The 55,799-nt window shown below is 71.5% G+C and carries 36 protein-coding genes and 1 other RNA gene (1 of these 37 running past the window's edge); 23 read left to right on the top strand and 14 right to left on the bottom strand.

Features of this window, described 5'->3' with window-relative positions; genetic code table 11:
* Positions 1 to 288 precede the first annotated feature (288 nt).
* Positions 289 to 1,167: a hypothetical protein gene (locus tag U8525_RS14175; protein ID WP_374265781.1), complete on the top strand. Its 879-nt coding sequence runs from the start codon at positions 289 to 291 to the stop codon at positions 1,165 to 1,167.
* A gap of 25 nt (positions 1,168 to 1,192) precedes the next feature.
* Here U8525_RS14175 and U8525_RS14170 read toward each other — a convergent pair whose 3' ends face one another.
* The gene (locus tag U8525_RS14170) at positions 1,193 to 4,831 is read right to left on the bottom strand and encodes a VIT domain-containing protein (protein ID WP_374265779.1); all 3,639 of its coding nucleotides are present in this window, start codon (positions 4,829 to 4,831) and stop codon (positions 1,193 to 1,195) included.
* Between the two features lie 107 nt (positions 4,832 to 4,938).
* On the opposite strand from U8525_RS14170, the gene tam reads away from it, so the two are divergent.
* Positions 4,939 to 5,709: a trans-aconitate 2-methyltransferase gene (gene tam, locus U8525_RS14165; RefSeq protein ID WP_374265777.1), complete on the top strand. Its 771-nt coding sequence runs from the start codon at positions 4,939 to 4,941 to the stop codon at positions 5,707 to 5,709.
* Here tam and U8525_RS14160 read toward each other — a convergent pair.
* Positions 5,693 to 7,141, bottom strand: a complete 1,449-nt coding sequence (locus tag U8525_RS14160) for a PLP-dependent aminotransferase family protein (protein WP_374265775.1) — start codon at positions 7,139 to 7,141, stop codon at positions 5,693 to 5,695. The genes tam and U8525_RS14160 overlap by 17 nt on opposite strands.
* Before the next feature lie 185 nt (positions 7,142 to 7,326).
* On the opposite strand from U8525_RS14160, the gene U8525_RS14155 reads away from it, so the two are divergent.
* From U8525_RS14155 to U8525_RS14140, 4 genes are all read left to right on the top strand, one after another.
* Positions 7,327 to 7,710, top strand: coding sequence for a DUF2917 domain-containing protein (locus U8525_RS14155; protein ID WP_374265773.1), 384 nt, complete (start codon positions 7,327 to 7,329; stop codon positions 7,708 to 7,710).
* Positions 7,711 to 7,987: 277 nt separating this feature from the next.
* Positions 7,988 to 8,980: a methionine ABC transporter ATP-binding protein gene (locus U8525_RS14150; RefSeq protein WP_374265771.1), complete on the top strand. Its 993-nt coding sequence runs from the start codon at positions 7,988 to 7,990 to the stop codon at positions 8,978 to 8,980.
* On the top strand, positions 8,973 to 9,650 hold the full coding sequence (locus U8525_RS14145; RefSeq protein WP_374265769.1) for a methionine ABC transporter permease: 678 nt from the start codon (positions 8,973 to 8,975) through the stop codon (positions 9,648 to 9,650). Before U8525_RS14150 ends, U8525_RS14145 begins: the two co-directional genes overlap by 8 nt.
* 5 nt (positions 9,651 to 9,655) lie before the next feature.
* The gene (locus U8525_RS14140) at positions 9,656 to 10,483 is read left to right on the top strand and encodes a MetQ/NlpA family ABC transporter substrate-binding protein (RefSeq protein WP_374265767.1); all 828 of its coding nucleotides are present in this window, start codon (positions 9,656 to 9,658) and stop codon (positions 10,481 to 10,483) included.
* 30 nt (positions 10,484 to 10,513) lie between these two features.
* Here U8525_RS14140 and U8525_RS14135 read toward each other — a convergent pair whose 3' ends face one another.
* Positions 10,514 to 12,193, bottom strand: a complete 1,680-nt coding sequence (locus U8525_RS14135; protein WP_374265765.1) for a hypothetical protein — start codon at positions 12,191 to 12,193, stop codon at positions 10,514 to 10,516.
* Between the two features lie 208 nt (positions 12,194 to 12,401).
* Here U8525_RS14135 and U8525_RS14130 point away from each other — a divergent pair, with 208 nt between their 5' ends.
* On the top strand, positions 12,402 to 14,396 hold the full coding sequence (locus tag U8525_RS14130; RefSeq protein ID WP_374265763.1) for a S8 family serine peptidase: 1,995 nt from the start codon (positions 12,402 to 12,404) through the stop codon (positions 14,394 to 14,396).
* A 69-nt stretch (positions 14,397 to 14,465) separates the two neighbouring features.
* Here U8525_RS14130 and U8525_RS14125 read toward each other — a convergent pair whose 3' ends face one another.
* Positions 14,466 to 15,251, bottom strand: a complete 786-nt coding sequence (locus U8525_RS14125; RefSeq protein WP_374265761.1) for a helix-turn-helix domain-containing protein — start codon at positions 15,249 to 15,251, stop codon at positions 14,466 to 14,468.
* A 71-nt stretch (positions 15,252 to 15,322) separates the two neighbouring features.
* Between U8525_RS14125 and U8525_RS14120 the strand changes: the two genes are divergently transcribed.
* The 5 genes from U8525_RS14120 to U8525_RS14100 all read left to right on the top strand — a co-directional run bounded on the left by U8525_RS14120 (position 15,323) and on the right by U8525_RS14100 (position 21,967).
* On the top strand, positions 15,323 to 16,258 hold the full coding sequence (locus U8525_RS14120; RefSeq protein WP_374265759.1) for a DMT family transporter: 936 nt from the start codon (positions 15,323 to 15,325) through the stop codon (positions 16,256 to 16,258).
* Between the two features lie 251 nt (positions 16,259 to 16,509).
* On the top strand, positions 16,510 to 17,067 hold the full coding sequence (locus U8525_RS14115; protein WP_374265757.1) for a hypothetical protein: 558 nt from the start codon (positions 16,510 to 16,512) through the stop codon (positions 17,065 to 17,067).
* Between the two features lie 188 nt (positions 17,068 to 17,255).
* Positions 17,256 to 19,397: a M28 family peptidase gene (locus tag U8525_RS14110; protein ID WP_374265755.1), complete on the top strand. Its 2,142-nt coding sequence runs from the start codon at positions 17,256 to 17,258 to the stop codon at positions 19,395 to 19,397.
* 149 nt (positions 19,398 to 19,546) lie between these two features.
* Positions 19,547 to 20,446 carry a hypothetical protein gene (locus U8525_RS14105; RefSeq protein WP_374265753.1) on the top strand — a complete coding sequence of 300 codons (900 nt, stop codon included), beginning with the start codon at positions 19,547 to 19,549 and terminating at the stop codon, positions 20,444 to 20,446.
* A gap of 255 nt (positions 20,447 to 20,701) precedes the next feature.
* Complete coding sequence (locus U8525_RS14100; protein WP_374265751.1) at positions 20,702 to 21,967, top strand: amidohydrolase family protein; 1,266 nt, start codon at positions 20,702 to 20,704, stop codon at positions 21,965 to 21,967.
* Positions 21,968 to 22,092: 125 nt separating this feature from the next.
* On the opposite strand, the gene U8525_RS14095 is transcribed toward U8525_RS14100, so the two are convergent.
* The gene (locus U8525_RS14095; RefSeq protein WP_374265749.1) at positions 22,093 to 23,382 is read right to left on the bottom strand and encodes a hypothetical protein; all 1,290 of its coding nucleotides are present in this window, start codon (positions 23,380 to 23,382) and stop codon (positions 22,093 to 22,095) included.
* A 337-nt stretch (positions 23,383 to 23,719) separates the two neighbouring features.
* On the opposite strand from U8525_RS14095, the gene U8525_RS14090 reads away from it, so the two are divergent.
* Positions 23,720 to 24,520 carry a hypothetical protein gene (locus tag U8525_RS14090; RefSeq protein ID WP_374265747.1) on the top strand — a complete coding sequence of 267 codons (801 nt, stop codon included), beginning with the start codon at positions 23,720 to 23,722 and terminating at the stop codon, positions 24,518 to 24,520.
* 288 nt (positions 24,521 to 24,808) lie between these two features.
* Here the strand turns inward: U8525_RS14090 and U8525_RS14085 are convergent, their stop codons facing one another.
* The 3 genes from U8525_RS14085 to ssrA form a co-directional block, all read right to left on the bottom strand.
* On the bottom strand, positions 24,809 to 25,219 hold the full coding sequence (locus U8525_RS14085) for a hypothetical protein (protein ID WP_374265745.1): 411 nt from the start codon (positions 25,217 to 25,219) through the stop codon (positions 24,809 to 24,811).
* A gap of 216 nt (positions 25,220 to 25,435) precedes the next feature.
* Positions 25,436 to 25,627 (bottom strand): hypothetical protein, encoded by a 192-nt coding sequence (locus tag U8525_RS14080; protein WP_374265743.1) that lies wholly within the window; start codon positions 25,625 to 25,627, stop codon positions 25,436 to 25,438.
* 277 nt (positions 25,628 to 25,904) lie between these two features.
* Positions 25,905 to 26,268: a transfer-messenger RNA gene (gene ssrA / locus U8525_RS14075) on the bottom strand.
* Positions 26,269 to 26,422: 154 nt separating this feature from the next.
* Between ssrA and U8525_RS14070 the strand changes: the two genes are divergently transcribed.
* The 3 genes from U8525_RS14070 (at position 26,423) to U8525_RS14060 (ending at position 30,537) form a co-directional block, all read left to right on the top strand.
* On the top strand, positions 26,423 to 27,430 hold the full coding sequence (locus U8525_RS14070) for an NAD(P)-dependent alcohol dehydrogenase (protein ID WP_374265741.1): 1,008 nt from the start codon (positions 26,423 to 26,425) through the stop codon (positions 27,428 to 27,430).
* 141 nt (positions 27,431 to 27,571) lie between these two features.
* Positions 27,572 to 28,936, top strand: a complete 1,365-nt coding sequence (locus tag U8525_RS14065; protein ID WP_374265739.1) for a M16 family metallopeptidase — start codon at positions 27,572 to 27,574, stop codon at positions 28,934 to 28,936.
* On the top strand, positions 28,936 to 30,537 hold the full coding sequence (locus U8525_RS14060) for a M16 family metallopeptidase (protein ID WP_374265792.1): 1,602 nt from the start codon (positions 28,936 to 28,938) through the stop codon (positions 30,535 to 30,537). Before U8525_RS14065 ends, U8525_RS14060 begins: the two co-directional genes overlap by 1 nt.
* Before the next feature lie 21 nt (positions 30,538 to 30,558).
* On the opposite strand, the gene U8525_RS14055 is transcribed toward U8525_RS14060, so the two are convergent.
* A complete protein-coding gene (locus U8525_RS14055) occupies positions 30,559 to 31,572 on the bottom strand; it encodes a DUF3616 domain-containing protein (RefSeq protein WP_374265737.1) in 1,014 nt (337 codons plus the stop codon).
* 189 nt (positions 31,573 to 31,761) lie between these two features.
* Between U8525_RS14055 and U8525_RS14050 the strand changes: the two genes are divergently transcribed.
* Together U8525_RS14050 and U8525_RS14045 are read left to right on the top strand one after the other, a co-directional pair.
* Positions 31,762 to 33,636 (top strand): OmpA family protein, encoded by a 1,875-nt coding sequence (locus tag U8525_RS14050; RefSeq protein WP_374265735.1) that lies wholly within the window; start codon positions 31,762 to 31,764, stop codon positions 33,634 to 33,636.
* A gap of 218 nt (positions 33,637 to 33,854) precedes the next feature.
* A complete protein-coding gene (locus U8525_RS14045; protein ID WP_374265733.1) occupies positions 33,855 to 47,702 on the top strand; it encodes an amino acid adenylation domain-containing protein in 13,848 nt (4,615 codons plus the stop codon).
* Positions 47,703 to 47,740: 38 nt separating this feature from the next.
* Here U8525_RS14045 and U8525_RS14040 read toward each other — a convergent pair whose 3' ends face one another.
* A complete protein-coding gene (locus U8525_RS14040; RefSeq protein WP_374265731.1) occupies positions 47,741 to 48,211 on the bottom strand; it encodes an FBP domain-containing protein in 471 nt (156 codons plus the stop codon).
* 296 nt (positions 48,212 to 48,507) lie between these two features.
* Here U8525_RS14040 and U8525_RS14035 point away from each other — a divergent pair, with 296 nt between their 5' ends.
* Positions 48,508 to 49,398 (top strand): LysR substrate-binding domain-containing protein, encoded by an 891-nt coding sequence (locus U8525_RS14035; protein WP_374265789.1) that lies wholly within the window; start codon positions 48,508 to 48,510, stop codon positions 49,396 to 49,398.
* A 116-nt stretch (positions 49,399 to 49,514) separates the two neighbouring features.
* Entirely contained in the window at positions 49,515 to 49,841 is a 327-nt protein-coding gene (gene trxA, locus U8525_RS14030; RefSeq protein WP_374265729.1) for a thioredoxin, read from the top strand.
* Positions 49,842 to 49,844: 3 nt separating this feature from the next.
* On the opposite strand, the gene U8525_RS14025 is transcribed toward trxA, so the two are convergent.
* From U8525_RS14025 to U8525_RS14015, 3 genes are read right to left on the bottom strand one after another with little or no spacing between them, the layout of a single operon-like run.
* A complete protein-coding gene (locus U8525_RS14025) occupies positions 49,845 to 51,683 on the bottom strand; it encodes a GNAT family N-acetyltransferase (RefSeq protein ID WP_374265727.1) in 1,839 nt (612 codons plus the stop codon).
* Between the two features lie 9 nt (positions 51,684 to 51,692).
* On the bottom strand, positions 51,693 to 52,271 hold the full coding sequence (locus U8525_RS14020) for a TlpA family protein disulfide reductase (RefSeq protein ID WP_374265725.1): 579 nt from the start codon (positions 52,269 to 52,271) through the stop codon (positions 51,693 to 51,695).
* Positions 52,268 to 53,332 carry a CFI-box-CTERM domain-containing protein gene (locus tag U8525_RS14015; protein WP_374265723.1) on the bottom strand — a complete coding sequence of 355 codons (1,065 nt, stop codon included), beginning with the start codon at positions 53,330 to 53,332 and terminating at the stop codon, positions 52,268 to 52,270. Before U8525_RS14015 ends, U8525_RS14020 begins: the two co-directional genes overlap by 4 nt.
* 114 nt (positions 53,333 to 53,446) lie before the next feature.
* Here U8525_RS14015 and U8525_RS14010 point away from each other — a divergent pair, with 114 nt between their 5' ends.
* From U8525_RS14010 to U8525_RS14000, 3 genes are all read left to right on the top strand, one after another.
* A complete protein-coding gene (locus U8525_RS14010; RefSeq protein ID WP_374265721.1) occupies positions 53,447 to 53,734 on the top strand; it encodes a hypothetical protein in 288 nt (95 codons plus the stop codon).
* Positions 53,735 to 53,848: 114 nt separating this feature from the next.
* On the top strand, positions 53,849 to 55,084 hold the full coding sequence (locus U8525_RS14005) for a S1C family serine protease (RefSeq protein WP_374265719.1): 1,236 nt from the start codon (positions 53,849 to 53,851) through the stop codon (positions 55,082 to 55,084).
* Positions 55,085 to 55,234: 150 nt separating this feature from the next.
* Positions 55,235 to 55,507: a vegetative protein gene (locus tag U8525_RS14000; protein ID WP_223636190.1), complete on the top strand. Its 273-nt coding sequence runs from the start codon at positions 55,235 to 55,237 to the stop codon at positions 55,505 to 55,507.
* Positions 55,508 to 55,544: 37 nt separating this feature from the next.
* Here U8525_RS14000 and U8525_RS13995 read toward each other — a convergent pair whose 3' ends face one another.
* A protein-coding gene (locus U8525_RS13995; protein WP_374265717.1) for an RNA methyltransferase crosses the window boundary here: on the bottom strand, positions 55,545 to 55,799 show its 3' end. Its footprint extends 486 nt past the window's final position; the window shows 255 of its 741 coding nt (coding positions 487–741); the start codon falls outside the window, past its right edge; the stop codon is at positions 55,545 to 55,547.

The raw sequence follows: 55,799 nt of genomic DNA, 5'->3' as shown, positions 1-55,799 counted from the left end.
GGCGTGCGCCAGATAGATGAAGTCGGCCTGAAACCGGGCCTCCTCCAACGCGCTGACGAGTCCCTGGTCGCGAAAAATACACGAGCAAGCCCACGCTGACGCAGGCAGCACCAGCCACCCCACCAGCGCCGCGATCCACCAAGCGTCCCTGGACATGTCCGGAGCATAACGCGACCGCAAGGGCACCTGACACCAGACGTGAATCCCTCCCCACCAATGACGCCCAGCTGGCAATGGCACCCATGCGCCATTTGACAAATCAAGCAAAATCAGTTTTCCATTTTTACCATGAACATCCCAAAGCCAGTGTTGTGCACGGTCGTGCTGGCCTCCGTCGCCTGTGGCGGCGAGGCCTTCGAGGGTGACGCGGTCACGGAGGATGCCGTGGCCACCACGCGGCAGGCGGCCTTCTCCGGCGTGAATGGGACGGTGTGCGAGGAGAGCCCTTACAACTGCAAGCTGCGCCCTTCCGGCGGCAACCGCGTGCAGACCAACGACCCGGACGACGATGACACCTGGGGCATCACCACCGGCGTGCCCATTCGCGATGGCAACGGCACGGTGGTGGGCACGTCTACGCGGACGCGCTCCCTCTTCAACTTCGGCCAGACGCGCACGTTCGCCGGAGAGCTGCATGCGTTCGCGACGTCGACGTCCAACTCCAGCTCCGGCTGGCTGCCCATGTCCGCCATCCTGGGACGCACGTCCTTCGAGGAGAAGGTCGGCCATGTCTCCGCGCTGGGCTCCGGCCTGAGCAAGATGGCGTGCTACGCCGTGCGTAACTCGCATGACCCCGCCCTCGAGGTGAAGAAGGTCGTCTATGACACGACGTCGGCCAACGAGCGCGCGGGCGACTACCTGCCGCTCGTGCGCGCCAACGGCCTGCGCTCGGCGAACCTCACCTTCAACGTGCCGGGCTTCGGCCTGGGCGGCGTCGCGGTGGACCACTTCCCCGCGGGCACGAAGTTCCAGCGCCTGGACGTGCCGACGAACTCGGGCGCGCCCTCCATCGACATCCCGCTCTGGGTGAAGGACAGCGCGGGGCGCTACCGCCAGCAGTCCGGCACCATGAAGTTCATCTATGGCTACGTCATCGCCGCCACCGGCACCCGCCGCAACGGCTGGATGGCTTACGACGCGCTCGAGGTCAGCTCCGGCTGCCCTTGAGCGCGTCGCCCCTCGCGAGCAGGCTTCACGGCGAGGGCTGCGCGGACACGCGGTCCTTCGCCGCCACCAGCTCCTCGCGTCGCAACAACAGGAGCGCATTCGCCTTGGGCAGGATGCGCACCTGGAAGCGCCGCTGGGCCATGTCCTCGGCGGTGAAGACGTTCCGGTCGCTCACGAGCAGCAGCGCCGTGGGCACCACGTCCCGCGCCGAGCGGTTGCCGTAGTAGTGCACCAGCACGTGGTACGGCCCCGGCGCCACCTTGCGCGCGTGGTACAGCTCCGGCCCCAGGCCATCCGTGATGTCCCAGTACAGCCGCCCGCCCAGGGACGTCTCCTTGTGCTGGTAGAAGCACTTCTCGCCGTCCGGCTCGATGACCCACAGGTCGATGTCCGTGCTGTCCGAGTTCCAGTGCGTGGTGAGCTGGTAGTCGATGGGCTGCGCGTCCGCGAACACCGGCGCCCCGTCGAGCCCTCGAAGTCCCGCGCGGCGCGCCCGGAGCACCGGGGCGACCTCCGCGAGCCGCGACTGCCGCTCCAGCCCCGCCAGCATCCGGGCGTAGTGGAAGCTCGCCACCGTCCGCAGCTCCTCGGCGTGCCGCTTCCAGGGGCGCGCCAGGACGATTTCATAGTTCCGGGCCGCCTCGGAATAGCGGCCGGACGCGTCCAGCGCGAGCGCCTCCTCCAGGAAGGCCTGCGCCTCGAAGGGGCGGTTGAGGCGCACGTGCTCGAAGAGCTCCGCCGCCGCCGGGTACTGCCCCAGCGCCAGCAGGCCATAGCCCACCAGCCGCAGCGCCTCCGCGTCGCGGGGCCGCAGCTCCACGGGCGACGACAGCGCCCGCACCGCGCCCCAGGTGTCGCCGGAGAAGGCGCGCCTGCGAGCCACGGCCTCGTAGATCATCACGTCGTCGCGGTTCTCCCGCCGCGCCTTGCGGTAGGCCAGCTCCGCCTGGAGCCGCTCGTCTCCGCCCGCATACGGCGCGTCCCGCAGCGGCTGACGCCGCAGGAGCGCGGGCAGCCCCTTCTGCTCGGCGAGCCGGGCCACCACCGCGCGCCCCTCGGCGGGCACGTCGTCCAGCGCGAGGCCCAGGAGCTTGTCGCGGCGCTGGTCCTCCTCCCGGCGCCGCAGCGACTCCAGGTTCTCCAGGTCCACCTGCTCGTCGCGGACGGCGTAGCGCGTGTAATCGCCCTCGGACTCCAGCACGAGCATGGACGCGCGGGCGTTGGCCAGCCGGTAGTGCTGGCTGAGCGCCACCACCATCCGGTCCAACCGCTCGTCATCCAGGGACACCAGCCGGGACACGAAGAGCTCCGCCCACGCCCGCGGCGCGAACGCGCTGTCCACCTCCAGGGGCAGGGGGATGCGCAGCGTGCGCTCGGGCCCGGTGCCCGCCTGGGTCACCACCTCCAGCACCGCGTCGCCCTTGCCGGGCAGCCGGCCCGCCACCTGCAACTCCTGCCCGGGGAAGACGAGCCGGGGCCGGCCCGCCACCACCAGGTCCTCCACGTCCGCGCCCGCCACCGACACGCGGGACAGCACCACGGACGCCGCGCGGTGCGCCTTCGCCGCGGCGTCCACCTCCGCCGCGGACAGGACGCTCACGACCCGCCCGCCGCTGGAGCGGGCCAGCGCGTCGAAGAGCTCCGTGTTCACCGCCGCCTCGCCGAAGCGATACGTCACCCAGCGCAGGGACTCCACGCACGGGTGCCGGGAGAGGAGCGCGTCCACCCGGCTCTGTCCCCAGGTGATGTTGCCGTCGGAGAGCAGGAAGGCCGTCACGCGCTCCCCGGAGGCGGCGGGCTTGAGCCACTCGAGCGCGGCCCGGTCCAGCTCCTCCATCGCGCCGTCCACATGGGACGCGCCCTCCAGGAAGACGTGCTCCAGCTCCGCGAAGCTCTCCTGGCGGTGCGCCGCGTCGTTGGGGCGGAAGCCGGGCCCGTGCAGCCAGCGTGGCCGCACGTCGAAGAGGAGCACCGCGTACTCCTTCAGCGTCGCGTCCTTCTCCAGGAGGGCGCGCAGCGTGGCCGCCTGGATGGCCCAGGCGTTGCCGTCCTCGGCGGACAGCGAGGTGTCCACCACCAGCACCGCGCGGCCCGTGGGAGGCCCCTCCGCGCCGGAGGTGAGCCGCTCCGGCAGCCGCACCCGCGCGTGGAAGGCGCGGCCCGGAAGCCCCGCGTCGTCCGAGCCCACCAGCACGTCCGCGTCCTCGCCGCGAGGCTTCAGCGCCACGCCCAGCGCCCCATCCCCCGTGAGCTTCGGGAAGTCATACACCTCCCAGGCGTCCACCTTGCGCGCCTTCGCGCCCGTCTCCGGCTGCACCGCGACCTCCACGGCCTGACGGGGGTCGACGTGGACGCGAGCGCTGACGCGCAGCTCCTTGCCCGCGTCCGCGGGCAGCGGCCACGTGTAGCGCAGGCGCGTCCCGTCGAAGAGGAGCGTCTGCTCATACGCGATGACCACGCGCTTGAGCGACTTCGGCGGCAGGGGGAAGACGCGGGCGCTGAAGGTGGACGCGCCGGACCACTCCAGCAGCGCGGGGTCCACGTTGCGGCGCACGACGTCCTCGTACACCTCCCGCGCGCGCTTCTGCTCGACGACGCGGGCCTCCTGGATGTCGCCCCAGGAGCGCTTCGCGCCACGGGCCGCGGGAGGCGCGGCGGCCGCGAGCCGCTCCGACTCCGCCGACGCATCGCCCAGGGGCGGCAGCAGGTCCGACGACTGGAACAGCGAGGGCGTGTCCACCGCCACCGCCCCCGAGTACAGCGCGAAGCCCGCCACCGTCGCGCCGCCGGGGAGCGGGTAGTAGAACGTCCCTTCGAGGCCGCGGCCGGAGTCGTTCTCGAACAGGTGGTCGACCACGGTCCGCGCGCGGGAGCCCTGGATGTACGTGACGACGCGGACGGCGCGGGCCTTGAGAGGCTGGTAGCGGCCGTCCTCGCCCATCACCAGGACCTTCGCGGCGCGAGGCGCGGCCTCCACGCGAGGGAGCACGGGCTTCGGGGCGTCATCCGCCCTGGCGGCCTGCTTCTTCGCGGGCGCGGCGCCCAGGCCCCGCCCGGTGGAGCTGGCGCCCGCGCCGCCCCCGCCGCTGCCCTTGATGATCTGGATGATGGCCTCCCGTCGTTGCTCCAGGACACGAGGCGCGGCCGAGGGCGCCGGCACCCCGAGCTGGCCCCCGACGACACCGCCCTCCACGCCATCCGCGTCCAGCTCGGCGTGCGCGCGCTCGGCGGCCGCGGTGGCGGACCGTGCACGCTCCTCCGCGCGTTGATGCGCCTCGACGAGCGCCAGGTCCTCCCTCCCCATGGAATCCAGGACCTCCGGCTCGCCCAGGCCGGGCGCCTCGGCGGGGCTCGGGCTCGGTGGAGGTGCCATGGCCGTGGGCGCGTCCGGCGAGCGTCCACGCCTCGGAGAGAGCGCCTCCACCTCCGCCTCCGAGACCACCTTCGGGTCCGCCACGGAGTCGCGCAGCGCCGCGAGGTCCACCTCGCCCGTGTCCGGCTGTCCCGCGGCGGTGACGGGGGCCGCCAGTCCCGCCTGGATGAAGGGCGCTGGCGCGGCGCGCGGAGCGGCGGGCCCGGGCGGGGCCACGTCCGCGTCCCGCTTGCATCCCGAGGCGAGGAACCCCATCAGCAACACGACGGCGGAAGCACGAAGGAGGCGCATGATTGGAACGCTAACCCATCCGGTCCTGGCAGGCGGCATGCCGCCAGGACATGGACAATCCATGACACCGCCATGACGCGGTAGGTTCCTGAAAAAGGGAGATGCCCATGGACTGGTCAGCGGCGCAGTACACGCGCTTCGAGGACGAGCGGAACCGCCCCATCCGGGACCTGCTCGCGCGGCTTCCCACGGCTGACGTGAGGCGCGCGGCGGACCTCGGCTGCGGCCCCGGCAACTCCACGGAGCTGCTGCGCGCCCGCCTTCCCACGGCCACCGTCATCGGAACGGACAGCTCACCGGACATGCTCAACGCGGCGCGCAAGCGTCTGCCGGACGTCCGGTTCGACCTGGGCGACATCGCGACCTGGAGCGACCCGGGCCCCTACGACGTCATCCTGGCGAACGCGGTGCTCCAATGGGTGCCCGACCACGCCACCCTGCTGCCCGCGCTCCTCCAGAGGCTGGCGCGAGGCGGAAGCCTCGCCGTGCAGATGCCCGACAACCTGGAGGAGCCCTCACACCGGCTGATGCGCGAGACCGCCAGCGCGGGGCCCTGGGCGGACAAGCTGGAGGGCGCCGCGAGCGCCCGCACCGTCCGCCATGACGCCGACTGGTACTTCCGCGTGCTGCGCGAGGCCGGGGCCACGGTGGACCTCTGGCGCACCACCTACTTCCACCCGCTGGCCGGAGGCGCCGGGGCGGTGGTGGAGTGGTTCAAGGGCTCGGGGCTCCGGCCCTTCCTGGAGCCGCTCGACGCGGCCGAGAAGACAGGCTTCCTCACCCGCTATCAGGCAGGGATTGCGCGGGCCTACCCGACCCTGCCCGACGGGACGGTCCTGCTGCCCTTCCCCCGGCTGTTCCTCATCGCGACGCGCTAGCCAGGCCGGACGCGAGGTTCCCCAGCGTGGCGACGGCGGCCTCGATGCGCGGCGTCCAAGGCTGGCCACAGCTCAGGCGGATGTAATTCCGGTAGGAGCCCGGTCGCGCGGAGAAGATGGACCCGGGCGCGATGCTGATGCCCACCTCCAGGGCGCGCGCGTTGAGCGCGTGGGCATCCACCGAGGGCGGTAGCTGCACCCAGAGCAGCAGCCCTCCGGACGGCAGGGCCACGCACGTCCCCTGGGGGAAGTGCTCGGCGACGGCGTGGGCCACGTGCTCCACCTGCGAGGCGAGGTTGCGGCGCAGGGCGCGCAGGTGTCTGTCATAGCCGCCGCTCTCCAGGAAGCGCGCGACCGCCTCCTGGGTCAGCAGCGGCGACGCCACGGTGTGCGCGAACTTGAGCAGCTCCACGCGCTCCCGGAACCGGCCCGGGGCCACGTAGCCCACGCGGAAGCCCGGGGCGAGGGTCTTGGAGAATGAACCGCACAGCAGCACCTGGCCGCGCGTGTCGAAGGCCTTGCACGGGCGAGGACGCTCCGGACCGAAGTGCAGGTCGCCGTAGATGTCGTCCTCGATGAGCGGCACGTCGTGCGCGGTCACCAGCTCCACCAGCCGCCGACGGTGGTCCTCCGGCATGCAGCTGCCCACCGGGTTGCTGAAGCTGGGGACCACCAGCACCGCGGCCACGCGCCGCCGCGCGAGCGCGGCCTCCAGCGCGTCCAGCTCCATGCCATGCCGGGGGTGACAGGGAATCTCCAGCGCCTTGAGCCCCAGCGACTCGATGGCGAGCAGCGTGCCGTAATAGGCCGGAGACTCGATGGCGATGGTGTCACCCTTGCGCGCGGCCGCGACGAGGCACAGGTGCACCGCCTCCGCGGCTCCGCTGGTGGTGACGAAGTCATCCGCGCCCAGCGCGCAGCCCCACTCCAGCGAACGCTTCGCCAGCTGCTGCCGGAGCCGCTTCGAGCCGGGAGGCACGTCGTACATCACGCCCTCGGCCTGCTGCTCCCGCGCGAGCAGCCCCAGCTCCCGCGACAGGCGCTGGGTGGGGAGCAGCTCCGGCGCCGGCCACGCGGTGCCCAGCTGCACCATGCGCGGCTCGCGGGACGACCGGTACAGATGCGACACCAGGTCGCTGACGGTGACCGGCGTCGCGGAGGCCGGCGGCCGGGACACCGGGGGCTCGGCGAGCCGGAGCCGCTCGCGTTCCCGCACGTAGTGGCCGGACTGGGGCCGCGTCTCGATGAGCCCCTGCGACTCCAGCTGGAGGTAGGCCTGGAGCACGGTGGAGACGCTCACCCGCTCGCGCGCGCTCAACTGGCGCACGGAGGGCAGCCGCTCCCCCGGACGGAGCGTACCCGCGGCGATGGCGTCCTTCAGCCGCTCCGCGACACGCTCGTAGAGCTTCAGGGATTGCGCACGTGCGCCCATGGAATGGCCCTCCTGCTGACTCCAACGGATAGCGCCCGGGGCTCCGGCCGCCCAGGTACAGCTTCACGATGGCGACATCAGCACAGTTCTCCAGGCTGGAACTGTACTGGTCACAATTCCCAGCCCCTGCATCTGTTCTGGTCGCGCCTCCGGACGCATGGTGGGTCCATCACGGGAGGACCGAGATGGCGGACCGCTTCACGTTGCTGAATCCCTCCTGGCTGCGCTCGCTGGCGGAGCGCCTGCGGGGTGTCACGTCCAACGCTTGCCAGGAGCGGGTGTGCCTGCCGGGGGGCAGCCTGTGGAGCAGGCGCCTGCGCGGCCCGTCCCGCACGTTCGTCTGCGAGGAGGGGCAGGTCTGGCTCACGCTCGAGGGCGACCCGCGAGACCACGTGCTCGGCGCGGGTGAGACGCTGAAGGTGTGCGCGGGGCACGTGGTGGTGCAGGCCCTGCGTGACGCGCGCTTCAACCTGTCCGGTTGTCGGACGGGTTCTGCGCGGGGCGCGGGAGCGCCTCCTCCCGAGCCCTGGGTTGACAGTCCTCGCGGGCTCGACTACCTCCATCGCTGATGCTCGTTCGCGCCACCACGCCCAGGACCTGTTGTCACGGCATGTGTTGCCGTGTCGCGGCCGGTCCGTCCGTGCGCATGCGCTGAGCCTCCCTCCGCGCGTCCGCGCCCTGTCGGTCTGGCCTGTTCCCGTCATCCGGGGACAGGCCTTTTCGTTTTCCATCACCGCCCGTCCAGCGCCCGCGCTCCCTGGAGCGAGAGCGCCCCAGGAGCTCCCCGATGTCGCACCGTCGTGACCCAGCCCATGCGCGCCCAGGCCCCCTGTCCGGAGCGCGGGCGTGATCGAGCTGCGAGGCATCCACAAGGTCTTCAGCCAGGGCGACCGGCAGGTGACGGCCCTGCACGACGTGTCGCTGCACGTCGAGCCGGGAGAGGTGTTCGGCGTGCTGGGGCGCAGCGGCGCCGGCAAGTCCACCCTCCTCCGCTGCGCAAACCTCCTGGAGCGCCCCACGCGCGGCGAGGTGCGGGTGGCGGGGCAGGACCTGCTGTCCCTGAGCCCCCACCAGCTGCGGCAGGCGCGACAGGGCATCGGGATGATCTTCCAGCACTTCAACCTCTTCGCCTCGCGGACGGTGGAGGGCAACGTCGCCTATCCCCTGGAGGTGATGGGCCTGCCGCGCGCGGCCATCCGCGCGCGCGTGGCGGAGCTGCTGTCGCTGGTGGGCCTGTCCGACAAAGCGCGGGCGTATCCCTCGCAGCTCTCGGGAGGGCAGAAGCAGCGGGTGGGCATCGCCCGGGCCCTGGCGCCCCGGCCGCGCGTCCTGCTGTCGGACGAGGCCACGTCCGCGTTGGATCCGGAGACGACCCGCTCGGTGCTCGGGCTGATGAAGGGCCTCCAGCAACAGCTCGGGCTGACGCTGCTGCTCATCACCCACCAGTTGGAGGTGGTGAAGGCGCTGTGCGGCGCCGTGGCCGTGCTCGAAGGGGGCCGGCTGGTGGAGCAGGGGCGCGTGCAGGCGCTGCTCGCGCGTCCGGAGTCCCGGCTCCGCGCGCTGTGTTTTCCCCCCCTGTCCGGACAACAGGAACCCACGGCGGGGCAGCGCGTGGAGCTGTCGCTGACGGACGCGCATGCCCGCAGTCCGTTGCTCAGCACCCTGGCCCGCCGCTTCGACGTGGACGTCCTGCTGCTGGAGGGCGCGCTGGAGCGCGTGGGGGAGTCCCGCGTGGGCCGGCTGCTGGTGGAGCTTCACGGCGCGCCGGGAGCGGTGGCGGAGGCCCGGACCTTCCTGCGGGAGCAGGGCTTGACCACCGCGGAGGCCGCCCATGGGTGACCTGCCGAGAGCGCTGGGCGTCGCCACCCTGGAGTCACTCTACATGACGTCGGTGGCGTCGGTGCTGGTGGTGCTCGCCGGCCTGCCGCTGGGGGTGCTGCTGGTGGTGACGGACCGGGGCGGGCTCTGGCCGGCGCCCGCGTTGAGCCGGGCGCTGGGGGCGCTGGTGAACGTGGGGCGCTCCATCCCGTTCATCATCCTGATGGTGGCCCTCGTCCCGCTCACCCGCAAGGTGGTGGGGACCACCATCGGAACGACGGCGGCCATCGTGCCCCTGGTGGTGGCGGCCATTCCCTTCATGGGCCGCGTGGTGGAGCAGGCCCTGCGCGAGGTGGATGCCGGCCGCGTCGAAGCCGCCGTGGCGATGGGCTCCACGCCCCTGCGCATCATCCTCCGCGTCCTGCTTCCGGAGTCCCTGCCGTCGCTCGTGCGAGGCACGGCGCTCGTCGTCATCAGCCTGCTCGGCTACAGCGCCATGGCGGGCGCGGTCGGCGGCGGAGGGCTGGGCGACCTGGCGGTGAAGTACGGCTACATGCGCTTCCGCGTCGACGTCATGTGGGGCTGCCTCGCGGTGCTGCTGGTGCTCGTGCAGGCGCTGCAATGGCTGGGAGAGCGCCTCGCCTCCCGCTTCGACCCCACCCGCTCCTCCCCTCCCCCGGATCACCCCTGACTCCCATGCGCACCTCCTTCCGAATCCTGTCCGCGGCCCTCCTGCTCCTCGCGACGTCGTGGCTGGGGGGCTGCAAGCCCGCGCCCTCCGAAGCCTCGAATGCCTCGCGTCCCCTGAAGGTCGGCGTCAATCCCGTCCCCCACGGAGACATCCTCCGCGTCGCCGCCAGGGTCGCGGAGCGCGACGGCGTGCGCGTGGAGGTGGTGGAGTTCACCGACTACATCCAACCCAACCTCGCGCTTGCGGACGGCCAGCTGGACGCCAACTACTTCCAGCACGAGCCCTACCTGGAGCGCTTCGCCGGGGAGCGCCACCTCGCGTTGAAGAGCGTGGGCGCGGTGCACCTGGAGCCGCTGGCGCTCTACTCCCTGCGGTTCCGGCAGCTCGCGGAGCTCCCCACGGGCGCGAAGCTCACCCTGCCGGCGGACCCCAGCAACGCCGCGCGGGCCCTGCACCTGCTGGCGAAGCAGGGGCTGCTGACCTTGCGCGAAGGCGCCGGAGCGGACGCCACGCTCCAGGACGTGGTGGGCAATCCACGCAAGCTGGACCTGCGGGAGCTCGACGCCGAGCAGCAGCCCCGCACGCTGGAGGACGTGGACGGCGCGGTCATCAATGGCAACTACTTCCTGGAGGCCCAGAAGCAGCTGCACCTGGATGCCCATGTCCTGGCCCGCGAATCCGCGACGCGCAACCCGCACGCGAACGTGCTCGCGGTCCGGGCGGGCGATGAAGCCCGTCCGGAGATCCGGGCCCTGGTGAAGGCACTCCAATCCGACGAGGTGCGCCGCTACATCGACGCCACCTACGGCGGCGCCGTCATCCCCGCCTTCTGAGCCAGCCAGCCGGGGACGGCCCCAGGCGGGTCAGACGATGTCGAGCCCGTACTGCGCGGCGGTCAGGTACTGGAGCATGACGAAGTAGACGCTGGAGGAGGCCTTGTGGCCCGAGGCCCCCTGATAGGATTTGATCATCTCGTTGCGCAGGGCCCGCAGCTCCGACTTGTTCCGTGAGCGGTTGTCCGTGAAGGGGTTGCTCAGCTCCGCCACCAGGCCACACGCATCGGCGAAGGCATCGAACGAGGCCCCATCCGTGTCGTCCACGACCTCGTAGTCGTCCTTCTTCTTCCCGCTGCCCTTGACCACGTCCGCCCAGAGCCGCGCGCGCACCCGCGCCCGCTCTTCCGAGACGCTGGTGACGAGCGCGATCTTCAGATGCGCCGCGAGCGCCTCCGCGGCCCAATCCCCGCCCGGCCGCACCGACGCCCCCCAGGCCCCGGTGGGATTGAACTCGAACGTGGGCCAGAAGCCCGGGTCCGCGGGCAGGCCCATGTTGCGCTCCTTCCGGATGAGCCCGACGAGCCCCTTGCGCACCTCCTCGGGCTCATGCGCGTCCGGGAAGGCCTTCGTGCAATCCTTCAGGGGGATCTCCCCCCCCAGGTGGCACGGCGACGTGAGCGGATGCGTGAACACGCCCACGACCGAGTTCACGGCCGTCACCCCGGAGGTCTTCACCTTGCTGCTGTTGTGCACGGCGTCGTGCGGCGAGAAGTAGTGGAACACCTGCGCCTCCCCGCCGAGGTGCAGCTCGAGCTTCGCCTTCGACTTGGACCCGAGCACGACAGGCGGCGCGGAGATGGCGTAGCAGCAGACGCTCACCCGGCTCTTTATCTTCGCGTAGACCTTCGCCAGCAGCTCGCCGCCCGCCAGGTCCAGATAGGCGCACTGCGCGAGCGCGCCGCCCAGGCTGTGGCCGGTGAAGAGGATCTCCCGGGGGACGCGGCCGTGCATCGCCTCCAGGCAGGCCGCCGCCAGGGACTCCTGGCAGCTCGCGTAGGCGTACCAGAAGCCGGCGGACAGCTTCGCGCCGCTGAACCGGCCGACCTTCACCTCCTTCAGGTGGTTCATGTCGGTGACCCAGTCCGGGCTCCCCGCGCTGTTGACCAGCGCCTGCCCCAGCGCGCGTCCGCCGCTTCCGCTCCGGCTGCCGCGAAAGACCACCGTCAGCCGCTGGAGGTCCGGGTCGTAGATGGCGGCCCCCATCCAGCTGGGCCAGCCCGCCGTCGGGTGCGTCTGCGTCATCCCCGTCTTGCCCTGGAAGTAGCAGCACCGCTTCGAGCCGCTCGCGTCGGAGTGCTCGAGCCCCAGCAGCGTCCGCTCCCCGAAGAGGTCCCGCATCTTGATGGGGATGTCCTCCCCCTCCAGGTCCACGCCCTTCGAGAAGGAGATGGAGCGGTCCAGCTCCCGCGGCTGGAAGAGGATGTACGGAGAAGCCCCCGTGCCGCCCCGATACACGACCCCCTGCCGGGGGTTCGGCGGAGTCCGCAAGTCGTATTCGATGGGATCGAACTTGTGGATGTCCGCTTCGCTGCCGAGCAGCCTGTGCACCTGGGCCAGCACCCGGTCCCTCGCGCCCTGCCACAACCCGGCCCCGTGGGATTCGTAGAACGGATCCATCGGGTAGACACAGCCCTGGGCATACGCCTTGTAGGCAAAGCGACAGTACTCCAGCATCTCCAGCGCCGTCTGGGCATCGGGGTGAGGCATGGGGTGGCTCCTGGGGGCTGCGACAAACGTCGAGGATCAAACGGGCGGCGGCGACAGGGAGTCAAATGGAGCGAGGCTGACCCACACGGGCCCACGGCCCCAGCCGCGCACGCCCTGGCGCCATTGACCGCTTATTCCTGAAAATATACTTTTCAAGGCTTGTGCAAGGGTTTCCGTCCCGGAGCCCGCACGTCCCCTGAGAGGCCGCATGAAACTGAGACTGACCCAGGCGGTGAGTGCCTTCTCCCTGCTGGCCGCGGCATGCGGCCCGCTGCCGGAGGCACCGGAGTCCGACGGCGAGCAGTTCGGTCACACGGCGCAGATGATCCACCGCGAGCGGGCCATCCCCAACGAATACATCGTCGTCCTGCGCGACTCCGCGCAGGAGGTCCGGCAGCAGGGGGCGGCGAGCATCGCCCAGGAGCTGGTGTCCCTCACCAGCGGCCGGGTGCTGCGGACCTATGAGCACTCCATCCACGGCTTCCTGGCGAACATGAGCGAGGCCGAGGCCCGCCGCCTCCTGTCCGACCCGCGCGTGGCGTATGTGCAGGAGAACGGCCTCATCCACGTGTCCGCCACGCAGACCGGCGCGACGTGGGGCATCGACCGCATCGACCAGCGGGACCTGCCGCGCAACAGCTCCTACACGTACAACGTCGATGGCACCGGCGTGCACGCGTACGTCATCGACACCGGCATCCGGCAGACCCACACCGAGTTCACCGGCCGCATCGGCAACGGCTACGACTTCATCGACAACGACAGCGACCCCTCGGACTGCCACGGCCACGGCACGCACGTGTCGGGCACGGTGGGCGGCACGACCTGGGGCGTGGCGAAGAAGGTCACCCTGCACGGCGTGCGGGTGCTGGACTGCACGGGCTACGGCAACGACGCGCAGGTGATTGGTGGCATTGATTGGGTGGCGGCCAACCACATCAAGCCGGCGGTCGCCAACATGAGCCTGGGCGACGTCGCCATCCAGGCCGTCGATGACGCGACGGAGCGGTTGATCGCCGCGGGCGTCACGACGGTGGTCGCCGCCGGCAACGACAGCGACGACGCCTGCGACTATTCGCCGGCCCGCGCGCCCAACGCCATCACGGTGGGCTCCACCACCAGCTCGGATGCCCGCTCGTCGTTCTCCAACTACGGCGCGTGCCTGGACCTCTTCGCGCCGGGCTCGAGCATCACGTCCGCCTCGAACTCCGGCAACTCGTCGAGCACGTCGATGAGCGGCACGTCCATGGCCTCGCCGCACGTGGCCGGCGCCGCGGCGCTCTACCTGAGCGCCAACCCCACCGCGACGCCCCAGCAGGTGCGGGACGCGCTGGTGAACAACGCCACGCCGAACAAGGTCACCAGCCCGGGGACCGGCTCGCCCAACAAGCTGCTGTACACGCTCTTCATCACCGGCGGCGGCGGCAGCGACACCACCCCGCCCACCACCTCCATCACCTCGCCCGCGGGCGGCGCCACGCTGAGCGGCACCGCGAGCCTGAGCGCCAGCGCCTCCGACAACGTGGGCGTGTCGCGCGTGGAGTTCTACGCGGGCGCCACGCTGCTGGGCACGGCGACGGCGGCGCCGTACAGCATCTCGTGGAACACGACGGCGGTGGCCAACGGCACCTACGCGCTGACCACCCGGGCGTATGACGCGGCGAACAACGTGGGCACGTCCGCCACGGTGTCGGTGACGGTGAACAACGGCACGGGCAGCTGCTCCATCTCCGAGCAGCTCCTGGTCAACCCGGGCTTCGAGAGCGGCAACACAGGATGGACGACCTCGTCCGGCGTCATCAGCGGCACCACGTCCGGCAGCGCGCCGCGCACGGGCACGTACAAGGCCTACATGAATGGCTACGGCAGCACGCACACCGACTACGCCTGGCAGGACATCACCATCCCCGCCACGGCGTGCAGCGCGACCCTCACCTTCTGGGCGCGCATCACCTCGTCGGAGACGACGACCACCACGGCCTACGACAAGCTGGCCGTCCAGGTCCGCAACAGCGCGGGCACCGTGCTGGCCACGCTGGCCACGTACAGCAACCTGGACAAGGGCTCGGCCTACGTGCAGCGGACGTTCGACCTGGCCGCCTACAAGGGCCAGACCCTCCGCCTCTACTTCAACGGCACGGAGGACGCGTCGCTCCAGACGAGCTTCTTCCTCGATGACACGGCGGTGAACATCGTCCGGTAGTCCTCGCGGGGACGCAGGGTCCAGAGGCCCAGCAGCCCACCGGGTTGCTGGGCCTCGTCGTTCCTGCGCTCACGGCGCCACGAGCCCCTGGCCGCGGACCTTGTCCGGCGTGGTGCCCGTCATGCGCCGGAACATCGCGATGAAGGCGGACGCGCTGCTGTAGCCCAGGTCCAGCGCGATGGCCTCCACCGCGTGGCCCTGCTCCAGCATCGCCAGCGCCTTGACCACGCGCAGCCGCTGGCGCCACTCGCTGAAGGACAGGCCCAGGCGCTGCTGGCAGCGCCGCTCCAGCGTGCGCTCGGTGGTGTGCAGCGCCTGGGCCCACTCGGCCAGGGAGCGCTCATCCTCCGGGTGCTGCTCGAGCGCCGTGAGGATGGGCGCCAGGAGCGCATCATCCGACATGGGCAGGTAGCTCCCATGGGCCGGAGCCAGCGACAGCTGATCAATCAGCACCCGGAACAGCCTGCGCTCGGCGCTGGTGCGGGGCTGCGCCAGCGCACTGTCCCGCAGGTGCTCCATCAGGGACTTCATCAAGGGGCTCACCGCCATCGCGCACGTCGTCTTGGGCAGCCCCCGGCACCACTCGGGGGCGAGGTAGAGCGAGCAGTGGGTCGCCTCGAAGCGGTTCATGCCCCGGTGCTCGACGTCGGGCGGCAGCCAGATGCCGTACTGCGGGGGCGCGAGGTAGTGGTTGCCCGCCAGCTTGAGCTCCATCACGCCGCTGAAGGCGTAGACGAACTCCCCCCACGGGTGGCGATGCCGGGGATAGGCGGCCGCCGCGGGCAGGCTCGCCGCGCGGAAGTACACGGGGTGTGGAAGCTTTGAGGTGAAGGGAACTTGCAGCTGCTTCGCCATGGCGGCTTCTCGGCATGGGTTGTCGGAATCTCGCTATATCCATCCGCCCCGTCAGCCGCAGGATGAAGTCCATGAGCTCTCACCGGAAACCCGCGGATGGCTTCGCGCTCGCGACCATGGTCGTGCTGTGCGCCATCTGGGGCTTGCAGCAGGTGGCCGTGAAGCTGGCCGCGCCCCACATCCCGAACCTGATGCAGATGGCGCTGCGCTCGGGCCTGGCCGCGCTGCTCGTGGGGCTGCTGTGCTGGGTGCGGGGCGAGCGGGGGCTCTTGCGCCGTGGGCCGTGGCGCCCCGGGCTGCTCGTGGGCGTGCTCTTCGCGTCGGAGTTCCTCTTCGTGGGCGAGGGGCTGCGCCACACGCACGCCTCGCACATGGGCGTCTTCCTCTACACCGCGCCCGTCTTCTCCGCGCTGGGCCTGCACGCGTTCGTGCCCTCGGAGCGGCTGAAGCGGACGCAGTGGCTGGGGATTGGCGTGGCGTTCGCGGGCATCGCGCTGGCCTTTGGCGGCGGCGTGCTCCGGGGCGGCCTCAGCCCGAGCGTGCTCCGGGGTGACGCGATGGGGCTGCTCGCGGGCCTGTCGTGGGGCGCCACCACCGTGGTGATCCGCGTCTCCGCGTTGTCCGACGCACCGCCCACGCAGACCTTGCTGTACCAGCTGGTGGGCGGCGTCGCGCTGCTGCTCCCCGTGGCCCTGCTCACCGGACAGGCCGGCCCCATCACGCTGGCCCCCATCGCCTGGGCGAGCCTGTTCTTCCAGGGCGTCATCGTCTGCTTCGCCAGCTACCTCGCGTGGTTCTGGCTCCTGCGCCGCTATCTCGCCTCCAACCTGTCGGTCTTCTCGTTCATGACGCCCCTGTTCGGCGTCAGCGCGGGCATCTTCGTGCTGAACGAGCAGGCGGACCTCTCCTTCGTGGTGGGCGCGGTGCTGGTCCTCACCGGCATCCTCATCGTGAGCGGCGCCGGCCTGCTGCGCTCCACGTCCGCGATGAAGCCGGGCGAGACCTGAGTCCCGGGCGGAGCGAGGGCGCCACGGGTGTGCGTATGGGTCCCCTTCGCGAGAAAGAGATGGCTGTTCAGGCATCGGCCACGGGCCCGTGACGCGTCTTCGGCGCTGCCCCGTTCAGAGGGTGGGCGCGGAGCGGGCCCCCAAGCTTCCTCTTCGAGAGGGAACGGAGGAACATTCGTCCGCGCCCCACCCTGACGCCGAGCAGGGGCGCTGCCTCGCTCGAGGCGGAGACGAAGAAGGAGCCAACACCGATGTCGCCGCGCCATCTCATGCCGTGGTTGTTGCTGGTGGCCTTCGTTACCGCCTGCGCCTCGTCCTCGCCGCCAGAGCAGCGAAGGCGGCCGCCCCCGAGGGTCCTCTTCGAGTCGCCCCTCGCGTTGCTGCTGGAGCACCATGAGGAGCTACAGCTGACCACCGACCAGCTGATCAAGATCGGTCAGCAGGACGAGGCCCTGACCGCGGCCAACAAGCCCCTGCGTGAGCAGCTCCGGGAGGTCTGGCATCCCGAACCGCCCCCGGGAGGCGGCCCCCCGCCGGGAGCCGGAATGCCCGGCCGAAACGCCCCGGTGGGCCTGGGCGGGCGGCCTCCGTACAGGTCCCCCGACCGCCCCCCGCCCCCGCCCTTGAGCGAGGAGGACAAGAAGCGGCAGCAGGCCCTGCTCCAGGCGATGGAGGACAACGAGGCGGCGGCATACCGCGAGGTCGAAGCGAGCCTGGATGCGTCGCAGAAGGTGAAGGCGCGAGCGCTGATCGAGAAGCAGCGCGAGGAGCGGGCTCACGCACGTGAGTCGATGCAAAGCTCGCCCTGACAGTGGCTCCTCCCGGGCATCACGGGAAGCGGGCGGCCCCACCCCATGAAGTCAACGGAGCCATGACGGCTCGCTCCCCGGTCCATGGCGGTCGCCGTCATGATCAACGCGCCAGCCATGACCGCGCTCGGCGCTGGCAGGATGGCCACGACCGTCGGCGCCCAGGCACTGAATCTTTCCGAGCCCCCATGACCTTCCGCCCGTTGACCTTCGTCCTCCTCGCGCTGTCCGTCTCACTCAGCGCCTCCGCCCAGGCTCCCGCGTCCCCGCTGGGGCCCATCTCTCCCACGACCGGGATGGTGCTTCGCGACGACGTGGTGCGCGCGCTCATCCAGGAGAGCTCCGGGGACCGCATCCAGGACGGCGTGCAGCGGCTGTCCCTCCTCGCGCGCGACAACCTTGATGGCTACACGGAGGCGGCCACCTGGGTGAAGACCGCCGCCGAAGCCGCGGGGCTCCAGGACGTCCAGTTGGAGGCGATGAAGGACGGCCCCCGGTGGCGGGCCACGCGCGGCGAGCTGTGGGTGGCCGGGCCCCACCGGTACCGGGTGACGTCCTACGCCGACCAGCCCATGTCCCTGGCGGTCGGGAGCGGCAGCTTCGAGGGCACGGACCTGGAGCTGGTCGACGTGGACACGGGCACCGAGGACGCGGAGTACGCAGGCAAGGACCTGAAGGGCAAGGTCGTGCTCACGCGGGGCCCACCCTCGACCGCGCTGCGCAACGCCGTGCTGAAGCTCGGCGCCGTGGGCGTGGTGTCGTCCTATTCGACGCCCTCCTGGAACCTCCCCAACCGCATGGACGGCGACTTCCCGGATCAGGTGGGTTGGGTCTTCCTCCCGCGCAGCCTGATGTCCCAGGGCGTGCGGATCCCCTTCGTGTTCATGGTGTCGGACCGTCAGGCGCGCGAGCTGCGCGCCCAGTTGCGGCAAGGTCCGCTGAAGGTGGACGTGAGCATCGCTACGCAAGCGCCCACGGGTCATCTCAGCATCGTCAGTGGCGTCATCCCCGGGACGCGTCCGGGAGAGGAGGTCGTCCTCACCGCCCACCTGGACCACTACAAGCCCGGGGCTGACGACAACGCTTCCGGCTCCGCCACGCTGCTGGAGCTGGTGCGCACATACACCACGCTCATCCGCCGGGGCGTGCTGCCGCCGCCGGTGCGCACCCTGCGCGTGCTGTGGCTGCCGGAGTTCGAAGGCACCCGCGAGTGGTTCTCCCGCCACGGCGCGGAGCCGGTGCGGCGGGTGGCGCAGTTCAACTTCGACATGCTCGGCGCCAGCATGACCCGCGTCCACTCCCGCTTCCAGGTCTCGTACACGCCGGACTGGAACGGCAGCTTCGTGAACGCCGTGTCCGAGTCCACGGTGGCCTTCATGAACCGCTTCAACAGCGTGGCCTACCCGCCGAGGCGGGACTTCCGCATCGGCTCGGTCACCGGCTCGCGGGACCCGATGGACGCGCACATGGACCGCTACAGCCGGGGTTCGGATCACCAGATCTTCAACGACTACGGCATCCCCGGCGTCGCCTTCTCCACGTGGCCCGATGACGGCTACCACACCAGCGGCGACCGGCCAGAGAACGTGGACCCCACCCAGCTGCACCGCGCCGCCTTCGCGGGCCTGGCCACCGTCACCGTCGCCGCGTGGGTGGAAGGTCCGGGCGCCGCGGAGCTGTCGCGCCTGGTGGCGGTGCACGGCGCGAAGCGCGTGGCGGAGGACGAGTTCCGGGCCCGCCTCGACCTGGCCGCGACGCCCGACGCGGAGCTGCCCGCCTTCGCCCGCCTGGCGCGCGCCACGGTGCGCGCCGGCTACCAGCGTGAGCGCGACGCCCTGCGCTCGTGTCTGGCATTGGGCGCGCCCGCGGAGCCGGTGAAGGTGCTGATCAAGGCCCTGGAGGGCGCCGAGTCCCAGGCCCTGGCGCGCCTGGAGGCGGACGGCAAGGCGCGCAAGGTGTCCCTGAAGGAGCCCGCCCCTGGCGAAGCCGAGCGCCGGGCGAGGGCCTTCGTTCCGCGTCGCGTGAAGGGCCAGGAGCTCGCGTCGTTCGACGACCTGGAGCGCGGCGCGGCCCCCGAAGCCAGGGCCCGCGTCGAGGCGGTGAAGAACGCCATGAGCACCGCGGCCACGGCCCTGCGGGAGCGGGGCGAGGGCGAGCTGCGCTTCTACCAACTGGCGGACGCACTCGCGAGCTACGCCGACGGCAAGCGCTCCGTAGCGGACATCCGCGACGCGGCCTACGCCGAGTATGGCCATGTCTTCTCCGTGGACGCCCTGCTGGAGCTGTTCGGGTTGCTGGAGCAGGGCGGCGTCATGACGCGAGGACGCTAGGGATTGGAGCGCGCTCCAGGCTGGGTTCCACGCCACGAACAAGGGGCCACGCACGACGGGCGTTCTTCTCCCTCAACCACGCTCCCGTTTCCCCTATGTTCACGGAGATCCGCCCGCCCGCGCACCCACCACACCTCCAGGTCCTCCCCATGCTCCGCTCGCGACTCGCAGCCCTTGCCCTGCTCCCGCTCGTCTCCGCCTGCTCCTCACCTGAGTGCACGGAGACGGGTGACTGCGCGTCGCGGGGCCCCGACATCGTCTGCGTTGAAGAGCGCTGCGTTCAGGCCTCCTCGCCCGACGCGGGGACTCCCGACGCGGGCACGGGTGACGCGGGCGTGGACGCGGGGACTCCCGACGCGGGCTCCGACGACGCGGGCTCTCCGGATGCCGGCGGCTCCGATGCGGGCACCCTGGATGGCGGCGAGCCGCCTCCGGAGGCCTCGCTCCGCATCACCGAGATCAACCCCGACCACCCCCAGGATCTCATCGAGCTGGTGGCCGTCTCCGGTGGAACGCTGAGCGGCATCTCGCTCCTGGAGCTCACCAACTCCGACTTCGCCTTCACCTTCCCCCAGGGCTACACGGTGGAGACGGGTGCCGTGCTGGTGCTCCACCTCGGCGGGTCCTGCACCGACGCTCCTGGCGACCCGGCCTCCTGTGGACAGACGGCACCCTTCAGCGACAGCGCCTGGGATTTCAGCATGCCTGGTACGCTGAGCTACTCCGGCAAGGCGTTTGAGTTGCTCTCGTCAGCGGGAGCGCCTGTCGATGGCGTTCCCTTCGTTCGAGCCTCAGGGGAGATGCCCGCCAGCATCGTCGCCGCCGTCCAGCGCCTGCAAGCGGACCGCGTCTGGGATGCCACCCCCTGCATCCACGACATGACCACGGGTCTCGCGAAAGACCGCTACTGCCGAAACATCGCCGCGGACTGGTCCAGCCTCAACGAGAGCTCCAGCGTCATGCGCATCAATGGCACCGCACCGCTGGCGACGCCGGGAACCCGGACGCAATGGAGCGGTCCTCTCCCTTCGCGCTGGGGAACCTATTAGGCCTCCAGCCGCCTCAGCCGCGCCATCGGGCCTCGCACCAGGTCCCCTGCGTGAAGGCGACACGCCGCCACAAGGCTTCTGATTTCGCCAATCCGGCATGAGCCTTCGCGCACCTCCGCCCCGAGGCACGAGGGAGCGCGGCGATACGGCGTGCCCGGATTCATCGAAGCGCCAGGGTTGATACTGGGGCTGGCCGGCATCGGATTGACGGGGTCCGCGCTCGGGAGCACGGTGCGGGCCGAAGGGGTAGGCCACATGAAACAGCTGACACTTCTTCTCTGCCTGCTCACCGCGGGCTGCGCGTCGCAGCAGCGTCCCGCGTCCGCCGATCGCTGGCTCCTCACGGGCACGCGGCTCTATGTGGCTCCGGACGAGCCCCCGCTGGACAACGCCTGGGTGCTGGTGAGCGGCGGGAAGATTGAAGCCATGGGCTCCGAGTCCGACGCGCCGCCAGCCGGGGTCCGTCGCGAGGACGCATGCAGTGGCGGCGTCATCACCGCCGGCTTCCAGAACAGCCACGTCCACTTCACCGACCCCGCGTTCGCCGGAGCCGCCAGCCGGCCAGCCACTGAGCTCCAGCCGCCGCTGAGCGGGATGACCACGCGCTTCGGCTTCACGACGGTCGTCGATACCGGCTCCGACCCCGCGAACACCGGGGCCCTTCGCCAGCGCATCGAGCGCGGTGAGGTGCAGGGACCGGAGCTCCTCACCGTCGGCTCCCCGATGTATCCGCGGAACGGCATCCCCTTCTACCTGCGGGACCTGCCGCCCGAGCTGCTGCGGCAGCTCGCGCAGCCCGCGTCGGCGGAGGAGGCCCGCGCCATCATCCGGACGAACTTCGAGAACGGCGCGCGGGGGACCAAGCTGTTCGTCGCCACGCCCCAGGGACATGGAGAGATCCGCCGCATGCCCGCGGACATCGCGCGCGCCATCGTGGAGGAGACCCACGCGCACGGAGGTCTGGCCATGGTGCATCCCACGGATCCCGAGGGCGTGAGCACCGCGGTGCAGGCGGGCGTGGACATCGTCGTGCACACGACCATCGACCCTCCGAAGTCCACATGGAGCGCCGAGCTCATCCGTCAGATGGTCGAGCGCCACGTGTCCCTGGTGCCGACGTTGCAGCTCTGGGGCCATGAGCTCGCCAAGGAGCAGGTGCCCGCGGAGGTGACCGAGCGCATCGTGGGAGGTGCCGAGCGACAGCTCGCCGCGTTCTCGAGCGCTGGTGGCCAGGTCCTCTTCGGCACCGACGTCGGGTACATGACCGACCTGGATCCGACGCGCGAATACGTCCTCATGGCCCAGGCGGGGCTGACGCCGATGCAGATCCTCGCATCGCTGACCACGGCCCCCGCGGCGCGCTGGAGCGCCTCCGACCACAGGGGCCGCGTCAAGCCGGGCTTCGACGCGGACCTCGTGGTGCTCGACGGCGATCCCTCGGCGGATGTCCAGCGGTTCACCGAGGTGAAGTGCACGATTCGCGCGGGCAAGGCGCTCTATGTCCGCGAACCCGCGCGATAGCGACGCCGGGCCACCTCCCTCCCCTCCTCCGCATGCGGCGATGGAGGAGGAGAGGGAGTCTCCGGCTCCAGGGCGGGCCTCCTTCCCCCCCGGATAAGGGGGCCCGGCCCTGGAGCCGGAGTTCCTCAGGCCAGGGGCTGGGAGCTGGAGCCGTTCTTCAGCTCCTTGCGCACCGCCTCGCTGACGCGCTCACGGACGATGTTGGCCATGCGCTCGCGGAGGTCCTCGCCCACGCGCTCGCGGATGGCGGCCACGAGGCTCTCCGTGTCGACCTGGCCAGGGCCTTGCGCCTGCACGCCCCCCATGAACGGCTCCCCGAACCCGCCGCGCATCGTCGGGCCCATCGCGCCCATGGAGCCCATCGACTCGCGGATGGCGTCCCCCAGCCGCTCGCGCAGCACATCCTGAAGCTGCTCGCGAAGGTTGCTCGACAGCCGCTCGTGGAGCGTGTCGACGAGCCGCCCGCGGAGCGCCTCGGCGATGCGCTCGGGGTCCACGGCCGCGAAGCCCTGCGGCTGGAAGCCCCCGAAGCCCTGCATGCGCTCGCCCACCTTGGCGCGCAGCTCGTCGCCCAGCCGCTCGCGCAGCGCGTCGCGCACGCGCTCACGCAGGCCGCTCTGGACGCGCTCGCGCAGGGTGTCCGCGAGCCGCTCGCGCAGGGTGTCCGCGAGCCGCTCCGGGTCGATCTGCCCCATGCCCTGCATCCGGCGCTCGGACAGCGCGGAGCGCAGCATGTCCGTCAGGCGGTCCTTCATCGCCTCGCGGACGCGCTCGCGCACGGCGGTGTGGATCCGGTCCGACACGCTGTCGGAGATCCGGACGCGGATCGCCTCGGCGATGCGCTCGGGGTCCATGGCCACGAAGCCGTCCATGCCCATCCGCCGCTCCATCATCGCGGAGCGCACCGCCTCGCCCAGCCGCTCACGCAGCACGTCGCGGACGCACTCGCGCACGACCGTGCCGAGCCGGTCGCGCAGGGCGTCCTCCAGCTTGATGCGCACGCGCTCGGCGATGCGCTGGGGGTCGAAGTGCCCGTGCCCCTGGTGCATGCTCATCCAGTTCTCGGCCAGGGCGGTGCGCAGCGCCTCGCCCAGCCGCTCCCGGAGCACCGCGCGGGCGCGCTCGTGGACGCCGCTCACGATGCGCTCATGGATGGCGTCGGCGAGGCGGTGGTGGATGGCCTCGGCGACCGGCTCCATGTCGAACGACTGCCCGCCCATCTCCCCCGAATGCACGTTCGTCATGCGCTCGCGCAGCGCACCGCGGACCGCGTCGCCGACGCGCTCACGGATTTCCATGCCGATCCGCTCCTCCAGGCCGGACACGACGCGCTCGTGCACGGCCTCGACGATGCGAGCCTTGAGGGCTTCGCCAAACATCTGCTGCCCCTGCATGGAGAACTGTTCCTGGTTCATTCAGAGACCTCGGGTTGCTGCGGGTAGAACGGCGGGCGCGGAGGGTTCCGGCCCGCCGCGCGGGGCGAATTGATAGGGGCAGCGGTCCCCGCCGAATACAGGGCCCGGGTGCCGCGCGAGCGTTGGCGCGGACACTCCGGACCGTGCTCCTGGGAGGGGCAGGCGTGGGCATCAGCCAGTGGTGAACGGTGCGGCCTCCCGCGCAGCCCCCTGGCACTCCGAGCCCGAGGACGTGGCCTGCGCCGAGCAGTCGGGCCGCGCCGGGGACCAGTACTCCGACCTGGGAGCGGGTCCCACTTTCGGCCCGATTCCGGAGACCCATTCAAGGGGGAGCAGGATGAAGCGGATGAGACGGGCGCTGTTGTCCCTGGCGCTGGGCGCGAGCCTCGGCTGCACCAGCACCTACGATCCATACTATTACGACAACGTCTACTACGACCCGTACTATGGGGCGTACGACGCGGCATGGAGCTACGCCTGGGTCGACCCGGTGTATGGCTATTGGTATTACAGCCTCCCGGTCCTGCCCCAGCAGAACACCGTCGACCCGGACGCGGCGGCAGCCCAGCTCGCGGCGAACGTCGACACCGCCTTCACCCCCGCCGGCTGCGCCACCGCCACCGCGTCGGGCGCGACGGTGAACTACACCTTCAACGACTGCACCGCGGTGATCTCGCTCACGCAGCTCACGGGAAACGTCCAGGTCACGCTCTCGAACAACCAGGGGCAGCTCGCCGCCACGGCCAGCTCCAACAACCTCACCATCAACGGCGAGCCGTACACCCTGTCCCTCCAGATTTCAGGTGCCCCGCCTCAAGGAGACCAGCGCCAGGTCACCATTGTCTCCAAGAGCTTCTCGCCGGATCACCTCGACTCGCGCATGACCCAGGGCACGGTCACCTGGGTGGAGGGCAGCGGGTGCATCACCGTGGACAGCCAGACACAGTCCACGAGGGGCAGCCTCAGCTCGACCTCGACCGTCTCCGGCTACCAGCGCTGCGAACACCAGTGCCCCTCGGCGGGAACGGTGCGGGTGGAGACGAGCGAGGGGGCGTTCACCACGACGTTCAACGGCAGCAGCACCGTCCAGGTCACCGCGCCTAACGGCGACAACAAGTCGTTCAACCTCGACTGCTGAGCGCCGGGTGGGGCCGGGGCGTCTGCGTGACCTCAGCTCCAGCCAGCTCTTGCGACCACCCGCCGCGTTGGAGCCCCCAGCAGCACGTCGCCCAGGGCGGGCGTGCCCGCGAAGACGTAGCCCGCGACAGGCGCGACCAAGGGCACCTCGCCCGCGGACGGGGTGCCCCCGGTAGCGTAAAGCCAACTATGAATGATGGTGGGGCCACCAGGCTGACCTGCCGCTGAGCTGGAACCAGCAACCGACGGAGCCAGGCCTTGTGGGTGGCGCCATCGACGCATGCGGGCTTCAGCTCGGCTTGAGCCAGACGGTGCGGCTGACCGCGCCATTCAGGCCCAGGTACGTGCCGCCGTCCCCCTGGTAGATGGCGATGCTCTCCGCCTTGCCGGAGATGGTCGCGTTGATGATGAGCTGATGGCCCTGCACCTGGTAGGTGGCGTTGTTGTCCGCCGAGCCGTTCACCGTGACCCGCGCGGGGCCGCGCTGCGCGCCCGGACTCTCATCCGTGAGCTGGATGTCCAGGTTCAGCGGGCCCTTGTAGAAGGCCGTATCGATGGTGCCCTGAAAAGACGCGCTGAAGTTGTTGAAGTTGGAGAAGACGCCCGTGCCGATGTTCACCCAGAAGACGATCTGCGTTTCGATGATCTCCTTGGAGCCAGTCTGGGTACCAGAGGCAAAGAAGGGCTGTAGCGTGGCCATTGGGAACTCCTGCGTCACGAGGAAAGGCCCGGAGCCGTGCATTCCCAATGAATGACAGACTCGCGAGCCCGAGCCCTCCCAAAGCAAACGACAGGCCAACCTGTACTGCCGAAGCCTCTCGCGGCAACTCAATACCTTGACGTCGCCAGGGCTCATGGTCCGCGTAGGACGGTACGCAAACGCGTTCCCCGTGGACGCGGTTCCATCCGCCCCGGCTCATCCTCCCTCGACGATGAACGTGGTGGAGTCCACTCTGGTGTTGCCGGTAACCGGATCATACGCGGTCACCGTGACTTCGTATGCGCCCTGCCGCTGTACGGGGAGCGCTCCCTCGAACGGGCAGCCACACATGAGGATGACGTTGGCGTGAAGAGGGACGGTGAGCTTCTTGTCTCCCGCGAGCTTCATGAACTCATGAGCGGAGGGGCGTCAGCACGTCCACCACGAAGCTCCAGGATGAGACCATCGCCTTCGAGGTGCTTGCCGGGCAGCAGCCAGAGCTGGGGCGTGCTGGTCGCGAGCGCCTGCCGCTGCACGAGGGCCCCGGCCCACTCCACCGTCACCAGCCGCAGGGAAGACCTGGAGCGAAGGCAGGTACCACGGCGTGCTCCCGGACGGCACCCACGCGGAGCAACGCGGACAAGGAAAAGGCCTGGCAACCCGTGCTGGATTGCCAGGCCCTTTCAAGTGGAGGCGGCGGGAATCGAACCCGCGTCCGAAAGCCGTCGGCTCTTCGACCCTACGTGCGTAGTCCGCGATTTGCTACGTCACCGGGGCTCCCACGGACGGGATACCCGATGCCGGTCCTGGAAAGGTCTCGCCACCTCGGGCCCAGGCACCCTTGGCGGCCAGTCCGCATTATGACGGCCTGTCCCTACCCCACGGACCGAGAGCAGGGGGACCGCGCACTAGAGACTGCTAGTTAGGCAGCCAGCGCGAGCTCAACGTTGTCGTTGGCTTTTGTGTTGTTGTCGGCAGTTTTACGAGCACCCAACAAGCTCGGCACGCGTCTCGAACGTCATTGCCCCCGTCGAAGCCAGGTCGCCCCCGGTCGATGTACGTCATGCGGCCCCAACGGCTCCGCACTCGACCTACATTAACCGCTGAACGCCCTCCGTCAATCCTCCTGAGGTCCCGACGGTCGCGGCGGCGACATCCCCTCCCCTGCCTGCCCCTCGGGCAGCCCCCACCGGAGACCCCTCCATGCAGGCCTACGCGCTCCAGACCCCCACCGGCTCCTCCAGTTGGACCCTCGCGGAGCTGCCCCAGCCCCAACCGGGCCCCGGCCAGGCGCTCGTCCGCATCCACGCCGTCTCCCTCAACTACCGCGACCTCATCATCGCCCGCGGCACCTACCCCGGCCTCAAGCTCCCCCTCATCCCATGCTCCGACGGCGCCGGTCAGGTCGTCGCCGTGGGCGCCGGCGTCACCCGCGTGAAGCCCGGCGACCGCGTCGCCCCCACCTTCTTCCAGGTCTGGACCGACGGTGAGCGCACCCCGGAGAAGGTCGCCCACGCGCTCGGCGGCAGCATCCCCGGCGTCCTGGCGGAGTACGTCTGCGTGGACGCCGAAGGGCTCGTGCTCCTCCCGGACTGGCTGTCCTACGAGGAGGGCGCCACCCTCCCCTGCTCCGCGGTCACCGCCTGGAACGCGCTCGTCCCCCAGGGCGGCCTCAAGCGGGGGCAGACCGTGCTCGCGCAGGGCACCGGCGGCGTGTCCATCTTCGCGCTCCAGTTCGCCCGCCTCCTCGGCGCGCGCGTCATCATCACCTCCAGCCAGGACGCCAAGCTCCAGCGCGCGAAGGCGCTGGGCGCGCAGGGGCTCATCAACTACCGCCAGCGGCCGGACTGGGAGCTGGAGGTGCACACCCTCACCGGCAACCAGGGCGTGGACCACGTGCTGGAGGTGGGCGGCGCGGGCACGCTGCCCCGCTCCGTCGCGGCCACCCGGGAGGGCGGCCACATCGCGCTCATCGGCCTGCTCACCGGCGCCCCCGGCAAGCCGGACCCCGCCGCCATCGGCAACAAGGGCCTGCGCGTCGTCAGCACCTACGTGGGCAGCCGCGAGATGTTCGAGGACATGCTCGAGGCCATGTCCCAGGAGAAGACCCGGCCCGTCATCGACCGCGTGTTCCCCTTCGCCCAGGCGCGCGAGGCCCTCCAGTACCTGGAGTCCGGCGGCCACTTCGGGAAGATCGTCATCACCGTGTGAGGCCCGGCACTGGCGCACAGACGACAGGCGCCGGCAGAAAGCCACCCCCACCCGGACGACCTCCGGCGTAAGGTCCCGCGCTCCCCTCGGGACCGTCCGCTCCAGGCGATGGGCGCGTCCCGGCACCGAAAGGGTCCGCGCATGCGCCGCCTGTTGCCCCTGCTGCTGCTGCTCCTGATACCGGCGCTGCCGGCGTCGGCGCAGCAGCCTCCAGACGCCTCCCGCTTCTTCCCCTACACCCTCCACACCACGCGCCTGCCCAACGGCCTCACCGTGGTGCGCGTGCCGTTCAACTCGCCCGGCATCGTCGCGTACGTCACCGCGGTGCGCGTGGGCTCGCGCAACGAGGTGGAGCCCGGGCGCACCGGCTTCGCCCACTTCTTCGAGCACATGATGTTCAAGGGGACGAAGGCGAACCCCGAGGGCCAGCGCGAGCGCCTCCTCGGCGGCTACGGCTTCGACGACAACGCCTTCACCACCGACGACATCACCGTGTACCAGGTGTACGGCCCCACCGCCGGCCTGGAGAAGCTCATCGCCCTGGAGGCGGACCGCTTCCAGAACCTGGAGTACTCCGAGCCGTCCTTCCAGACGGAGGCGCTCGCCGTCCTCGGCGAGTACCACAAGAACGCCGCGGGGCCGGACCTCAAGCTGGAGGAGGCCCTGGCGAAGACGGCCTTCACCCGCCACACGTACCAGCACACCACGCTCGGCTTCTACGACGACATCCAGGCGATGCCCCAGGCGTATGCGTACAGCCGCTCGTTCTTCGAGCGCTGGTACACGCCCGCCAACACCACCCTCTTCATCGTCGGTGACTTCGACGACGCGCAGGTCGTCTCGCAGGTGACGAAGGCCTACGGCGCCTGGCGGCGCAAGCCCGCCACCGTCACCATCCCCACCGAGCCCGCGCAGACGAAGCCGCGAGCCGTCCACGTGGACTGGCCGCAGCCCACGCAGCCGCGCCACGTGCTCGCGTGGCACACGCCCGCCGCCCGCGCGGACACGCCCGACGCCTCCATCCAGGCCATCCTCGCCGAGTACCTCGTGGGCGACACCAGCCCCGCGTACAAGGAGCTGGTGCTGGAGAAGCAGTCCGTGGAGTCGATGAGCGTCTACACCACGCCCCACCGCGACCCGTACCTCTTCCCCATCGACGTCACCCTCCAGGACGAGAAGGACCGCGCCGACGTGGACGCCGTGCTGCGCCGCGAGGTGAAGGCCCTGGCCGACGGCAAGGTGGACGCCGCGCGCGTGAAGGCCATCCAGGACCACCTGCGCTACGGCCTGCTGATGGACCTGGAGACGCCGCGCGACGTGGCCATCGACCTGGCCCTCTACGCGGGCGTGATGGGCCGCCCCGACGCGCTCGCCAGCTACCTGAAGCTCCTGGGCACCGTCACGCCCCAGCAGCTCACCCTGTTCGCCCGGAAGTACCTCCGGGACACGAACCTCACCGTCCTCACCCTCACCCCCAAGGTCTCCGCCGCCGGAGGGACGCCGTGATGAAGACCCGCGCCACCGTGTCGCTCCTCCTCGCCGCCGCGCTGTCGCTCGCCGGCTGCGCCTCCACCCCGAAGCCCCCTCCCGAGAGCCCGCCGCGGCCCCCGCCCGCTGAGCCGCCGCAGCAGCAGCCGGAGCCGGGCGCCGTGACCGCGGTGCCGCTGAAGCAGCCGCAGCCGATGCAGCTCGTGGTGCAGGCCCGGCCGGAGACGCCGCTCGTCAGCCTGCGGCTCGTCTTCCACACGGGCTCCATCGACGACCCGAAGGGCAAGGAGGGCCTCACCGCCCTCACCGCGAAGCTGATGGCGGAGGGCGGCACGCAGCAGCTCACCGCCGCGCAGCTGCTGGAAGCGCTCTACCCCATGGCCGCCGAGCTCAAGGTCTTCACCGACAAGGAGATGACCACCCTCTCCGGCCGCGTCCACCAGGACTACCTGCCCGCGTTCCTGGAGATCTTCACGGACACGCTGCTCGCACCGCGCTTCGACCCCGCGGAGTTCGAGCGCCTGCGCGCCAACGCGCTCAATGCCGTGCGCAACGGCCTGCGCAGCGAGGACGACGAGACGCTCGGCAAGGTGGGCCTGGACGCGCTGCTCTACGCGGGGCACCCCTACGCCCACTTCACCGGCGGCACCGTGCAGGGGCTCCAGTCCCTCACGCTGGAGGACGTGCAGGCCCACGCGCGCCGCGTCTTCACGCAGGACCGGCTCGTCATCGGGCTCGCGGGCCCAGTGGACGCGACGCTCCAGCAGACCGTCACCTCGCGCCTGGGCGCGCTGCCCGCCACGGGCGCGCCCCGGGTGGAGCTGCCCACCGTGCCCCCGTCCGCGGGGCGCGCGCTCATCCTCCAGAAGCCCGCGCTCTCCACCGCCGTGAGCATGGGCTTCGTCACGCCGCTGCGCCGCGGGGACCCGGACTTCTTCCCCGTGGCGTTCGCGCTGTCCAACCTGGGCGAGCACCGCCAGTTCATCGGCGTGCTCTTCAACGAGCTGCGCGAGCAGCGCGGCCTCAACTACGGCGACTACGCCTACGCCGAGCACTTCATCGAGGACCGGGGCAACGGCACCTTCAACCGCACCAACCTGGTGCGCACGCAGCAGGACATCTCCGTCTGGCTGCGGCCCGTGGTGCCCGCCAACAGCGTGTTCGCCACGCGCGGCGCGGTGTACTTCCTGGAGAGGATGTCGAAGGAGCCCCTCTCGCAGGAGCGCTTCGACCTGGTGCGCGGCTTCCTCCAGGGCTACACGCGCCTGTGGGAGCAGACGGATCAGCGCCGGCTGGGCTACGCCATCGACTCGCTCTACTACGGCACGCCGGACTTCCTGGACGCGTACCGCGAGGCGCTGAAGACGATGACGCCGGACTCCGTGCAGGCCGCCGTGCGCCGGCAGCTCCAGCCGGAGAAGCTGGCGTTCGTGTACGTCACGGAGGACGCGCGGGGGCTGGCGCAGCAGCTGAAGTCCGGCGCGCCGTCGCCCATCACCTACGCGTCGCCCAAGTCGCCGGAGCTGCTCAAGCGGGATGAGACCCTCATCCAGCAGAAGCTGCCGGTGCGCCCGGACGCCATCCAGGTCGTCCCGGCGGCGGAGTTCATGGAGCGCTGACGTCCGCGCTCCCTCCGGCGCTCAGGGGCTCTCCGGCAACGCCGTCCACACGCCGCGAAAGCGCTTGAGCGCCGGGTCCTTCTGGCGCTTGCACTCGACGCCGTCCACCAGCACGGTGCCGTCGTCGCTGAGCAGCAGGATGTCGTCCGACGTGTCGGGCGTGAAGAACGCCTCCGGGTTCACGCTCGACAGGTCCACCGACGTCACCGGCACCGGCGCGTCGTCGCCGCCCCTCCAGCTGAAGAGCCGCGACTTCGCCTCGGAGCGGGTCGCCCCCGCCATGATGAGGTAGCGCCCCCGCCACGACGACAGCGAGCGGATGCCCAGCCCGCCCAGGTCCAACAGCCGGGGCTCGCCGAAGCGCGCGGCCGCGCCATCGCGCACCACGGCCTCGGGGTTCAAGAGCGGCACCACCAGCGCCTTGCCCCCGGTCAGCGGGCTCCGGAAGCCAATCCACATCCCGGGCGCGTCCAGCATCGCCGTCAGGCCTTCGATGTTGAGCCCCCCGGGCTCCTTGGGCGGCAGCGGCTCCGCCCGCGCGAGCCCGTAGGGCGCAAGCCGTGGTTCCGCGAGCAGGTCCTCCAACAGCCGCGGGTACGGCTGCCCGACGAGCTGCATGTGCTCCGGGTCCTCCACCCCCGTGGCGAAGAAGCGCAGGCGCGCGGGCTGCTTCTTGCCGGAGCTGTTCCGGCCGTGCGACGTGAGCCAGAAGGCCAGGTTGCCCAGCCGCGAGCCCGCCTCGATGTCCGTCTCCGGCGGCTTCTTCTTCACCGGCAGCTCGAGCGACGGCGACAGGTCCACCGTCCGCAGCGGACGGCCTCCCTTGCGCGCATCGTAGACGCGCAGGATGTTGTCCTCGTCGTCCGCGACGACAAACAGGCCCCGCCCCAGCTCCACCGCGCCGGACGCGTCACAGCTCCCCTCGAAGACCACCGTGTTCGCGGGCGCGGAGGGCAACGCGTCACGCCGCGTGTTCGCCTCGCGGGCGCCACAGCCCGCCACCAGGACACATCCCCACAGGAGCCACTGTTTCATGGCCCTGCTTCTCGCACGCCCCCGCCCGCGGCGACACCCGGAGGCGCCACTCGAAATGTGGCGTAAACAACATGGGATGAAACAAAGCCACGGGCCTTGCATTTGTAGAAATGGCATGAGGCTGTAGCTCGCAGGAGGAGGGTGGGGGTTTTCTTCCGGCGGGGGGAGGTGGGTGCTAAGAGCCTCAGGATGCAATGCCCCGACTCCGTACCTTGGTGGAGCCGGTCCGCGTGCGGCGCGGCCCTGCGACTCGCGGTCGTGGGCCTGCTGCTCACCACGGCAGCGGCCCACGCCCAGCCCGACCCATTCTCCCGAGGCTTCGACGCCGTCCCGGTGAAGCCAACGGCCGCGCAGTCCAGCGGCATCGGCCTGGAAGGCGCCACCGTGGAGCCGGTGGGCAGCTACCGGGGCGCGCTGCTCCTGGACTTCAACTGGCGCATCCTCTCGCTGAAGCTGGGTGACGAGAAGCTGGGGAACCTGCTGCCGTACCGGCTGGACGCGCACCTGCTGTTCTCCTACCAGTTGCTGGAGCGGTTGGAGCTGGGCGTGGACCTGCCCGTCACGCTGGTGCAGGGCGACCACTTCGCGCTCCTGGGGGACGCGCTGAACTCGCCGGACTTCCCCGGCGCCGCGGGCGTCAGCAGCACCACGCTGGGCGACATCCGCGTGCTGCCGCGCGTGAGCCTGCTGAACCCGGACCGCTTCCCGGTGGGGCTCGCGCTGGTGGCGGAGGTGCGGCTGCCCACCGGCAGCGCGCAGAGCTTCACGGGTGAGCGCGGCGTGGTGGTGGCCCCCCGCCTGGCGGTGGAGAAGAAGCTGGGGCCGGTGCGCGTGCTGGGCAACGCGGGCGTGCTGGTGCGCCCCGCCGCGCAGTACCTCAACCTGCGCGTGGATGACGAGCTGACGCTGGGCGCGGGCGGCATCGTGGACCTGCCGGACCTCCACCGGCTGCGCGAGGTGAAGGCCACCGCGGAGATGCACCTGCGCACGCCGCTGGCGCGCCCCTTCAACTTCGACCAGGCGGACTCGCTCAAGTCGCCGTGGGAGCTGCTGGTGGGCGCGCGCGCGAAGGTCTGGGGCGACTGGGGCGTGGAGCTGGACGTGGGCCGCGGCCTCAACGTCACCACCGGCTACGGCCGCGAGGCCCTGCGGGTCATGCTGGCCGTGCGCTACGACAAGACCTTCAAGGACGAGGGCCCGGACTCGGACGGCGACGGCGTGCCCGACGTGCGCGACCGCTGCCCCACCCTGCCCGAGGACAAGGACGGCTTCGAGGACGAGGACGGCTGCCCGGATCCGGACAACGACGGCGACGGCGTGGCGGACGGCGACGACGCGTGCCCCAACAAGCCCGGCCCGAAGGAGAGCAAGGGCTGCCCGGTGGCCCCGGACAAGGACACCGACGGCGACGGCGTCATCGACCCGCTGGACAAGTGCCCCCTGGTGCCCGGCCCGAAGGACTTCGACGGCTGCCCGGACACGGACTTCGACGAGATTCCGGACGGCGAGGACGACTGCCCCGACGTGGCCGGCCCGCCGGAGAACAACGGCTGCCCGTATGACGCCCCGCCCTACGTGGTGGTGGAGTCCGACCGCATCCGCATCAAGGGCAACATCCTCTTCGAGACGGGCTCCGCGGTCATCCAGAAGCAGTCGTACCCGCTGCTGGACGAGGTATCGACGGTGCTCAACAAGAACCCCACGCTGGGGCCGGTGCAGATTGAAGGGCACACGGACAACAAGGGCTCGCGCGCGCTCAACATGGACCTGTCCAACCGGCGCGCGAAGTCGGTGCTCGACTACCTGGTGAAGAAGGGCATCGACCGCAAGCGCCTCACCTCCGAGGGCTTCGGGTTCGACCGGCCCATCGCCAGCAACGACACCGCCCTGGGCCGCGCGAAGAACCGGCGCGTGGACTTCAAGCTGGTGAGGTCGGAGATCGAGACCGGCCCGAAGGAGACGGTGGTGCCCCACGGCCAGCCGCCTCCGCCCGGCACCGAGCCCGTCCCGGGCCCCGGCGCGCCTCCCGCGCCGGACGCGGGCAAGCCCGCCGGCAAGAAGTAGCCCGGGCCGGGGGGACGGCCTGCCCTCGGGCCGTCCCCATCCACCGGCTTTGTTTCTTCCGCGAGTCGGGGGAGGACCGGAGCAGCGCGCGCTGCCCGCTCGTCCTCGTCCTCTTCCACACGACCTGTCCGGTCGTGCGCATTGCGTCGAAATTTTCGGGAATATCGTCGTGGGTCACTTTTACCCAGTGACCCGTTCTGACCGGATATTCTCGAAGCATGAGGACATTTGAAGCGGAAGGTAACGGCGCGGGGCTGACCTCGGAGCAGAAGCGGGCGCGGCTGGCGGAGCTGCTGCGAGGCAAGGTCCGCCCCACGCACGCGCCGGTGTCCTTCAGCCAGGAGCGCATGTGGTTCCAGGACCGCCTGAGCCCGGGCAGCGCCGCCTTCAACATCCCGGTGCGCGTGCGGTTCTCGGGCGTGCTCGACGTGGCGGTGTTGCACGCCAGCCTCCAGGCGCTGGTGCGGCGTCACGCGCCGCTGCGCACCACCTTCATCGAACAGGATGGCCGGCCGCTGCAGCACATCGCGCCCGCGCTGGAGCTGACGCTGCCCCTGGTGGACCTGCGAGCGCTGCCCGCCGCGGAGCGTGAGGCCGAGGCCCTGCGGCTCATCACGGACGAGGCGCGCCAGCCCTTCGACCTGGAGAAGGGGCCGCTGCTGCGGACCGTGCTGTACCGCCTGGACACGCTGGAGCACGTGCTGCTGCTCAAGCTGCACCACATCATCACGGACGGCTGGTCCATGGGCGTGCTGGTGCGCGAGCTGAGCGCGCTGTACCCGGCGCTCGCGGACGGGAAGCCTTCGCCGCTGGCGCCGCTGCCCATGCAGTACGCGGACTATGCCGGCTGGCAGCGCGAGTTCCTGCGAGGCGAGGTGCTGGAGTCGCACCTGGCCTTCTGGCGCGGCCGGTTGGATCCGGACGCGGTGCTGGAGCTGCCCACCGACCGGCCCCGTCCGGCGGTCCTCTCCGGGCGCGGCGCGCGCCTCCACGCGGTGCTGCCCGTCGCGCTCGTGGAGTCGCTCAAGGCGCTCGCGCTGGCGGAGGGCAACACCCTGTTCGGCGTGCTGCTGGCGGGCTTCCAGGTGCTGCTGTCGCGCTACAGCGGCCAGCAGGACGTGGTGGTGGGCACCTCCGTGGCCGGCCGTGGCCGCGCGGAGCTGGAGGGGCTCATCGGCCTGTTCACCAACTACCTGGCCTTCCGCACGGACCTGTCCGGGCAGCCGTCCTTCCGCGCGCTGCTCGGCCGCGTGCGGGAGACGACGCTGGAGGCCTACGCGCACCAGGACGTGCCCTTCGAGAAGCTGGTGGACGCGCTGAAGCCGGAGCGCCAGCTGAGCGTGAACCCGCTCTTCCAGGTCGCGCTGACGCTACAGAACGCGCCCCTGCCGCCGCTGCGGCTGCCGGGGCTCGTCCTGGACGCGGAGCCGGTGGACAACCGCACCAGCAAGACGGACCTGTCGCTCATCGCCATGGAGGTGCCGCAGGGCCTGCGCCTCACGGCGGAGTACAACACGGACCTCTTCGACCCCGGCACCCTGCACCGGCTGCTCGCGCACCTGCGCACGTTGCTGGAGGGCGCGGTCGCGGAGCCGAGCAGGAGCGTCTTCGCGCTGCCGCTGATGGACGCGGCCGAAACGCTGCGGCTCCAGCGCGAGTGGGCCGGAGGCGCCGCGCCCTTCCCGGAGGACCGCTGCCTGCACACGCTCTTCGAGGCGCAGGCGCAGCGGACCCCTGACGCCGTGGCCGTCCGGTTCCAGGGCCGGACGCTCACGTACGCGCAGCTGGACGCGCGCGCCAACCAGCTCGCGCACGCGCTGCGCCGCCGGGGCGTGGGGCCGGAGGTCCGCGTGGCCCTGAGCGTGGAGCGCTCGCTGGAGGTCGCCGTGGGGCTGCTCGGCATCCTCAAGGCGGGCGGTGCGTGGGTGCCCGTGGATCCGATGCTGCCGCGGGAGCGGCTGGCCTTCATGCTGGAGGACAGCGCCGCCACGGTGCTGGTGACGCAGGCCCCGCTGCTGGAGCGCTTCCCCGAAGGCGCTCGCGCCCGGGCGCTGTGCCTGGATACGGAGCGGGAGGGGCTCGCGCGGGAGCACGTGCTGGCGCCTGTCTCCGGCGTGGGTGCCCGGAACCTGGCGTATGTGCTCTACACCTCCGGCAGCACGGGCACGCCCAAGGGGACCGCCATCGAGCACCGGGGCGTCTGCAACCTGGTCGCGCATGAGGCCACGGCCTACGGCATCGGGCCGGGCAGCCGCGTGCTCCAGTTCGCCAGCCTGTCGTTCGACCTGTCGGTGGAGGAGATCTTCACCACGCTGTGCAGCGGCGCGACGCTGGTGCTGGCGCCGCTGGAGGACCTGATGCCCGGCGAGCCGCTGCGCAAGCTGCTGCGCGACGAGGCCCTGACCGTCATCAGCCTCACGCCCGCGACGCTCGCGGCCACGGCCCCGGAGGACCTGCCCGCGCTGCGGACCGTCATCTCGGGCGGCGAGGCGCTGCCTCCGGAGGTGGTGGCGCGGTGGGCGCCGGGCCGCACGTTCCTCAATACGTATGGCCCCACGGAGGCCACCGTGATGGCCACGCTCACCGAGTGCACGGCGGATGGGCGCGTGCCCTCCATTGGCCGGCCGCTGGCGAACGTGCGCGCATACGTGCTGGACGCCCGGGGCGGGCTCGTGCCCGTGGGCGTGAAGGGCGAGCTGCACCTGGGCGGCGTGGGCGTGGCGCGAGGCTACGCGGGCCGGCCCGCGCTCACGGCCGAGCGCTTCGTGCCGGATGCCTTCTCCGGAGAGGCGGGGGCCCGGCTGTACCGCACGGGCGACGTGGTGCGCTGGCGCGAGGACGGCACGCTGGAGTTCGTGGGCCGCGCGGACGCGCAGGTGAAGGTGCGCGGCTTCCGCATCGAGCTGGGTGAAGTCGAAGCCGCGCTCGCGAAGCTGCCCCCGGTGCGGGACGCCGTGGTGGTCGCGCGCGAGGACGGCCCCGGCGGCAAGCGGCTGGTGGGCTACGTCGTGCTTCGCGACGGGGCCGCCGCCCCCCACTCCGAGCTGCGGGCGGCCCTCAAGGACGCCCTGCCCGAGTACATGGTGCCGTCCGCCGTGGTGGTGCTGCCCGCGCTCCCGCTCACGACCAACGGCAAGGTGGACCGCAAGGCACTGCCTGCTCCGGACCTGGCGGGAAGCGATCCCCGGGAGTACGTGGCGCCACGCACCCCCACCGAGCAGCGTCTGGCGGGGCTGTGGCAGGAGCTGCTCGGCGTGGCGCGCGTCGGGGCGAATGATCACTTCTTCGACCTGGGGGGCCATTCGCTGCTGGCGACCCAGGCGCTCAGCCGGATCCGCCAGGCCTTCACGGTGGAGCTGCCCCTGCGGCGCCTGTTCGAGTCCCCCACGCTGGAGGCCGTGGCCCGCCTCATCGACGATGCGCTCGCGGGCAAGGGGCAGCCGGCCCCGGCGCCGACCAGGCCACGGGAGGCCCGCGCGCGGCCCGTGCCCCTGGTTCCGCTGGAAGACGTCGCGCGCGAGTGGGAGGCCCGCGCCGCCGTGCAGCCACGCGACACGGTGGCGGTCCTCACGGACGAGCTGCGCCAGCGGGTGCTGGTGGAGTGGAACGCGACGAAGGCCGACTACCCGCGCGACTCCACCCTGCCGGACGTCTTCGCGCAGGTGGTGGCGCGCTTCCCGGAGAAGGTCGCCGTCGAGTTCGAGGACTCGCGCCTCACCTACCGCCAGCTGGACGCGCGCGCCAACCAGCTCGCGTGGCACCTGCGCTCCCTCGGCGTCTCCACCGACGCCCGCGTCGCCGTGGCCCTGGAGCGCTCCCTGGAGCTCGTCGTCTCCCTCCTCGCCATCCTCAAGGCCGGCGCCGCCTACGTCCCCCTGGACCCCGCCTACCCCCGCCCCCGTCTGGCCGCGATGCTGGAGGATTCCCGGCCCCACGTCCTCCTCACCTCGCGCGCGCTGCTCCCCCGGCTTCCTTCCGAAGCCTTGCGGCCCGTCCTGCTGGAGGAGCTGTCCCTCGACTCCCTGCCGACCCACTCCCCCACCCGAAGCGCCCTGCCCCAGAGCCTCGCCTACATCGACTTCACCTCCGGCTCCACCGGCAGGCCCAAGGGCGTCGGCACTCCTCACGCCGCCGTCCTCCGCACCCTCTTCGGCGTCGACTACGCACGCTTCGGGCCTGACGAGACGCTGCTCCTCATGGCCCCCGTCGCCTTCGACGCCTCCACCCTCGAAGTCTGGGGCGCCCTGCTTCATGGCGCGAAGCTGGCCGTCTTCCCCTCTCACCCGCCGGCCGACCCGCACGAGCTGGAGCGCGTGCTCGTGCGCCATGGCGTGACGACGCTCTGGCTCACCGCCGGCCTCTTCACCCAGTGGGTGGACTCTCACCTGCCCGCGCTGCGCTCCCTGCGCCAGGTGCTCACCGGCGGTGACGTCGTCTCCGCCACCCACGTGCGCCGCGTACTGGAGCAGCTGGGCCTCCCCGTCACCGCCGGCTATGGCCCCACGGAGACCACCGTCTTCGCCACCAGCCACCGCTTCACGCATGCCTCTCAGGTGGGCGCCTCCGTCCCGCTGGGACGGCCCCTCGGCAACACGCAGGTGTACGTGCTCAATGACTCCGGCCAGCCCGTTCCTCCGGGCGTCCAGGGTGAGCTCTACGTGGGCGGTGACGGACTCGCTCGCGGCTACGTGGGCCAGCCCGCGCTCACCGCCGAGCGCTTCGTCCCCGACGCTTTCTCCTCCACTCCTGGCGCGCGCCTCTACCGCACCGGTGACATGGCCCGCTGGCGCGAGGACGGCGTGCTGGAGTTCCTCGGCCGCGCGGATGCGCAGGTGAAGGTGCGCGGCTTCCGCATCGAGCTGCCTGAAATCGAAGCCGCGCTGCGCTCCCACCCTGACGTCCGCGAAGCCGTCGCCGTGGTCCGCGAGGACGTGCCCGGCGACAAGCGGCTCGTCGCCTACGTCGTCGCTCCCGCGTCGCTCGACGTGGCGGAGCTGCGCTCCTTCCTCCAGCAGCGACTGCCCGAGCACATGGTGCCCTCCGCCGTGGGCCGCCTCGACTCCCTGCCCCTCACCTCCAACGGCAAGCTGGACCGCAAGGCCCTCCCCGCGCCCTCCACCTTCGAGTCCCGTGCACGGACACGGCCTCCGCGCACGGACACGGAGCGGTTGCTCACCACGCTCTGGGAAGAGGTCCTCCAGACGGGCACCATCGGCGCCGAGGATCACTTCTTCGACCTGGGCGGCAACTCGCTCAGCGCCACGCAGATCCTCTCGCGCATCCGTCGCGCGTTCCAGGCCGAGCTGTCCATCGCGGACTTCTTCGCGGCCCCCACCGTGGAGGCCATCGCCCGGCGCCTGGAGTCCCAGGGACCGGTGCGCCCCGCGCCGCTGATGCCCGCGCTCAAGCCGGTGCCTCGCGACGGCGGCCTGCCGCTGTCCTTCGCCCAGCAGCGACTCTGGTTCTTCGCGAAGCTGGAGCCCGACAGCACCGCGTACAACCTCCCGTTCGCCATGCGGCTCGAAGGGGCGCTCGACGTGCCCGCGCTCACCCGCGGCCTGCGCGACCTGCTCCTGCGCCATGAATCCCTGCGCACCACCTTCCGTGAGCAGGCGTCCGGTCCCGTCCAGGTCATCGCCTCCGAACCCACGCTGCCCGCCGCCTGGATGGACCTGAGCGCCCTGCCCGACGCGGAGCGCGCGCTCGACGCCCTCCTCGACGACGAGGCGCGACAGGTCTTCGACCTGGAAGCCGGTCCGCTGTGGCGCGTCCTCGTGGTGCGCATGAGCGCGCGGCACCACCTGCTGCTGCTCACCATGCACCACGTCATCTCCGACGCCTGGTCCATGGGCGTGCTCCTCCAGGAGCTGACCACGCTGTACGCCGCCCACGCCGAGGGCCGCGACGCCCACCTGAAGCCGCTGCCCGTGCAGTACTCGGACTTCGCCGTCTGGCAGCGAGGCTGGCTGCGCGACGCGGCGCTGGAGTCCGAGCTCGACTGGTGGCGCCAGCAGCTCCACGGAGCACCGAAGGCCCTGGACCTGCCCACGGACCGGCCCCGGCCCGCGACGCAGACCTTCCGTGGCGCGGTGGTGCCCTTCCAGTTCCCGCGCGAGCTGTCGGACGCGATGCACGCGCTCTGCCGGAGCGAGGGCGTCACGCCCTCCATGGTGGTGCTGGCCGCGTTCCAACTGCTGCTGTCGCGCTACTCCGGGCAGGAAGACGTCTCCGTGGGCTCGCCCATCGCGGGCCGCACGCAGGCGGAGACGGAGGGGCTCATCGGCTTCTTCGTCAACACGCTGGTGCTGCGCACGAAGCTGGACGGGGACCCGAGCTTCCGCGCGCTGCTCGGCCGCGTGCGCGAGGTGGCCCTGGGCGCGTACGCACACCAGGACGTGCCCTTCGAGAAGCTGGTGGAGGCGCTGAAGCCGGAGCGCGACCCGCGCCGCCCGCCGCTCTTCCAGGTGATGCTCGCGTACCAGAACGCGCCCATGCCGGAGACGCTGAGCACGGGCCTGAAGCTCCAGCCGCTGGAGCCTCGGGGCGGCACGGCGAAGTTCGACCTCACCCTGGCGCTGAACGACACCGCCGACGGGCTGAAGGGCCTGCTCGAATACAACACCGACCTCTTCGACACCGCGACCGCCAGCCGCATGGTGGGCCACCTGCGCGTGCTGCTGGACGGCGCCCTCCACGCGCCGGAGCGCCGCCTCTCCGCGCTGCCCATGCTCACGCTCGAGGAGCGCGGGCTCCTGGTCCACGCCTGGAGCGAGCCTGGCGCCGCCACGGCGGAGGAGGCCTCCCTGCACCGGCTCCTCCAGGCCCAGGCGCTGCGCCACCCCGACACGGTCGCCGTCGAGCACGAGGGCCACACGCTGACGTGGGCGGAGGCGTTCCGCCGGGCCCGGGAGGTCCTCCGGGAGCTGCGCATGCGCGGCGTGGTGGCCCTGCCTCCCGCGCCGCCCCTCGTCCCCGTCTCCCGCTCGGGCCCGCTGCCGCTGTCGTTCTCGCAGCAGCGGCTGTGGCTCATCGACCAGCTCGAGCCGGGCAGCGCCGCCTACAACATCTTCCTGGCCCTGCGCGTGGAGGGCGCGCTGGACGTGGCCGCGCTGGAGCAGGCCTTCGCCGCGCTCATCGCCCGCCACGAATCCCTGCGCACCGTCTTCGTCTCGAAGGAGGGCGAGCCCACGCAGGTCATCCTCCCCGAGGTGCCCTTCGCGCTGGAGCGGGTGGACCTGGGCGCGGCCTCCCGTGAAGCCCTGGAGGAGCGCCTGCGTGAAGAAGCGCGGCGCCCGTTCGACCTGACGCGAGGGCCCCTGCTGCGCGTCTCGCTGCTGCGCCTGGGCGATGGAGCGCACGTGCTGTGGCTGAACATGCACCACATCGTCTCCGACGGGTGGTCCATGGGCGTGCTCGTGCGCGAGCTGTCCGTGCTGTACGGCGCCCATGTCTCGGGCCAGCCGTCGCGGCTGGCGCCACTGCCGGTCCAGTACGTGGACTACGCGGCGTGGCAGCGCGACTGGCTGAAGGACGAGGTCCTGGAGCACCACCTGGCCTACTGGCGCCGCCAGCTCGCCGGAGCACCTCCTCTGCTGGAGCTTCCCACCGACAAGCCGCGCCCGCGCGTCCTGTCCCACCAGGGCGCGCAGGTCCCCGTGCGCCTGCCCGGCGCGCTGTCGGAGGCCCTCCAGGCGCTGTGCCAGCGCGAGGGCGCCACGCTCTTCATGGGCCTGGTGACCGCGTGGCAGGTGCTGCTCTCGCGCTACTCCGGACAGGAGGACATCCCCCTCGGCTCGCCCATCGCCGGCCGCACGCGCGAGGACACGGAGGGGCTCATCGGCTTCTTCGTCAACACGCTGGTGCTGCGCACCCAGGTCGACTCGAAGGCCCCCTTCCGCCAGCTGCTGGCCCAGGTGCGCGCCACCACGCTCGCCGCCTACGAGCATCAGGACGCGCCCTTCGAGAAGCTGGTGGAGGCGCTACAGCCCCAGCGCAGCCTGAGCCACTCGCCCCTCTTCCAGGTCCTGCTCGCCCTGCAGAACGCGCCGACGCAGCCGCTGTCGCTGCCCGGCGGCTCCGCACCGCTGCGGCTGCTGCCCCTGGAGCAGGAGGAGCAGACGACCCAGTTCGACCTGACGCTGGCGCTGGCCCCGACACCGCAGGGACTCCAGGGCGCGCTGAGCTACCGCACGGACCTGTTCGAAGCCGCCACCATCACCCGGATGGCGGAGCACCTGCGCGTGCTGCTGGAGGGCGCGGTGGCGAAGCCGGACGAGGCCGTGGGCCTGCTGCCCCTGCTCACGGAGGCCGAGCGCCAGCAGGTGCTGGTGACGTGGAACCAGACGCGGGCGGAGTACCCGCGCGACGCGACGATTCCCCGCCTCTTCGAAGCGCAGGTCCGCCGCACGCCGGACGCCCTCGCGGTGGTGAGCGACGAGCAGCGGCTGACGTACCAGCAACTGGAGGTCCGGGCGAACCAGCTGGCCCACCGGCTGCGCAAGCTGGGCGTGGGCCCCGAGTCGCGGGTCGGCCTGTGCGTGGAGCGCACGGCGGACGTGGTGGTGGGGACGCTGGGCATCCTCAAGGCAGGCGGCGCGTATGTGCCGCTGGATCCGAGCTACCCGAAGGAGCGCCTGGGCTGGCTGCTGGAGGACGCGAAGGGCCCGGCCCTGGTGGTGCACTCACACCTGCTGGAGTTCCTGCCCGCCGTCACCGCACAGGCGGTGTGCCTGGACACGGACGCGGACCTGCAAGGGGAGCCGTCCACTCCCCCTCCGGTGCAGGTGCATCCGGAGAACGTGGCGTACCTCATCTACACGTCCGGGAGCACGGGCCGCCCGAAGGGCGTGGCGGTGGCGCACCGGAACGCGTCGGCCTTCCTGGCGTGGGCCACGGAGACGTTCACGGAGGAGGAGACGAAGGCGGTGCTCGCGGCGACGAGCCTGAACTTCGACCTGTCCGTGTTCGAGCTGTTCACGCCGCTGGTGAGGGGCGGCAGCGTGGTGGTGGTGCGCAACGCCCTGTCCCTGGCGGAGGCGAAGCCGGACGCCGAGGTCACGCTGCTCAACACGGTGCCGTCCGCGATGGCGCAGCTGCTGAAGCTGGGGGCGGTGCCGCCGTCGGTGCGGGTGGTCAACCTCGCGGGTGAAGCGCTGCCGGAGGCGCTGGCGAAGGCCGTGTACGCGCTGCCGACGGTGAAGAAGCTCTACAACCTGTATGGCCCGTCGGAAGACACGACATATTCGACGTGGTCGCGGGTGGGGCGCGACGAGGTGCCGAACATCGGCCGTCCGCTCAGCAACACGCGGGCGTACGTGCTGGACAAGTACCTCCAGCCAGTGCCGGTGGGGGTGGCGGGAGAGCTGTTCCTCGCGGGCGAAGGCCAGGCGCGCGGATACCTGCTGAGGCCGGAGCTGACGGCGGAGAAGTTCCTGCCGGAGGTGTACGGCCCTGAAGGCAGCCGCATGTACCGCACGGGAGACCGGGTGAGGTACCGCGCGGACGGCGTGCTGGAGTACCTGGGCCGGGTGGACTTCCAGGTGAAGGTGCGCGGCTTCCGCATCGAGCTGGGCGAAGTGGAGTCCGCGCTGCGCCACCAGGAGTCGGTGAAGGACGCGGTGGTGGTGGCGAGGGGCGAGGGCGCGGAGAAGCGCCTCGTGGCGTATGTCGCGCCGAAGGCAGGCGCGACGCTGGAAGCGAAGGCGCTGAGAGCCCACCTGCGCCAGCAGCTACCGGAGTACATGGTGCCGGGGACGGTGGTGGTGCTGGAGGCCCTGCCGCTCAACTCCAACGGCAAGGTGGACCGCAAGGCGCTGCCGGAGCCAGAAGCCCCGGCCTCCACGCACCCGTACGTGGCCCCGCGCACGGAGGCGGAGGCGAAGCTGGCGGCCATCTGGGCGGAGGTGTTGCGAGCGCCGCGGGTGGGCGTGAAGGACGACTTCTTCGCGCTGGGCGGCCACTCCCTGCTGGCCACGCAGGTGGTGTCGAGGGTGCGCAAGGAGACGGGCGTGGAGCTGCCGCTGCGCGCGCTGTTCGAAGCGCCTTCCGTGGAGGCGCTCGCCTCGCGCATCGAGGGCGCCCCGAAGCTCCGGCAGGCCGCGCGGCAGCCTCCGCTGGTGCCTGTTCCCCGGACCGGCCCGCTACCGCTGTCCTTCGCGCAGCAGCGCCTGTGGTTCCTCGACAGGCTCGAACCCGGCAGCGTCCACTACAACATCCCCGCCGCCTTGCAGCTCGACGGCCCATTGAACGCCGAGGCGCTGTCGCGGAGCCTCCAGGAGCTCGTCCACCGTCACGAAGCCCTGCGCACCACGTTCCACGCCCGTGAGGACGGCGAGCCCGTCCAGCACCCGCATCCGCACGCGGAGCTGACCGTGCCCCGGGTGGAGCTGCGCCACGTGCCGGAGACGGAGCAGGCCGCGGAGGTCCGTCGGCTGGCGTTGGAGGAAGCGCGGAAGCCCTTCGACCTGGCGCGTGCGCCCCTGATGCGTGCCACGCTGCTGTGCCTGTCGGAGCAGCGGCACGTGCTGCTCGTCACGTTGCACCACATCGTCTCGGACGGTTGGTCCAACCGCGTCCTCGTCGAGGAGCTGGGAGCGTTGCACGCGGCGTTCTCGCGGGGGCAGCCTTCGCCCTTGCGGCCGCTGCCGCTCCAGTACGCGGACTACGCCGCGTGGCAGCAGGACTGGCTCCAGGGCGAGGCGCTGGAGCAGCAGGTGCGGTGGTGGAGGCAGCAGCTCGACGGGGTGCCGCATGCGCTGGAGCTGCCCACGGACAAGCCCCGCCCGGCCGTGCAGACCTACCGTGGCGCGCAGGTGCCCGTGGTCCTGTCGAGGACGGTCGCGCAGGGCCTCAAGGCCCTCTGCCAGCAGGAGGTCGTCACGCCGTTCATGGCGCTGCTCGCGCTCTGGCAGGCCCTGCTGGCCGTCTACTCGGGACAGGAGGACTTCGCCGTCGGCTCCCCCATCGCGGGCCGTGGGCATGAAGAGTTGGAGGGGCTCGTCGGGTTCTTCGTCAACACGTTGGTGCTGCGCGCCCACGTGGACCGCCGCGACTCCTTCCGCCAGTTGCTGCGCCGGGTGAAGGAGGTATCGCTGGGGGCCTACGCCCACCAGGACCTGCCGTTCGAGAAGCTGGTGGAGGAGCTGAAGCCTGCTCGCGATCCGAGCCGGTCGCCGCTGTTCCAGGTGATGTTCACCCTCCAGGACACCGCCCCCCGGTCACCGCGCACGGACGCCCTGGCGCTGCGCGCGCTGGACGTGGAGGACACCACCGCCAAGTTCGACCTGGAGTTGAGCCTCACGGAGTCCTCCGACGGGTTCTCGGGGTTGCTCGGCTACAACACCGACCTGTTCGAGCCGCGCACGGCCACGCGCATGGCGGAGCACTTCCGCGCCTTGGCGGAAGGGCTCGTGGCCCGGCCCGAAGCCCCTCTGGATGCCGTGTCCCTGCTGACGGAGGCAGAGCGCCAGCGGGTGCTGGTGGAGTGGAACGCGACGAAGGCCGACTACCCGCGCGACTCCACCCTGCCGGACGTCTTCGCGCAGGTGGTGGCACGCTTCCCCGAGAAGGTCGCCGTCGAGTTCGAGGACTCGCGCCTCACCTACCGCCAGCTGGACGCGCGCGCCAATCAGCTCGCGTGGCACCTGCGCTCCCTCGGCGTCTCCACCGACGCCCGCGTCGCCGTGGCCCTGGAGCGCTCCCTGGAGCTCCTCGTCTCCCTCCTCGCCATCCTCAAGGCCGGCGCCGCCTACGTCCCCCTGGACCCCGCCTACCCCCGCCCCCGTCTGGCCGCGATGCTGGAGGATTCCCGGCCCCACGTCCTCCTCACCTCGCGCGCGCTGCTCCCCCGGCTTCCTTCCGAAGCCTTGCGGCCCGTCCTGCTGGAGGAGCTGTCCCTCGACTCCCTGCCGACCCACTCCCCCACCCGAAGCGCCCTGCCCCAGAGCCTCGCCTACATCGACTTCACCTCCGGCTCCACCGGCAGGCCCAAGGGCGTCGGCACTCCTCACGCCGCCGTCCTCCGCACCCTCTTCGGCGTCGACTACGCACGCTTCGGGCCTGACGAGACGCTGCTCCTCATGGCCCCCATCGCCTTCGACGCCTCCACCCTCGAAGTCTGGGGCGCCCTGCTTCATGGCGCGAAGCTGGCCGTCTTCCCCTCTCACCCGCCGGCCGACCCGCACGAGCTGGAGCGCGTGCTCGTGCGCCATGGCGTGACGACGCTCTGGCTCACCGCCGGCCTCTTCACCCAGTGGGTGGACTCTCACCTGCCCGCGCTGCGCTCCCTGCGCCAGGTGCTCACCGGCGGTGACGTCGTCTCCGCCACCCACGTGCGCCGCGTACTGGAGCAGCTGGGCCTCCCCGTCACCGCCGGCTATGGCCCCACGGAGACCACCGTCTTCGCCACCAGCCACCGCTTCACGCATGCCTCTCAGGTGGGCGCCTCCGTCCCGCTGGGACGGCCCCTCGGCAACACGCAGGTGTACGTGCTCAATGACTCCGGCCAGCCCGTTCCTCCGGGCGTCCAGGGTGAGCTCTACGTGGGCGGTGACGGACTCGCTCGCGGCTACGTGGGCCAGCCCGCGCTCACCGCCGAGCGCTTCGTCCCCGACGCTTTCTCCTCCACTCCCGGCGCGCGCCTCTACCGCACCGGAAACCTGGGGCGTTGGCGTGAGGACGGCGTGCTGGAGTTCCTCGGCCGCGCGGACGCGCAGGTGAAGGTGCGCGGCTTCCGCATCGAGCTGCCTGAAATCGAAGCCGCGCTGCGCTCCCATCCTGACGTCCGCGAAGCCGTCGCCGTGGTCCGCGAGGACATGCCCGGCGACAAGCGGCTCATCGCCTACGTCGTCGCTCCCGCGTCGCTCGACGTGGCGGAGCTGCGCTCCTTCCTCCAGCAGCGACTGCCCGAGTACATGGTGCCCTCCGCCGTGGGCCGCCTCGACTCCCTGCCCCTCACCTCCAACGGCAAGCTGGACCGCAAGGCCCTCCCCGCGCTTGGGCTCTCCCCATCCGGAAGCCACATCGCGCCCCGCACGCCACTGGAAGAGCAGCTGGCCAGGGCCTTCGCGGAGGTGCTGTGCGTGCCTCGCGTCAGCGGCACCGACAACTTCTTCGACTTGGGCGGTCACTCCCTGCTGGCCCTGCGATTGATCGCCTCCATCCGCGCGCACACCGGGCACTCGCTCCCCATGGCGGCCCTCTTCCAGTACGGCACCGTCGAGCAACTGGCGCGGCGGTTCCAGCAAGAGACCTCTCCGCTTCCCACCGACCTCGTGCGACTGGCGGCGGGCACGGAGGGCGTCCGTCCCCTCTTCCTCGTCCATGGCGGTGGCGGCGGCGTGCTGGGCTATTCCGAGCTCGTCCGCCAGTTGGGCAATGACCGGCCCATCTACGGGCTGTCCGCGCCGGGCCTGGAGGGCGGCGCGCTTCCTCCCGCTTCTGTCGAGGCGCTGGCGCGCGACCACCTCGCCCAGGTTCGTGCCGTGCAGCCGCAGGGACCGTACCTGCTGGGAGGCTGGTCCCTCGGGGGGCTCATCGCCCTGGAGCTGGCGCGCCAGCTCCAGGCCCTGGGTGAGCAGGTGGAGCTGCTGGCCCTGATGGACTCCACCGTGCCCACGCCCCAGCCGCGGCCCGAGGCCGATCCGCTCGGCCTGCTGGCGCTCTTCGGACGGACGCTCGGCCTGCGCTGGCAAGAACAGTCCCTGGACCTGGAGCGGCTGCGGCACATGGAGGCACGCGAGCGCCTCGCGTACGTGCTGGAGCAGCTCCAGCACACGCCTGAAGGCAACCTCGGGCTGGACCTGGAGGGCGCCGAGCGGCTCCTGGCCCTGCACACGCGGCTCTACGAAGCCCAGCGCTGCTACGTGCCCACCGGTGGCTACTCGGGGCCCACGCTGCTCTTCCGGGCCACCGAGGGACAGCGCGATCCCCAGGCCCCCGCCTGGAGCACGTGGCTCACGGGCCCCGTCACCACCTACGACGTGCCCGGAGACCACTACACGATGCTCAGCGCGCCCCACGCCTCCACGGTGGCGGAGCCACTGCGCCGCCACCTGCGAGGGCGATGACACGCGGGAGCGCGGGCCCGGCACCAGGGCCCGCCTCCTCACTCCTCCGCGTCGGGTTCCAGCTCCAGCGCCTCGCTCGCGAAGCGCGCCATGCGTTCGATGAGCCGCGCCTTCTCGTCCAGCGAGCTGCGACCGGAGCGGTCCGCGAGGGCCTCCAACCGCTCACCGCAGCGCAGGTCCAGGCAGACGTTCACGCCCACGCGGCGCTTCGAGTCGACGTCCGTGGTGAGCAGGCCCACCTCCGCGCCCGTGGGCGCCTGACACCAATCACAGAACTTGGGCGCCAGGGTCGGGTCGCCCTGCTGATCCCGGCGGAAGGCGATGCCCGTGGGCTGCTTGCTCCCGGGTGCGACGAACACGAGGAAGACGCGCACCCCATACAGATCCACCCACGAGAGGTAGTCCCGGACGAAGAGCGGCAGCTGGAGGCCCTTGGGCAACTCGACGTACTTGCGATCCCTGGAGCGGAACGCGCGCTGCAACGCTTTCTCGGACTCGATTCGAAACATGGCGTGCTCTTCCCTCCCCTGCCTTCAAGACCATCCTGGACGTGCGTCAGCCTGATTCTGTCCAACCCCTCCGGACATCACCACCGGATGCCAGCCTGGCGGGCACTCGCCTCCCAGGGGCCTCCCAGGCGACGGCTCCTGCCGCGCGTCGGGCCGGGGGGGCATCCCCCGCGGCGCGGCCACGCTCCTCGCGGGCGCGGCCGACGACCGACGGGAGGGCCACGGAGGGCTCGCGCCCCTCGCGGCCGGGACATAGGCTCGCCCTCGTGGCCGCGAGACCGCCCCTGCTGGACGACATGCTCCTCTTCACGGAGGTGGTGGCGACGGCCAGCATCACCGCCGCGGCGGAGCGCCTGGGCCTGCGCAAGTCCACGGTGAGCCGCCGGCTGGCCGCGCTGGAGGAGCGCCTGGGCCTCCGCCTGCTCGAGCGAAACACGCGCAGGCTCCGCCTCACCGAAGCGGGCCGCGAGTACCACGCGCACTGCGCGCGGCTCGTCGCCGAGGCCCGCGCGGTGAACGCGGCCCTGAGCGAGTCGCGCGGCACGCCCCAGGGCACGCTGCGCATCGCCACCCTGTCACTGCTGGGCGAGCTGCTCACGCCCGTCATCGCGGAGCTGCTCCTGCATGAGCCCCGGCTGCGCGTGGAGGTGTCGCTCGCGCAGACGCACGTGGACCTCATCGCGGAGGAGTACGACCTGGCGCTGCGCACCGGGCCGCTCGCGGACTCGTCGCTGATGGCGCGCAGGCTCGGGCGCCTGCGCACGGGCTACTACGCCAGCCCCCACTACCTCAGCCGCCACGGCACGCCCCGGACGCCGGAAGCCCTGACGACGCACGAGTGCATCCTCCTGGCCGAGCCCGGCACCGACGAGGTGTGGTTCTTCGGCGAGGGGCGGACCGCGAGCACCGTGCCGGTGACGGGCCGGCTGCGCGTGCCGAGCGAGCGCGCGGGGCAGGCCGCGGCGCGCGCGGGGCTGGGCGTCGTGCGGCTCGCGGCCTCGCTCGTGGCGGACGACGTGCGCGCGGGGCTGCTCGTCCCGGTGCTCGCGGCGGACACGCCCCCGGGCCTGCCCATCTACGCGGTCTACCCGAGCCGCCGGCAGCTGCCCCCCAAGGTGCGCGCCTTCCTGAAGCTGCTGTCCACGCGCGGCCCCGCGCTCCCATGGGAAGCGGAGGAGGGCTCCTGACGGAACAATGCGTCCCGCCAGGGGCGCTCGTCCGCGACGCCGCGCGCGGCTACATCCCGGGGACACGAGGCGCGGCCGTGGAAGCGACCCGCGCCCTTCACGCGAGGATGGGGCACATGGCTGGCGACGTCATCGAGCTGGGAGACGCGGAGTTCCAACGCGAGGTGCTGGAGGCGAAGGAGCCGGTGCTGGTGGACTTCACCGCCACCTGGTGCCCGCCGTGCCGGGTCCTCGCGCCGGTCATCGACGCACTGGCCGCCGAGTACAAGGGCCGGATGAAGATGGCCAAGCTCAACGTGGATGACCACCCGCGCACGCCCGAGCAGTACGGCGTCCGGGCGATGCCCACCCTGCTCTTCTTCAAGGACGGGAAGGTGGTGAAGCAGGTGGTGGGCGCCGTGCCGAAGGCGAAGCTGGAGGAGGCCGTGCGCCAGGTCCTCTGACGCTCAGCCCACGCCGCCGGACGGCGCCGGCCCCGCGAGCCGCGCCTCCACGAAGCGCCGGGTCGCGCTGAGCGCCGCGTCGATGCCGTCCGCGCGCGAGCCGCCTCCCCAGGCCACCTCCGGGGAGCCGCCGCCCTTGCCCTCCACGCAGGGCGCCGCCTGGGCCATGAGCTGGCCCGCGTCCACGCCCTGGCCGCGGAGCGCGTCGCTCGCGGCCGTCACCAGCACCACCTTGTCGCCGCGCGTGGCGGTGAGCACCACGCCCACGCTGCCCGCGGCCTGCCGCAGCGCCTCCACCAGCGCCTTGAGGTGCGGGGCCGGCAGCTCGCCCAGGTGCGCGGCGACGAGCACCGTCTCCCCCCACCGCGTCGCGTCCTGGAGCAGCTGCCGGGCCTGGTCCGCGGGGGGCACGCTCGCGGGCACCGGGGCCTGCGCGGGCTTGCGGCGAGCCTCCTGCTCCAGCCGCGTCAGCCGCTCGCGCAGGCCCACCACGCGAGGCATGGGCTGCGGCCAGTTGTGCAGGGTCTGCGACAGCGGCGAAAGCGCACGCAGCCGCGCCTCCCCCTCCAGCCGGGCCGCGGACTCCAGCGCCGCCTCCAGCGCGTCCACCTGCTCGCGCAGCGCCCGGGCCGCGTCGCGCGGCGTCTGGCCCGTGGGCGGCGTGAAGGGCAGCGTCAGCGGACCGAAGCCGACGGCGGCGTCCCCGTCGATCTTCTTCAGCATGGCGTTCGCGGCCGGCCGCACCCCGCCGTTGACGTAGCGCTGGAGCGTGCGCCACGCGTACCGGCGGAAGCCCGACAGGTGCTTCACGTGGAAGGCGCTCCAGCGGGGCACCGGCTGCGAGCCGCGCAGGCTCTTGAACGGATCCGCGCCCGGCCCCAGCTCGATGGTGAGCCCCACCTCCAGCGCGTCCTGCATGAGCCGGTGCACCAGCCCCCGGTACAGGCCCAGCTCCTGCGGCAGCGCCAGGTCGTAGCCGAACAGGGGGGACCACACGACGTCGTCGCTGACGTGCGTGGCGTAGAAGCCATCCACGCGCCCGTCCTTCACCGCGAGCTGGTACCGGAAGACTCCCTCGCGCAGCGTCCACGCGAAGAGCTCCTCCGTGAAGTCGAGCGAGGAGTGGTACTTGTCCGCGTTGAGCGACCGGTACAGCTCCCGCAGCCGCGGCGCGCAGCCGGGCAGCTCCCGCCCATCCACGATGCGGTAGCCCGCGGCCTCCAGGAGCCGCCCGTCGCGGCGCCGGTTCTCCCGCACCTGCCGGCTGACGTCCTGCGTGGGCAGCGTCATGCGCGTGTGCGCCGCGTAGACGAAGCCGTAGTCCCGCGCGGCCAGCGTGTTGAGCAGGGGCGACGCGCTCGCCGGGTTGATGGCGGGGAACACGATGGCGTGCTCCGGGAACCGCTCCACCAGGAAGGCGGTGAGGCGCTCCACCTGCGCCTCGTCCAGGCTCACGTGCAGGTTGCGCAGCACCAGCCAGTGGTCCACGTAGACGCACTTGTCGATGCGCGCCGCCTTCAGCATCGCGCCCAGCGTCCGCATGGCCCCGCGCATCACCACCGCGCGCGCCGCGCCGTACGCCTCCGCCGTCACGGCCGCCACCGGCAGGCCGATGTAGCGCACCCACGTGGAGTGCAGCGGGGAGTTATCGTACTCCGCCTCGTTGATGGCCAGCGGGATGCGCAGGTCGTCCATCGCCACCAGCCGCAGGGTGGTGCGGTCGGAGAGGAAGGCGGTGCTGCCGCGCTTCATCACCGGGACGAAGTAGTCGCGCGCGAGCCGCGCCCGCGACGTGTCAGGCCAGGAGCACGCGTCGACCGTGTCCGCGTCGTAGAGGGTCATGCCCCCACTCTAGCGCTTGAGCGCGCGCTCGATGCGGCGGCGCAGGCCGTCCTCGGACAGCATGCCGCGCTGCGCGTCGATGACCTTGCCGTCCCGGTCCAGGAAGTAGAGCGTGGGAAGCGCGTTCACCTGGAAGGCCCGCGCCACGGTGTCGTCCGCGTACACGACGTACGGGCGCAGCTCCGGCTGGAAGCGCTGGAGGAAGTAGTCCACCTCCTGCGGCGCCGTCGCGCCATCGTCCCGGCTGGCCGCCACGAAGACGAGCCCCTGGGACTCGTACTCCTTGGCCAGCTTCACCATGTAGGGCATCTCCTCGCGGCAGGGCGGGCACCACGTCGCCCAGAAGTCGAGCATCACCACCCGCCCCTTCAGGTCCGACAGCGCCAGCGAGCCGCCCCCGTGCTTCGTCAGCTGGAAGGCCGGCGGCGCCGCCCCGTCCGGGACCAGCCGCGCCCGCTGCGCCTCGCGCACGCCCAGGAACGCCAGGGCCGCCAGCCCCAGCACCGCCACCACCGACAGCGCTGACTTGGCCTTGTCCCCGCGCGCGCGCGGCGGCGGCGTGCCTTCCGTCCCGTCCTGCTGTGTCATCCGCGTTCCTTCCGTGTCAGGCGGCCGTGCACCCGCGTCAGGGCCCAGCGCACCCCGGCCCGCACCCGCGGCCGGCGCACCACCCACGCCGCCAGCGGCGGACCCCAGTGATAGTACCCGTCGATGAACCCCTGACCGAGCCGGCTCTTCCGGAGCACGTCGTCGCGGAAGGCCCGGAAGGCCACCAGCTCCGGCGCGCCCTCGCCGAAGGCCGCCGTCGCCACGAAGCACGAGGACGCGGGGCTCACCCACATCAGCTTGCCGTTGGTGAGGTTCACCACGACCTTCAGCTCCCGCTGCTCCGTGTAGAGGAACGCCAGGAGGTCGCGCCGGGCCGCCGGGAACTCCTGCCCGCCCGCCTCCTCGAAGTCGATGCGCGTGCTGACCGCGCTGCCCACCTCGTCCACCGTGAAGCGGTAGCGCTTGGAGCTGCTCCGGTGCTCCACCTCCAGCCCCTTCAGCTCGCCGAAGTAGGCCAGGAAGGGCACCCGGCACGCCGGGCAGACGAAGCGGTGGTACGCGTGCGTCGGGATGAAGGCGTAGTCCCCCATCCGCTTGCAGCCCGTGTTGGGGCACACCAGCTTCACGGTCGCCTGGGCCGCGTTGCGCGGGTCGTAGCGGGACACCCCCGTGCCCTTGTCGAACACCGGCGGCGGCCTCGGGGGCTGCCCCACCATCTGGCGCGTGGGGTGCGCCGCCCGCTCCAGCTCCTGGGCCCGGCGCCACGCCAGCTCCGCCGCCTCCAGCCGGCCGTCCGCGGTGTGCACCAGCGCCTCCGCGTGCGCGCCCAGGGCCGCCACCAGCCGGTCCACCAGCGGCGACACCGCCGGCTCGCGCGCCACCGCGTAGGCCTCCGCCAGCACCCACTCCATCTCCGGCAGCAGCGCCTGGGCCGCCTTGCGCGACGGGTCCTCCGCCCGCCGGTACACCGGGGGCTCCGGCAGTTTCGCGAACAAGGCGGAGGCCTGGGCCCGCACGCGCTCCAGCGCCGCGTCCCCGCGCCCCACGTCCAATCCCGCCGCCCGCGTCTGGGCGGCCCTGATGAGTTCTTCGGGCTGCAAGCGCGTGGACCTTAAGGGCCCACAAGGCCCCTGTCAGCGACTGCCACGGGCCCCGGTCAGGAAACTCGCCAGTCGCTCCGCGCCGATGTAAGATGACGTAGGAGGATGTGAATCATGGGCGTGTTGAAGTTCCTGGTCTGGACGACCTGCGCGGTGGGGCTGGGCGTCTTCCTGGCGCGGGGCAACGTGGACGGCCGCTCTCCGCTGGACCACCTGGAGCGCACCTGGAAGCGGTCGGTGAACCCTTCCACGCTGGACAAGGTGAAGGGCAGCGTGGAGGACGCGCTGGAGGACGCGAAGGGCGCCGTGTCCCAGAAGTCCGCCAACGCGGCGGGCCCGCGCGAGCGCATCACCGCCGAGGACCGGGCGGCCATCAACAACATCATCGCCAAGAAGAAGTAGGCCCCCCACCGCGGGGCCTGTTGCTGATCGCCCGGCGCCCCCTTCCCCCCGCCCGCCCCCGTGCCTACGTTGCGCCGGGGCAGCGGGTTGGACGGTGGTGGGAAGGCGGGGCCCATGGGTTGGAAGCGGGTCGGGGGCTGCATCAAGGTGGCGGCGCTGGCGTGCGCGCTGGGGACAGCGGGCAGCGCCGGGGCCCGCCCGCCCGGGAGGCTGTGGCTGGAGGCGCAGAACCGCGCCGTCTCCCGGCAGCACTCGAACATCAGCGACGTGGCCCGCAAGGCCATGCCGGCCGTGGTGTCCATCACCACGCGCCAGGACAGCGCGGACGTGCCCCCGGGCGAGGAGCCCCAGCGCGGCATCGGCTCCGGTTTCATCATCCATCCGGACGGCTACATCCTGACCAGCGCGCACGTGGTGGACGGGGCCTCGGAGGTCACCATCTCCATCCGCAGCGCGAACGGCTACGTGGAGGAGTTCCCCGCCACGGTGGTGGGCGAGGACGAGCGCACGGACTGCGCGCTCCTCAAGGTGGACGCGCCCCGGAAGCTGCCGGTGCTGAAGCTGGCGTCCGCGTCCCACGTGGGCATCGCGGACTGGGTGGTCGTCATCGGCAACCCGTTCGGGCTGGCGCACTCCGTGACGGTGGGCGTGGTGAGCTACGTGGGCCGCACGGACGTGACGCCCAACGGCCGCGACGGCGACTTCGACTACCTGCAGATGGACGCCTCCATCAACCCGGGCAACTCCGGCGGGCCGGTGCTGGACCTGCACGGCGACGTGGTGGCGGTGGCCAACGCCGTCAACGTGTCCGGCCAGGGCATCGGGTTCGCCATCCCCATCGACATCGCGAAGACGGTGATTCCGCAGCTCAAGGCCCACGGGCGCATGCGCCGCGGGTGGATGGGCATCAGCGTGCAGGACTTCTCCCCGGAGGTGGCGCAGGCCTTCAACCTGAACCCGCGCAGCCGGGGCGTGGTGGTGACGGACGTGGTGGAGGACGGCCCCGCGGCGCGCGCGGGCCTGCGCACCGGCGACATCATCCTGAACCTGGACCGGCTGTCCGTGGCGCGGGCGCACACGCTGCGCTGGCAGGTGGCCGCGCGCGGCGTGGGCCAGCAGGTCCGGCTGCAATTGCGCCGGCTGGGCCGCCCGCTGACGGTGAAGGTGAAGCTGGAGGAGCTGCCCTTCGTGGAGTCGCCGCCGTCCACGGTGGCCTCGGGGGGCGCGCCGAGCGAGCGGGCCGCCGGGGCGCGCTCCGTGCTGGAGGACCTGCTGTCCCCCGTGCCCCGCGACCGGCCCGGCCGCGCGGGCGGGCCCCGGGAGCGGGAGGACGGCCTGGCCGCCCCCTGACGGACGGGGCCTCCAGGGCCCTGGCGGGCCTCCAGCCTCCTTGCGTTCCGCGAAACCCGGCGATACACCGTGCGCCTTCACATCGTGGCGGATCCACCCCCAGGTGGCGCCGCGGGTCTTCAAGCATCGTTTCGCAGGAGAGTCCGTACCATGGCCGAGGCCACCCAGACGACGAAGCTCACCCATTGGCCGCGCACCGCCAAGGGCGGCGGTAAGAAGGCGTGCACGGTGGAGGGCTGCAAGCGCCCCTACCGCGCCAAGAGCTACTGCTTCTTCCACTTCAAGAAGTGGCGCCAGGGCGAGCTGCCCCACTCGCGCTACCGCGTGTGCTCCAAGCCGGAGTGCCGCGCCAAGGTCGGCCCCAAGGCCGGCCTGTGCGAGAAGCACTACGCCGAGACCTACAAGAAGGAAGCGGCGGCCTAGGTCGCCCCGGCTGTTCGCGTGGCGCCGGCCCTCCGCCTCACCCGCGGGAGGTCCCCGGCGCCACCGCGCGGCCCAGGTGCTTGAAGGCGTTGAGCCACAGCTCCGCCTCGCGCTGGGTCAGCCGCGCGCGCATCAACGTCCGCTCCAGCTCATGCAGCACGTGCTCCGGCGCCTGCGGGTTGAGGAAGTCCGCCGCCAGCATCGCCGCGCGCATGCGCCCGCTCAGCGCGTTGAGCGTCCCCAGCCGCGCGCCGGCCTCCTCTTCCGGCGGCGTCGCGGGCCCGGACGTCAG

This window comes from Corallococcus sp. RDP092CA (assembly GCF_041903675.1).
Lineage (GTDB): Bacteria > Myxococcota > Myxococcia > Myxococcales > Myxococcaceae > Corallococcus.
Note: the sequence above shows the minus strand (reverse complement) of the source record. Positions and strands in the feature narration are given on the sequence as shown.

What these genes read in the sequence shown, in the direction of transcription:
- U8525_RS14145 (WP_374265769.1), top strand. Translation starts at nt 8,973, where the DNA reads ATGGGTGACCTGCCGAGAGCGCTGGGCGTCGCCACCCTGGAGTCACTC.
- U8525_RS14110 (WP_374265755.1), top strand. Translation starts at nt 17,256, where the DNA reads ATGACCTTCCGCCCGTTGACCTTCGTCCTCCTCGCGCTGTCCGTCTCA.
- U8525_RS14175 (WP_374265781.1), top strand. Translation starts at nt 289, where the DNA reads ATGAACATCCCAAAGCCAGTGTTGTGCACGGTCGTGCTGGCCTCCGTC.
- U8525_RS14020 (WP_374265725.1), bottom strand. Translation starts at nt 52,271, where the DNA reads ATGACACAGCAGGACGGGACGGAAGGCACGCCGCCGCCGCGCGCGCGC.
- U8525_RS14080 (WP_374265743.1), bottom strand. Translation starts at nt 25,627, where the DNA reads ATGAAGCTCGCGGGAGACAAGAAGCTCACCGTCCCTCTTCACGCCAAC.
- U8525_RS14100 (WP_374265751.1), top strand. Translation starts at nt 20,702, where the DNA reads ATGAAACAGCTGACACTTCTTCTCTGCCTGCTCACCGCGGGCTGCGCG.
- U8525_RS14130 (WP_374265763.1), top strand. Translation starts at nt 12,402, where the DNA reads ATGAAACTGAGACTGACCCAGGCGGTGAGTGCCTTCTCCCTGCTGGCC.
- U8525_RS14160 (WP_374265775.1), bottom strand. Translation starts at nt 7,141, where the DNA reads ATGGGCGCACGTGCGCAATCCCTGAAGCTCTACGAGCGTGTCGCGGAG.
- U8525_RS14040 (WP_374265731.1), bottom strand. Translation starts at nt 48,211, where the DNA reads ATGTTTCGAATCGAGTCCGAGAAAGCGTTGCAGCGCGCGTTCCGCTCC.
- U8525_RS14060 (WP_374265792.1), top strand. Translation starts at nt 28,936, where the DNA reads ATGAAGACCCGCGCCACCGTGTCGCTCCTCCTCGCCGCCGCGCTGTCG.
- U8525_RS14065 (WP_374265739.1), top strand. Translation starts at nt 27,572, where the DNA reads ATGCGCCGCCTGTTGCCCCTGCTGCTGCTGCTCCTGATACCGGCGCTG.
- U8525_RS14005 (WP_374265719.1), top strand. Translation starts at nt 53,849, where the DNA reads ATGGGTTGGAAGCGGGTCGGGGGCTGCATCAAGGTGGCGGCGCTGGCG.
- U8525_RS14070 (WP_374265741.1), top strand. Translation starts at nt 26,423, where the DNA reads ATGCAGGCCTACGCGCTCCAGACCCCCACCGGCTCCTCCAGTTGGACC.
- U8525_RS14155 (WP_374265773.1), top strand. Translation starts at nt 7,327, where the DNA reads ATGGCGGACCGCTTCACGTTGCTGAATCCCTCCTGGCTGCGCTCGCTG.
- U8525_RS14120 (WP_374265759.1), top strand. Translation starts at nt 15,323, where the DNA reads ATGAGCTCTCACCGGAAACCCGCGGATGGCTTCGCGCTCGCGACCATG.
- U8525_RS14000 (WP_223636190.1), top strand. Translation starts at nt 55,235, where the DNA reads ATGGCCGAGGCCACCCAGACGACGAAGCTCACCCATTGGCCGCGCACC.
- tam (WP_374265777.1), top strand. Translation starts at nt 4,939, where the DNA reads ATGGACTGGTCAGCGGCGCAGTACACGCGCTTCGAGGACGAGCGGAAC.
- U8525_RS14090 (WP_374265747.1), top strand. Translation starts at nt 23,720, where the DNA reads ATGAAGCGGATGAGACGGGCGCTGTTGTCCCTGGCGCTGGGCGCGAGC.
- U8525_RS14115 (WP_374265757.1), top strand. Translation starts at nt 16,510, where the DNA reads ATGTCGCCGCGCCATCTCATGCCGTGGTTGTTGCTGGTGGCCTTCGTT.
- U8525_RS14010 (WP_374265721.1), top strand. Translation starts at nt 53,447, where the DNA reads ATGGGCGTGTTGAAGTTCCTGGTCTGGACGACCTGCGCGGTGGGGCTG.
- U8525_RS14125 (WP_374265761.1), bottom strand. Translation starts at nt 15,251, where the DNA reads ATGGCGAAGCAGCTGCAAGTTCCCTTCACCTCAAAGCTTCCACACCCC.
- U8525_RS14105 (WP_374265753.1), top strand. Translation starts at nt 19,547, where the DNA reads ATGCTCCGCTCGCGACTCGCAGCCCTTGCCCTGCTCCCGCTCGTCTCC.
- U8525_RS14045 (WP_374265733.1), top strand. Translation starts at nt 33,855, where the DNA reads ATGAGGACATTTGAAGCGGAAGGTAACGGCGCGGGGCTGACCTCGGAG.
- U8525_RS14055 (WP_374265737.1), bottom strand. Translation starts at nt 31,572, where the DNA reads ATGAAACAGTGGCTCCTGTGGGGATGTGTCCTGGTGGCGGGCTGTGGC.
- U8525_RS14095 (WP_374265749.1), bottom strand. Translation starts at nt 23,382, where the DNA reads ATGAACCAGGAACAGTTCTCCATGCAGGGGCAGCAGATGTTTGGCGAA.
- U8525_RS14170 (WP_374265779.1), bottom strand. Translation starts at nt 4,831, where the DNA reads ATGCGCCTCCTTCGTGCTTCCGCCGTCGTGTTGCTGATGGGGTTCCTC.
- U8525_RS14025 (WP_374265727.1), bottom strand. Translation starts at nt 51,683, where the DNA reads ATGACCCTCTACGACGCGGACACGGTCGACGCGTGCTCCTGGCCTGAC.
- U8525_RS14135 (WP_374265765.1), bottom strand. Translation starts at nt 12,193, where the DNA reads ATGCCTCACCCCGATGCCCAGACGGCGCTGGAGATGCTGGAGTACTGT.
- U8525_RS14085 (WP_374265745.1), bottom strand. Translation starts at nt 25,219, where the DNA reads ATGGCCACGCTACAGCCCTTCTTTGCCTCTGGTACCCAGACTGGCTCC.
- trxA (WP_374265729.1), top strand. Translation starts at nt 49,515, where the DNA reads ATGGCTGGCGACGTCATCGAGCTGGGAGACGCGGAGTTCCAACGCGAG.
- U8525_RS14140 (WP_374265767.1), top strand. Translation starts at nt 9,656, where the DNA reads ATGCGCACCTCCTTCCGAATCCTGTCCGCGGCCCTCCTGCTCCTCGCG.
- U8525_RS14050 (WP_374265735.1), top strand. Translation starts at nt 31,762, where the DNA reads ATGCAATGCCCCGACTCCGTACCTTGGTGGAGCCGGTCCGCGTGCGGC.
- U8525_RS14035 (WP_374265789.1), top strand. Translation starts at nt 48,508, where the DNA reads ATGCTCCTCTTCACGGAGGTGGTGGCGACGGCCAGCATCACCGCCGCG.